At 47.3% G+C, this 57,671-nt stretch carries 50 protein-coding genes and 4 pseudogenes (1 of these 54 running past the window's edge); 30 read left to right on the top strand and 24 right to left on the bottom strand.

The window, feature by feature from the left end:
• Both H6750_17480 and H6750_17475 read left to right on the top strand, forming a co-directional pair.
• Positions 1-1,438, top strand: partial view of a hypothetical protein gene (locus tag H6750_17480; protein ID MCB9776099.1) — the 3' portion only. Its footprint begins 782 nt before the window's first position; only the last 1,438 of its 2,220 coding nucleotides appear in the window; the start codon falls outside the window, past its left edge; it ends in the stop codon at positions 1,436-1,438.
• A gap of 180 nt (positions 1,439-1,618) precedes the next feature.
• Complete coding sequence (locus H6750_17475; GenBank protein MCB9776098.1) at positions 1,619-3,814, top strand: PAS domain-containing protein; 2,196 nt, start codon at positions 1,619-1,621, stop codon at positions 3,812-3,814.
• A 164-nt stretch (positions 3,815-3,978) separates the two neighbouring features.
• Here H6750_17475 and H6750_17470 read toward each other — a convergent pair whose 3' ends face one another.
• The gene (locus H6750_17470; protein MCB9776097.1) at positions 3,979-4,932 is read right to left on the bottom strand and encodes a class I SAM-dependent methyltransferase; all 954 of its coding nucleotides are present in this window, start codon (positions 4,930-4,932) and stop codon (positions 3,979-3,981) included.
• Positions 4,933-5,488: 556 nt separating this feature from the next.
• Here H6750_17470 and H6750_17465 point away from each other — a divergent pair.
• Together H6750_17465 and mutT are read left to right on the top strand one after the other, a co-directional pair.
• Positions 5,489-6,205, top strand: coding sequence for an A/G-specific adenine glycosylase (locus H6750_17465; protein MCB9776096.1), 717 nt, complete (start codon positions 5,489-5,491; stop codon positions 6,203-6,205).
• Positions 6,195-6,620, top strand: coding sequence for an 8-oxo-dGTP diphosphatase MutT (gene mutT, locus H6750_17460; protein MCB9776095.1), 426 nt, complete (start codon positions 6,195-6,197; stop codon positions 6,618-6,620). The genes H6750_17465 and mutT overlap by 11 nt, the downstream gene beginning before the upstream one ends.
• Before the next feature lie 488 nt (positions 6,621-7,108).
• On the opposite strand, the gene H6750_17455 is transcribed toward mutT, so the two are convergent.
• From H6750_17455 to H6750_17445, 3 genes are all read right to left on the bottom strand, one after another.
• Positions 7,109-7,225, bottom strand: a complete 117-nt coding sequence (locus H6750_17455) for a hypothetical protein (protein ID MCB9776094.1) — start codon at positions 7,223-7,225, stop codon at positions 7,109-7,111.
• Positions 7,226-7,980: 755 nt separating this feature from the next.
• Complete coding sequence (locus H6750_17450) at positions 7,981-8,763, bottom strand: hypothetical protein (protein ID MCB9776093.1); 783 nt, start codon at positions 8,761-8,763, stop codon at positions 7,981-7,983.
• Between the two features lie 148 nt (positions 8,764-8,911).
• Entirely contained in the window at positions 8,912-9,658 is a 747-nt protein-coding gene (locus tag H6750_17445; GenBank protein ID MCB9776092.1) for an iron-containing redox enzyme family protein, read from the bottom strand.
• A 138-nt stretch (positions 9,659-9,796) separates the two neighbouring features.
• Between H6750_17445 and H6750_17440 the strand changes: the two genes are divergently transcribed.
• Positions 9,797-10,081 carry a hypothetical protein gene (locus H6750_17440; GenBank protein MCB9776091.1) on the top strand — a complete coding sequence of 95 codons (285 nt, stop codon included), beginning with the start codon at positions 9,797-9,799 and terminating at the stop codon, positions 10,079-10,081.
• A gap of 102 nt (positions 10,082-10,183) precedes the next feature.
• Here the strand turns inward: H6750_17440 and H6750_17435 are convergent, their stop codons facing one another.
• Positions 10,184-10,624, bottom strand: a complete 441-nt coding sequence (locus tag H6750_17435; protein MCB9776090.1) for a hypothetical protein — start codon at positions 10,622-10,624, stop codon at positions 10,184-10,186.
• 62 nt (positions 10,625-10,686) lie between these two features.
• Here H6750_17435 and H6750_17430 point away from each other — a divergent pair, with 62 nt between their 5' ends.
• Complete coding sequence (locus tag H6750_17430; protein MCB9776089.1) at positions 10,687-11,040, top strand: hypothetical protein; 354 nt, start codon at positions 10,687-10,689, stop codon at positions 11,038-11,040.
• A 43-nt stretch (positions 11,041-11,083) separates the two neighbouring features.
• On the opposite strand, the gene H6750_17425 is transcribed toward H6750_17430, so the two are convergent.
• Positions 11,084-11,710 carry a hypothetical protein gene (locus H6750_17425; GenBank protein MCB9776088.1) on the bottom strand — a complete coding sequence of 209 codons (627 nt, stop codon included), beginning with the start codon at positions 11,708-11,710 and terminating at the stop codon, positions 11,084-11,086.
• 315 nt (positions 11,711-12,025) lie between these two features.
• Between H6750_17425 and metH the strand changes: the two genes are divergently transcribed.
• On the top strand, positions 12,026-15,697 hold the full coding sequence (metH, locus tag H6750_17420; GenBank protein ID MCB9776087.1) for a methionine synthase: 3,672 nt from the start codon (positions 12,026-12,028) through the stop codon (positions 15,695-15,697).
• 112 nt (positions 15,698-15,809) lie between these two features.
• Here the strand turns inward: metH and H6750_17415 are convergent, their stop codons facing one another.
• Positions 15,810-16,028, bottom strand: coding sequence for a hypothetical protein (locus tag H6750_17415; protein ID MCB9776086.1), 219 nt, complete (start codon positions 16,026-16,028; stop codon positions 15,810-15,812).
• A 285-nt stretch (positions 16,029-16,313) separates the two neighbouring features.
• Positions 16,314-16,811 carry a hypothetical protein gene (locus H6750_17410; GenBank protein MCB9776085.1) on the bottom strand — a complete coding sequence of 166 codons (498 nt, stop codon included), beginning with the start codon at positions 16,809-16,811 and terminating at the stop codon, positions 16,314-16,316.
• A 340-nt stretch (positions 16,812-17,151) separates the two neighbouring features.
• Between H6750_17410 and H6750_17405 the strand changes: the two genes are divergently transcribed.
• Together H6750_17405 and H6750_17400 are read left to right on the top strand one after the other, a co-directional pair.
• Positions 17,152-19,047: a radical SAM protein gene (locus tag H6750_17405; GenBank protein ID MCB9776084.1), complete on the top strand. Its 1,896-nt coding sequence runs from the start codon at positions 17,152-17,154 to the stop codon at positions 19,045-19,047.
• Positions 19,048-19,066: 19 nt separating this feature from the next.
• Entirely contained in the window at positions 19,067-21,034 is a 1,968-nt protein-coding gene (locus tag H6750_17400) for a B12-binding domain-containing radical SAM protein (protein ID MCB9776083.1), read from the top strand.
• Here H6750_17400 and H6750_17395 read toward each other — a convergent pair.
• Positions 21,019-21,309, bottom strand: coding sequence for a hypothetical protein (locus H6750_17395; protein MCB9776082.1), 291 nt, complete (start codon positions 21,307-21,309; stop codon positions 21,019-21,021). The genes H6750_17400 and H6750_17395 overlap by 16 nt on opposite strands.
• A 128-nt stretch (positions 21,310-21,437) precedes the next feature.
• On the opposite strand from H6750_17395, the gene H6750_17390 reads away from it, so the two are divergent.
• A complete protein-coding gene (locus H6750_17390) occupies positions 21,438-22,676 on the top strand; it encodes a hypothetical protein (protein MCB9776081.1) in 1,239 nt (412 codons plus the stop codon).
• A gap of 401 nt (positions 22,677-23,077) precedes the next feature.
• Positions 23,078-24,010 (top strand): PhzF family phenazine biosynthesis protein, encoded by a 933-nt coding sequence (locus tag H6750_17385; GenBank protein MCB9776080.1) that lies wholly within the window; start codon positions 23,078-23,080, stop codon positions 24,008-24,010.
• Positions 24,011-24,092: 82 nt separating this feature from the next.
• Here H6750_17385 and H6750_17380 read toward each other — a convergent pair whose 3' ends face one another.
• From H6750_17380 to H6750_17365, 4 genes are all read right to left on the bottom strand, one after another.
• Positions 24,093-24,650 carry a MogA/MoaB family molybdenum cofactor biosynthesis protein gene (locus tag H6750_17380; GenBank protein MCB9776079.1) on the bottom strand — a complete coding sequence of 186 codons (558 nt, stop codon included), beginning with the start codon at positions 24,648-24,650 and terminating at the stop codon, positions 24,093-24,095.
• Positions 24,651-24,679: 29 nt separating this feature from the next.
• The gene (locus H6750_17375; GenBank protein ID MCB9776078.1) at positions 24,680-25,006 is read right to left on the bottom strand and encodes a (2Fe-2S) ferredoxin domain-containing protein; all 327 of its coding nucleotides are present in this window, start codon (positions 25,004-25,006) and stop codon (positions 24,680-24,682) included.
• Between the two features lie 63 nt (positions 25,007-25,069).
• The gene (locus H6750_17370; GenBank protein ID MCB9776077.1) at positions 25,070-25,513 is read right to left on the bottom strand and encodes a gamma-glutamylcyclotransferase; all 444 of its coding nucleotides are present in this window, start codon (positions 25,511-25,513) and stop codon (positions 25,070-25,072) included.
• Between the two features lie 229 nt (positions 25,514-25,742).
• Entirely contained in the window at positions 25,743-26,291 is a 549-nt protein-coding gene (locus tag H6750_17365; protein ID MCB9776076.1) for a retropepsin-like domain-containing protein, read from the bottom strand.
• A gap of 200 nt (positions 26,292-26,491) precedes the next feature.
• Here H6750_17365 and H6750_17360 point away from each other — a divergent pair, with 200 nt between their 5' ends.
• The 5 genes and pseudogenes from H6750_17360 to H6750_17340 all read left to right on the top strand — a co-directional run bounded on the left by H6750_17360 (position 26,492) and on the right by H6750_17340 (position 34,258).
• Entirely contained in the window at positions 26,492-26,956 is a 465-nt protein-coding gene (locus H6750_17360) for a hypothetical protein (GenBank protein ID MCB9776075.1), read from the top strand.
• A 128-nt stretch (positions 26,957-27,084) separates the two neighbouring features.
• Positions 27,085-29,529 carry a TonB-dependent receptor gene (locus H6750_17355; GenBank protein ID MCB9776074.1) on the top strand — a complete coding sequence of 815 codons (2,445 nt, stop codon included), beginning with the start codon at positions 27,085-27,087 and terminating at the stop codon, positions 29,527-29,529.
• A 4-nt stretch (positions 29,530-29,533) separates the two neighbouring features.
• Positions 29,534-29,980, top strand: coding sequence for an energy transducer TonB (locus H6750_17350; GenBank protein MCB9776073.1), 447 nt, complete (start codon positions 29,534-29,536; stop codon positions 29,978-29,980).
• A gap of 368 nt (positions 29,981-30,348) precedes the next feature.
• Positions 30,349-33,330: a PAS domain S-box protein gene (locus H6750_17345; GenBank protein ID MCB9776072.1), complete on the top strand. Its 2,982-nt coding sequence runs from the start codon at positions 30,349-30,351 to the stop codon at positions 33,328-33,330.
• An 814-nt stretch (positions 33,331-34,144) separates the two neighbouring features.
• Positions 34,145-34,258: pseudogene (locus H6750_17340) on the top strand (Flp family type IVb pilin).
• Between the two features lie 148 nt (positions 34,259-34,406).
• Here the strand turns inward: H6750_17340 and H6750_17335 are convergent.
• Positions 34,407-35,639, bottom strand: a complete 1,233-nt coding sequence (locus H6750_17335) for an IS256 family transposase (GenBank protein ID MCB9776071.1) — start codon at positions 35,637-35,639, stop codon at positions 34,407-34,409.
• Positions 35,640-35,975: 336 nt separating this feature from the next.
• On the opposite strand from H6750_17335, the gene H6750_17330 reads away from it, so the two are divergent.
• From H6750_17330 to H6750_17320, 3 genes are all read left to right on the top strand, one after another.
• The gene (locus H6750_17330; protein ID MCB9776070.1) at positions 35,976-36,530 is read left to right on the top strand and encodes an OmpA family protein; all 555 of its coding nucleotides are present in this window, start codon (positions 35,976-35,978) and stop codon (positions 36,528-36,530) included.
• Positions 36,531-36,896: 366 nt separating this feature from the next.
• Positions 36,897-37,271, top strand: coding sequence for a transcriptional repressor (locus tag H6750_17325; GenBank protein ID MCB9776069.1), 375 nt, complete (start codon positions 36,897-36,899; stop codon positions 37,269-37,271).
• 1 nt (position 37,272) lies between these two features.
• Positions 37,273-37,758 (top strand): MerC domain-containing protein, encoded by a 486-nt coding sequence (locus H6750_17320; GenBank protein MCB9776068.1) that lies wholly within the window; start codon positions 37,273-37,275, stop codon positions 37,756-37,758.
• A gap of 216 nt (positions 37,759-37,974) precedes the next feature.
• Here H6750_17320 and H6750_17315 read toward each other — a convergent pair whose 3' ends face one another.
• From H6750_17315 to H6750_17305, 3 genes are all read right to left on the bottom strand, one after another.
• Entirely contained in the window at positions 37,975-39,051 is a 1,077-nt protein-coding gene (locus H6750_17315; protein MCB9776067.1) for a 3-deoxy-7-phosphoheptulonate synthase, read from the bottom strand.
• A gap of 291 nt (positions 39,052-39,342) precedes the next feature.
• Complete coding sequence (locus tag H6750_17310; GenBank protein MCB9776066.1) at positions 39,343-39,675, bottom strand: hypothetical protein; 333 nt, start codon at positions 39,673-39,675, stop codon at positions 39,343-39,345.
• A 542-nt stretch (positions 39,676-40,217) separates the two neighbouring features.
• Complete coding sequence (locus H6750_17305) at positions 40,218-40,562, bottom strand: flagellar biosynthesis anti-sigma factor FlgM (GenBank protein MCB9776065.1); 345 nt, start codon at positions 40,560-40,562, stop codon at positions 40,218-40,220.
• 158 nt (positions 40,563-40,720) lie between these two features.
• On the opposite strand from H6750_17305, the gene H6750_17300 reads away from it, so the two are divergent.
• Positions 40,721-41,620 carry a hypothetical protein gene (locus H6750_17300; GenBank protein MCB9776064.1) on the top strand — a complete coding sequence of 300 codons (900 nt, stop codon included), beginning with the start codon at positions 40,721-40,723 and terminating at the stop codon, positions 41,618-41,620.
• A gap of 47 nt (positions 41,621-41,667) precedes the next feature.
• On the opposite strand, the gene H6750_17295 is transcribed toward H6750_17300, so the two are convergent.
• Together H6750_17295 and H6750_17290 are read right to left on the bottom strand one after the other, a co-directional pair.
• Positions 41,668-41,952 carry a hypothetical protein gene (locus tag H6750_17295; protein ID MCB9776063.1) on the bottom strand — a complete coding sequence of 95 codons (285 nt, stop codon included), beginning with the start codon at positions 41,950-41,952 and terminating at the stop codon, positions 41,668-41,670.
• Positions 41,953-42,148: 196 nt separating this feature from the next.
• Complete coding sequence (locus tag H6750_17290) at positions 42,149-42,574, bottom strand: tetratricopeptide repeat protein (protein MCB9776062.1); 426 nt, start codon at positions 42,572-42,574, stop codon at positions 42,149-42,151.
• A 201-nt stretch (positions 42,575-42,775) separates the two neighbouring features.
• Here H6750_17290 and H6750_17285 point away from each other — a divergent pair, with 201 nt between their 5' ends.
• The gene (locus tag H6750_17285) at positions 42,776-43,864 is read left to right on the top strand and encodes a hypothetical protein (protein MCB9776061.1); all 1,089 of its coding nucleotides are present in this window, start codon (positions 42,776-42,778) and stop codon (positions 43,862-43,864) included.
• Between the two features lie 23 nt (positions 43,865-43,887).
• Here H6750_17285 and H6750_17280 read toward each other — a convergent pair whose 3' ends face one another.
• Entirely contained in the window at positions 43,888-44,415 is a 528-nt protein-coding gene (locus tag H6750_17280) for a hypothetical protein (protein MCB9776060.1), read from the bottom strand.
• Positions 44,416-44,528: 113 nt separating this feature from the next.
• On the opposite strand from H6750_17280, the gene H6750_17275 reads away from it, so the two are divergent.
• Positions 44,529-45,206, top strand: a complete 678-nt coding sequence (locus tag H6750_17275) for a J domain-containing protein (GenBank protein ID MCB9776059.1) — start codon at positions 44,529-44,531, stop codon at positions 45,204-45,206.
• Positions 45,207-45,344: 138 nt separating this feature from the next.
• On the opposite strand, the gene H6750_17270 is transcribed toward H6750_17275, so the two are convergent.
• Complete coding sequence (locus H6750_17270) at positions 45,345-45,599, bottom strand: hypothetical protein (GenBank protein MCB9776058.1); 255 nt, start codon at positions 45,597-45,599, stop codon at positions 45,345-45,347.
• Between the two features lie 209 nt (positions 45,600-45,808).
• Between H6750_17270 and H6750_17265 the strand changes: the two genes are divergently transcribed.
• On the top strand, positions 45,809-45,955 hold the full coding sequence (locus H6750_17265; GenBank protein MCB9776057.1) for a hypothetical protein: 147 nt from the start codon (positions 45,809-45,811) through the stop codon (positions 45,953-45,955).
• 81 nt (positions 45,956-46,036) lie between these two features.
• Here H6750_17265 and H6750_17260 read toward each other — a convergent pair whose 3' ends face one another.
• Positions 46,037-46,825, bottom strand: coding sequence for an enoyl-CoA hydratase/isomerase family protein (locus H6750_17260; GenBank protein MCB9776056.1), 789 nt, complete (start codon positions 46,823-46,825; stop codon positions 46,037-46,039).
• Between the two features lie 267 nt (positions 46,826-47,092).
• Between H6750_17260 and H6750_17255 the strand changes: the two genes are divergently transcribed.
• The 4 genes from H6750_17255 (at position 47,093) to H6750_17240 (ending at position 53,453) form a co-directional block, all read left to right on the top strand.
• Positions 47,093-49,096 carry an acyl-CoA dehydrogenase family protein gene (locus H6750_17255; protein MCB9776055.1) on the top strand — a complete coding sequence of 668 codons (2,004 nt, stop codon included), beginning with the start codon at positions 47,093-47,095 and terminating at the stop codon, positions 49,094-49,096.
• A gap of 272 nt (positions 49,097-49,368) precedes the next feature.
• A complete protein-coding gene (locus tag H6750_17250; protein MCB9776054.1) occupies positions 49,369-51,459 on the top strand; it encodes a sigma 54-interacting transcriptional regulator in 2,091 nt (696 codons plus the stop codon).
• 209 nt (positions 51,460-51,668) lie between these two features.
• The gene (locus H6750_17245) at positions 51,669-51,986 is read left to right on the top strand and encodes a hypothetical protein (GenBank protein ID MCB9776053.1); all 318 of its coding nucleotides are present in this window, start codon (positions 51,669-51,671) and stop codon (positions 51,984-51,986) included.
• Positions 51,987-52,469: 483 nt separating this feature from the next.
• Positions 52,470-53,453, top strand: coding sequence for a hypothetical protein (locus H6750_17240; GenBank protein ID MCB9776052.1), 984 nt, complete (start codon positions 52,470-52,472; stop codon positions 53,451-53,453).
• Between the two features lie 807 nt (positions 53,454-54,260).
• On the opposite strand, the gene H6750_17235 is transcribed toward H6750_17240, so the two are convergent.
• Positions 54,261-54,707, bottom strand: a complete 447-nt coding sequence (locus H6750_17235; GenBank protein MCB9776051.1) for a CBS domain-containing protein — start codon at positions 54,705-54,707, stop codon at positions 54,261-54,263.
• Positions 54,708-54,906: 199 nt separating this feature from the next.
• Positions 54,907-55,392 (bottom strand): annotated as a pseudogene (locus tag H6750_17230) (YbaK/EbsC family protein).
• A 1,137-nt stretch (positions 55,393-56,529) separates the two neighbouring features.
• Here H6750_17230 and H6750_17225 point away from each other — a divergent pair.
• The 3 genes and pseudogenes from H6750_17225 (at position 56,530) to H6750_17215 (ending at position 57,467) form a co-directional block, all read left to right on the top strand.
• Positions 56,530-56,685: pseudogene (locus H6750_17225) on the top strand (type II toxin-antitoxin system RelE/ParE family toxin).
• 12 nt (positions 56,686-56,697) lie between these two features.
• Positions 56,698-57,015, top strand: a complete 318-nt coding sequence (locus H6750_17220) for a HigA family addiction module antidote protein (GenBank protein MCB9776050.1) — start codon at positions 56,698-56,700, stop codon at positions 57,013-57,015.
• Between the two features lie 224 nt (positions 57,016-57,239).
• Positions 57,240-57,467, top strand: a pseudogene (locus tag H6750_17215) (addiction module protein).
• The last annotated feature ends 204 nt before the right edge of the window (positions 57,468-57,671 follow it).

Here is a 57,671-nt window from a genome sequence, read left to right as displayed (position 1 = left end):
GTTTTCCGTCGTGCAACTTGTGCTCCATCTCATGACGGTTGTGGGAGTTTATCAGATGAAAGTGGGAACGAAGGGTGCGATTGCGAGAACCATACTCAAAGGCCGGGAATTGAGGACTCAGGCTCTCTCCAAATTTTCATCAAAAGTTGCGAACATGCATAATATCCAGGATTTAGGTCAGGCCATTCTAGAAACGGTCGGGAGAAGTGCTGGGGCATCGAAGGCTGCAATTTTTGTTTTGCAAGTTGAAGAAAATCGGTATAGGGCAGTTTCGAGCTTCGGGTTTTCTTCTGGCCATCCTGTGATCCAGAATGGATGGGCTATCTCCGATAATCTGCCGCAATTATTATTATTTACGCAGGCAAAAGTCTCCATTGGGGATTTGAAAGAATTAGACTCAAACGCAGGCGAGAGGCGTATAGCCGAAATATTAGAAGATGCCGGATTAGAGTTGTTCTATCCGATCTTTGGGAATAACCAATTATTAGGCGTTTTGGCACTTGGCCCGACGTCTAGTGAAGCTATTCGGATGATGGGTGGAAAAACATTTTGGAATACGATTATTCAGGAATCGGCCCTAGCTTTAGAAAATGCTATTTTGCGGGAAGAAATTCACCGTTCTCAAAATTTGCTTTGCCAAGTGGATCGCCTACGATCCCTTGAAGCCATGGCCAATGGATTGGCTCAGGAGCTTCATAGTCCATTAGTTTCAATTAAAGCTTTTGTTCAAGTGGCTGAGTTGAGACGGCATGATGGGGAATTTATGGATAGGCTCCATCGTATTGTCGGAGAAGATCTTGCGAAGATCGAAGCCTTAACTAAAGAGATCAGAGAATATGTCAAGCCCCTGTCGGGATCATTGAATGCACAAGCCCATGTCCACGATATCATTGATTCCTGTTTGTTGTTTGTCGCAAGCAATCCTTCTTATCATAAGACAATGATTGAGAAGGTATTTAGTTCAGATGTTCCAATGGTCTCCGTAGATCGGCAAGGGCTCATGCAAGCTATTTTCAATGGCCTGTTATTTCTCTTAAAGGACCCCTCGCATTTGTCTGGAACTTTGCGAATTGAAACAGAAGCTGATCGACAGGTTTTTGGGCAAAAATGGCTTCAAGTTTCGGTGTGGTGGAAAGCTGAAAAAGCGTCAATGGATTCTGAGCTGGTTTCAGTAGAAGAGTGGGACTTTGATAATTGCCTGATTGATGAACCTGACCCTTCCGCCACGCAAGGGTTAATCCTTGCTCATCAAATTATTCAACGTCATTCTGGACGTCTCCAGCTTTTAACCAATAAGTGTGGCATTCTTGGATTTCAAATCCAACTGCCCCTCAGTCTACCCTATGGCAATGAGTATTCCTTGACTTCTTTTCATAACCCCGCCATTCCTCTTAAGCAGGTGAAGGTAACCCCAGACGCTGGCCATCCTTTTTCGTAGGAAAAATTGGTAGAATCCCGGAGGTTGGGTGCTGACTCCCTCTAAGTCAGGTCGGTAGTTGTATTGCGTCATTCTTCCTCTATGAATAGTTTCTCTCAAAATGAGCGTTCCGTTTTTGACCATGTACCACTGGTTGTCTATCAATGCACTCAACAGGGAATTGATCGGAATTTCAAGTTCGTGAGTCCGTACGTTTATTCATTGCTAGCCTTAACTCCTGAGCAACTTACCAAAGATTCCAAAGCCTTTTTTTGTCGGATTCATCCTGAAGACCGGAATATGTTTTTGAGGGCTTGGGAGAAACACACCCATTTGCCTGCAACCATTCGGTTAGAATATCGGATGCTCGGTAAAGGAACTCGAGTGGTTTGGGTTCAAGAAAATAGTGTGATGTCTCAGGGGAGCATCGAAAATGAAATGATCTGCCATGGGGCGTTAATCGAGATTCCTGAGCACCAGCATATCAAAACGGAATTGCAGCGCTGGGACCGAGAGCTTCAATCCTTGACCGGCAATCTTCCCGATATTATTGGACGATTTGATCGCAAGAACCGTGTTATGTATTTAAATCGGTGGTGGGATAACGTTGACCAAATTCCTCCAGAAAAGTATTTGGGGAAGCAACTCAATGAGTTAGGGGTGTCTCAAAAAGTCGCCAGTGTGTTTGAAGAGAAAATTCAATCGGTTTGGACAACGGGTATATCAGAATCCCTCGAGATTTCCCATCCCACAGGAAAAGGACTGAAAAATTTTGAAATACGATTTTGCCCGGAGCCAACTGTCGGAGGACAAATTTTAACCGTCTTGTTGATCTGTCGTGATGTGACAGACGTTCGAATGGCTCAGTTGGCTTTCAGAGACAGTGATGAAAAATTTCGTCAACTGGCCGAAACAGTGGATAGTGTCTTTTGGATCTGGGATGTGGACCTACAGCAAATAGTCTACGTGAGTCCTGCTTACAAACGACTTTGGGGCGGGGATCCCCAAAAACTCCTGAATAATCCCTTTGACTGGTTGAGCATCGTTTTTCAGGAAGATCAGGCCAAGGTGGAAAATTTGTTCTTCAAGAGAATTGATGCGAAAGGCCTTGATATTGAATATCGAATTGTCACCCATCACCATGAGCTACGCTGGATCCATAACCGAACCTTTCCGGTGAAGGATTCATCGGGCAGGATTCACCGTATCATTGGGATTGCTCAGGATGTGACGGAAAGAAAGAAATGGGAGGAAGAGCGGTTGAGGGGGGCAAAGCTCGAATCACTTGGGCTCTTGGCTGGAGGTCTTGCCCATGACTTCAATAATCTGCTCACAGCTATTTTAGGCCAACTGTCTTTGGCGAAATATACATTAGACTCAGCCGATCCGCTATTTAATAGAATTTCTGAAGCCGAACACGCGTCTTTGAGGGCACAAGATATTGCGAGGCAACTCCTGACTTTTTCTAAAGGCGGGGCTCCGGTAAAAAAGACCGTTTCCTTGAAAGAGATCTTGTATGAAAATGTCCGGCTGGTGCTGGCAGGCTCAAATGTCCGTCCCATTTTTAACATTTCCGATGATTTGTGGCCGGTCACTATCGATGCAGGCCAAATTTGCCAGGTGATTCATAATCTTGTGATCAATGCCAGGCAGGCGATGGAAGAGGGAGGAGAATGTATCATTCAAGCTCGCAATGTTACAGGGGATGGGGTTGAACGATCGGGTTTAGGAGCAATGTCTGGGCATGTTCAGGATTGGGTTGAAATCCGTTTCATTGACAATGGGATTGGGATTTCAAAGGACAATCTGGAAAAAATATTTGATCCATATTTTACGACCAAGTCCACAGGGTCGGGGTTAGGGCTTGCAACGTCCTACTCCATTGTGAGGAATCATGGAGGAGTGTTGGCTGTGAAGTCCGCACTCGGTGAAGGTAGTACTTTTTCTTTATTTCTACCCGCTATTCCCATTCAAGAAATGTCTCAAGAATTGCCGGAGCGGAGCGTGAAAGTCGGGCAAGGCAAAATTTTAATCATGGATGATGAAATCCAAATTCGAAACGTTCTTGGTGAGATGGTGGAAACCTGTGGATACAGCTACCAAACAGCCAAAGACGGGGATGAAGCCTTGAAAAATTTTTGTGATGCCAGAGACATTGGTTCTCCATTTTCAGCCGTCATCCTTGATCTAACCATACCTGGTGGGCTAGGGGGGAAAGAAGTTATCAGTCGGCTGCTAACGATAGATCCCCAAGTCAAAGCTATTGTGGTGAGTGGTTATTCAAATGACCCTGTCCTTGCCAATTATCAGGAATATGGTTTCAAGGGTAGGGTCGCAAAGCCTTTTAACCTTGTGGATCTCAGTGTCGTACTTCATTCCGTTTTAGAGAAGACGTGATCATAAGTCTTGGCCAAGGTGTGGTGTCTTGGCATTTGCATAATTGTCTGTGAAAAAGGGGGAATCCTTATTGATGATGGATTCCCCCCTTTTTATGAGCGCTGTCCATTGAAATGCCAGGCTCCCCGGATGAGTGAAGGGGAGGGATGGTCTTTCATTACTGGTTAATTTTTTGTGATTACCAAAAATAGGTTGACCCCTTCAGGTTCTTGTTCAATGCGGATTTGATTCTCTGTAAATCCGCATTCCCGCGCAAGCATCCGAAGGTGGTTTTTGCTTCGATGGAATAAGTCCCATTTAAAAAGTTCCATATAGCCGCGACTGGGATTCCCAGTGGTGAAATTTCCAATCACCATTTTTCCATTTGGTTTGAGAAGAGAAACGAACCTTTTTAAGGTTCGCTTAAAGATATTGTCATTGAAATAATCAAATAATCCGGCCGACCAGATTAGGTGGTAGGTTTTGTTTGGTAAAAACCGAAACACATTTTTGTGCGTAAACTGAATATGAGAAAGAAAGTCACGGCAAAGATCCTTGGCATAATTGATGGCATGTGCGTCCTGATCAACGCAATCAATCTCGAGTTTGGATGTCCCAAGAACCTTGAGAGCTTCATACATATCGCGCCCAGGGCCGGAGGCCAAGTTGAGGATATGGCTGGTTGACGGGGTTTCCATTTTTGTTTTCCATAATTGGTCAAGGAAAAATGATAATCGGTTTCTGACTGCCTTAGGTGCCTTTTGGGTATGAAAAAACTCGTCCCACTTGGATAAATGCGGGTTCAAAGATGTAGAGTAATTGTATATTTTTTCAATAATTTGATAATCACCTGCATATCCTAGCGGTTTATGGTACGCCCAGCCCTGAATGGTTGCGGGGGAAAGGGCTTCTCCAAAAGCCGCTCGAATTAACGCCAATTGATCGGCGGAAAAGATCTTGTGTATATTTTCTCGGGAAAACTGTTGAAGGAGTGTATTTAGCAAGGGATAGTCTGTTAGGTTTGGTCCTCCTTTTTTTGAGAATCCGGAAATGAGTTCAGCTGTGCTTTGGGCAAGTTTTTGAGTCTCTGTGGCTCCACTTGGATACAATTGGGAAAGTGAGATGGTGTGCGGGAACATAAGGAACCTCCTGTTTGTTGTTTAAGAGAAATATAATGTTGAACCTTGAACGTATCCCTAACCGGGAAAGACGGTAGAGACTGGAATGCTCGGAATGAAAATGGGGAAAAACGCGAATGGAAGAATATCTTAATGTTCCCCTGAAAGGGGGTAGGGGAAGGGCAGTTACTGGTCCGGAATTCGTCCGCATAGTTGGACAAAGACCCGGGATTCCTGAAGATTGACCGCTAGGAGAGATTTTGGGAAACCATAGGACCTCGTCTATTCCCTCAGTTTTTTAAATAGAGGGAACATGTGGATGGGGGGCACATGAAAAGGAACGAGACGGTCCTGCTTAATGTGCGGGACATTACCCGATCTAAGAGACCCCTGTCCAGGAAAATTGATCTGAGGGTTTCATGGAAATTCATGTAGTGGATGATATTTCATTGTTTGTTGGGCTAAAGTGATGTTTTGGTTTAATTTTTAGTTCTCGCGTATAAATGAATGAGTGTTGCAAGTGTGGTGACACCCTGGTCTGTTGTGCCGAGGATCAGGCCTGGAAAAATTTTGTTTGATGGCGAAGATAAAAAAACATCAGAATGAAAAAAAGTCTCAGCCTCAGGCTAAGACTAGTCAGGTCGTTCCAAAATCTAAAAAAATTCAGTTCCAGAAACGCCTCCTGACATGGTACGCGGAATTCGGGCGTGATCTTCCATGGAGGAGAACCAGTGATCCGTATAAGATTCTGGTTTCTGAGGTCATGTTGCAACAGACGCAGGTGGATCGGGTCATACCTAAATTTCATGAGTTTCTGGGGAAATATCCCACACTGCAGGATCTTGCGGTAGCTCACCCTGATGATATTCGCAGAACGTGGTATCCCCTAGGGTACAATATTCGACCATACCGTCTCCATGGCATTGCCTGTGAGACGATTGAGCGTTATGGCGGAGCTATTCCCAGTAAGGCGGAAGAGCTCCTTTCTCTGAAGGGCATTGGTCGTTATACAGCAGGAGCCATCAGATCATTTGCGTTCAATGAAGATGCCCCGATTTTAGACACTAATGTGATGCGGGTATTGCATCGGATATTTATTGGGAAAGGGGAGGCCAAGAAGCAGAAGACCGAGTTATGGGTTCTCTCTGAAGCACTCATTCCCAGAGGCAAAGGGTATGATTTTAATCAGGCGTTAATGGATTTTGGGGCCATGATGTGTACGGCCAGAAAACCCACATGCTTATTGTGTCCAATGAGGAATATTTGCCTCACCATTTCTTCTGATGAAAAGTAGGGATCTGCAGGAGGCCTCGACTATTGTTGTGGCTGCCGCCATTATCTGCCGGAAAGATATGATTCTTTTGGCAAGGCGAATGCCAGAATCCCATCTAGGGGGGCTTTGGGAATTTCCCGGAGGAAAGAAGGAATTTGGAGAAACTCTGGAAGCTTGCTTGCGTAGGGAGTTGAGAGAGGAGTTAGGGGTGGATATTAGTGAGCCTCTTCCATTCCATGCTCTCCATTATCAGTATCCAGAAAAAATGGTGGAGTTGAATTTCTATATTTGTTCCATCATTCAGGGCATTCCTCGAGCATTAGGGTGTGCTGAGATCGCCTGGGTTTACAGGCATGAATTGAATTCCTATAATTTTCCTCCTGCCGATATTCCTGTTGTAAACAAAATTCTGCAATCTGGGTATTTTGACGAATGAGTTTTTTGCTTTCCGAAAGAATTCATGGGTCATGAAGATTATCCAATTTCTAATCTATCCAGGTTGCTATGCCTAAGCGGGCAAAATTGTTGGAGATTGAAATTTGCCTGCTATCCAACACCGTTCCACAGGCCACATTGGTATTTTTAACTAATTCTGGAAACAAGGAACGCACCCTAAAGGAAAGTAAAGGTTGACGCTTTCCACTTGATTAAGCCCTCGGTCGATTTGCGATCATTGGTCATTTGGTTTTCTCAGATGCCATTGTTCGAATGGGCAAATTTTAAGTCTTTCCATTTAAGTAGAAAGTTCGTCAGTGGAGTGGTTCGCTGTTTTGAGACCTCCCAGAAAACTTGACCGGGCCATGTTGGAAATGCGGCTGCCTTATGCAGCCAGGCGTACGATGCTTGTTTGGCAAGCATCTGTGGCCTGAAATTCCCGGTGAGCAATGCGACCTGTGCTATAATTCTTGTCCATTCACCAGGATTCTATTTTTTTCGGGCATCGTGTGCGGACCTGAATGCATTGGCATAGAAACAATTGTCTAGGACAGATCCGTTGAAACTCTCGATCACCTTTTTCTCCCCAGGTATTCCTGGCCGAATGACATCGAATGTGACCTCATGCGTCTATGTCCAGGGACCAAATGCTTTCGGTGTGCATTCTGTCCCATTTTCCACCCCAATCATTTTCTGATATCCACTCCGTTTTCCCACACGCTCTAAGGCCATGACAGCTTTCGTATCCGAATGGGCAGTTGCAATTATTGCTGGCGAGGGATGACGAACTCACTTTCGAATTGACGAGGTACCTTTCCGCCTCCAAAAAAAATCTCATCCTTAGATATCCAAAGCTGGGGTTGGCATGAGTACGGGCGGGCGATAGCTCCTTGCCAAATTGGGTCGATTCGACGAGGAACGATCAGGCGGGTCGCAGGGACAGCCGAGCCCGCAATTAACAGAAAACGTCTGCGGAAGTCTCTGTCCCAATTTTCGGCAGCCCGGGGAATTCAGAATTTTTTCATAAACCCACCGACACCATAGCCTTATTCAGAAGAAGGCTGAGAAACTTGTGCGTTGATACTTCCCCCTCGCCTGGGGATGCCTTTCATCCCCAGGCAAAGCAAGGGACTTTTTGGCAGGCTTAGTTAAACGGCCGTTTGCAATCAACCTGGACAATTTTGGACTGAACTCATGTACGAGATGACGGCCATTTTTAGCAGGTGGAATATGCCGAATGGGAAAACAGACCCACTTTTGTCATCCATGTTTGCGGGCAGCAAATGACGTTTCGATATTTATATGGCCCAGATGAAGTCCTCCGGGAAAGTCAATCTATGGATGTAGGTTCATAATTTATTCTATTGAGCGGAGGTGTCTTGAAGACGGCGAATTTCTTCGGCTTGTTGGTCTACGATTTTTTGAAGGTCTTGCAAACGGGAGTTCAGTGAATCTATGGTCATGGGTGATACAGTACTTTGTTGAGACGTCGTATTTGTGTCAGGTTGGGTTTGTTGATTCTTGTTGCTGATTGGGTTGAAAGATTCGAGCATTTGATAGTTGATGGCAATCCCATTGGACGTCGAGTGAATTGTCATAAAGTCTTTGACCGCCTCTGCCCTTAAGATAGCTTCCTGATGGGAAAAAACCAGGGAGATTGGCTGGAATTTTTGAGATGTATTTTTTTGCATTTTTGAAGATACCCCAGGGTAGGGCTTGAAATTTTCCAATGTCAACAGAAGAGAAGATGGAGGGAAAACGGCCAGCATTCCCTGGGTCGGAACATGCCGTTCATTAGTCGGTGGACACTTAAAATTGATAACTTCCTCTGGTGTGACCTGAGAAAATGCCATGGATAGGTGGGGTGCCAAAAAATCTATTTGAGATGGAGAGAACGCGGGAAAGAGGTGTTGCTTTGAAAGCAGTAGTTGTTGGAGTATGCCTTCATCTTGGCTGATGGTTATGCCATTTAAAATCTTGGTAATGAGAGTTTCAGGAAGCAGTGCTGGATGCTCTGGAGCCTGCTTTAGATCGTGAGATGTTTTTAAGGAAATAACGCACTCAGGCCCTTCATAGAGCACCGTTTCTACTTCAGGAGTCCAAGAGCACTGCAAATTGGAGATTGCCAAAGTAATGATAATCAAGCACTGTTTAGTGAATCCTAGGGGTTTGAAATGTGCTAAAAACGCTATGAATGAATGTGGCAGTGTTTGGATCACTTCGCCAGGTATTTAGGAAATAAGAGCCAGAATTTTTGTGACGCCAATGGGGAACAAAAACAGATGGTAATGATTAGGCTTGTCGGATACCACAGGCACGGGCAATTCCCTCCTGATATCGTGACCACAAGTTCAATGTCTCTTCTAATAGCGAGAGTACCTTAATCTGATCACCGCTTTCATCGGTATGATGCGTCACCATGTCATATACGGTTTTCCGAGATCCTGCGGAAAACATATGTTGGGCACGAATATAATCCATAAATGCCGGTGATAAGCCTTGGTGCTGACTTAAGTAATGTTTCCGGACGATATCTTCAATCTCATCCTGATTTTGTGCTGGCTGGGGATATAGCACTTCTTCCGGATCGTTGGCTGTTCCTTTTATAAAAATTGAGAGAACTGCCGCTCCAACCGACCACTCTTCTTCCTGGCAAATTTGATTTAACCATTCCCGATATCCACGGCTTGATGCCAACAGTTCCACATCCCGAAATCCGGCCCTATCAAATCCCAATCCATTCATCATGTGAAGAAATAGTTCTTGGTGAGGATGTCCAAGGGAGAACCCTCCGGTTTCCTCCTCATAGATGATTGTAGCAAGCAGTCGGCGTGCCTCCCATGGTGGATTTTTCCCAAGAACCTGAGCGAGGAGTACGGAGAAATCGCGAACATAGACGACGTATTCCTGATGAAAATAAATATTCAATTTTTCTTTGGTAATGGTGCTTCCTTCCAGAAAAGGAGTGGCCCAATGATGTTTTCGGCGCAGCACATCAAATATTCGGTCACGAAATTGTTCTGGTGAAAGTTTTCTCATACAGAGGGGTTATCCCTTATTACGGTCTATTTGCTTGAAATGAAAAGGTGGGCTTTTAAGTAATACGGAATTATGATAGACATCGCAAGTGCCTATATATAATCTGTATATTATCACATATCAAAGGAGTCAGTAACAATGCAACCAATTAACCTGGCCGATCCTGACGCCATTTTAGAATTTTTAGCGAACGTGACTCTACGTGGAAAAGGGGTCACTGCCGAAAATTTAATGGAATATGTGATGGATGAGGGGTTTACGGAGCCCACATACTTAAGTGCAAAAGGGGAAGATCCTCTGGCATTCTACCAGGGACACCCCAATGCCTGGGGAGTTTATCAAATCCGTGAATGGAAAAGGGTTTTAATTATTTCAGGAGGAGCCGGAAAGGAAAGACGAGCCCAAATTACCGAAACTCCCTAAGCATATCTAAACGTTGCGTAAGATTTGGCTTTAATGAGGAATGGACTAACTTTTTCTCAAGATTAGCGTTTCACGCCTACTTTTATTGGAATAAAACGTTTCTCAATACCAGCCTCCTATTAATTTGCCTTCTTCAAAGTAGAGATATCTGTGTTTAATCGTGCTTGAATCCAGCCAGTCCTCATAGATCCATTCCTCACGTCTTATCCCTTTATCCGTATAGCTGACATTCATTTGGTAAGGGGAACCCCAGGCGTCCATCACTTGCTCGCGACTCATCCCAGCCATAACGGATTTATCTTGTAGGTGCTGTTCAAAGGTTGGGTCAAGTAATCGTGGTATAACGCCCCATCCCACCATCCACAGTCCAAAAGCTACCAAGAAACCATAAATTGTCAGCCGAACCGGGCGTCGACAGATCCATGGGGTTATTTGAGATTCGTTGCTTGTCGGTTGGGAGAGCTCTTCCGTCTCTGGACGGGAAATGTTTCTCTCTGCAGATAGGGATGGTGAAGACATTTTTAGTTTTTCGTGTGTTATCATAATTAAGGTAATTTACTCATTAATCTAACAGTGGGTTTCAAGACGGGTCAAGATGAAGCTTTATGTTTCTTGAAGTTGAACAAAACCCGAATTTTGAGGGTTCATATTTCATAAGGTTTAAGGAATTAGGACCTCCGCGGCGGGTGACCCATGTAAAGTCCTATGATCGAATTTCCCAGGGAGAATGGTGTGTGGTGACGGGGTGGTGTGATGATCCTGATCAACCACTCTGTCCTGCTTATGCGCAAAGGGTGGAAGATTCAGGTGCGGGTTCAGCCTTTATTGTTTTTGGAGGAAACTGGGGTATTCGACTAAAACTTGCAAACGATGCCAATGATTGGAATATTGAGGACACCAACCAATGGGGAGAGGGCTATTTATCATTAGGGGACGAACGGGATCTTAGATTTGAGTAAGGTCCACGAAAGAGCAACCTCTAAACGAAAATTTGGCAGAAGATCATTCCTCATAATGGGGTTGAGGAATGGATTTGATCGGTGCCGATGGAGCAGGAAGGCGTTTCTGAAATTCGGGTGAAAAGGGGTTGAGGATGGGCTCATGAGTTAATCGTTGCTGATTTCTAACGAGTTGCAGGCTTTGGGTCGTGATTTCCAGCCGGTCAATTGGGATATCGATAGAGAGAGTATTGGGTATTCCATTAATAGCAAACATTTGGTAGGCCAACGACCAGGTGAGCTTTTCTTTTCCTTGTTCTTTGACAATGAAATTGGCTTCTTGTGAAGGGGACCCCTTAAACAGGAGGACCCAGAGATTAGATCGGAACGTTGGCGCTGATGATTCTGTTGGAGGAACAAATTCAGGAACAAGGGAAGGAATATTTTGTAAGGGAACCGCAGGGGAAAACTCTACTTCGCATCGCTGGACATACAATGTCGGAATATTTTTGCCTTCATTTAAATCGGGAATATAGGAGAAGGAATAGCGAACTTGGATACCATTCCGGTCGTAGGTGTAAACATCTTCGCCATTTCCTGGAGAAACCAAATTTTTGAAATATTTCTCCCAATCGGGGAACGTATAGTAGCTAAAGACACGGAGGGCGGCTTTTCGGGATCGAACCGCCATAGGAGTTCCTAGTTTTTTGCGTAGCTCTTCTTGTGTTAAACCTAAATAGCCGTCTTCAAAATAAGGTTTGGCTGAAGTAGGGGTAGGCCACAAGATTCCCCCTATGCTACAAAGGATTGTAAGTAATACGCCAAAGGACACCCTAAAAAGTGACCTTTTACAAAGTGGGAGGGAAAATGTCATAAAAATATAGTCAATTTTATAATCCTATTTCTTGAAATTCCTAGAAGTCAAGAATAGGGAATGAGATATGGCTGATAAGCCTTAAGTTGTTGTCCGTGAGCTGGGATGTTTTTGAATGATGAGGGGGTAAGAATGAGCACATTAGAAGCGGCTTTAGAATCTCGCATCCTTGTGCTGGATGGAGCCATGGGTACCATGATTCAGGCCCATAATCTGAGCGAAGGGGATTTTCGCGGGACGCGTTTCGTGGATCATGCCTGTGAAGTCAAAGGCAATAATGACCTGTTAAGCCTGACGCAACCAAAAATTATTGAAGATATCCATGTGCAATACCTTCAGGTTGGCGCCGATATCATTGAGACGAATACCTTTAATTCCAATGCCATTTCTCTGGCCGATTATCAGATGGAGGATTTGGCCTATGATTTAAATCTGGCAGGGGCCCAATTGGCCAAGCGTGCGGTGGCACGAATACAGGCAGAGAACCCTGATCGTACGTGTTGGGTCGCCGGGGCCTTAGGTCCCACCAATCGAACTGCATCGATGTCGCCTGATGTGAATAATCCGGCATTTAGAGGGGTCACTTTCGATGACTTGGCAGCAGCGTATTATGATCAGGTTCGGGGATTAATAGAAGGTGGCGTCGATCTTCTTCTGGTCGAAACCATTTTTGATACGTTGAATGCGAAGGCCGCTTTTTATGCTATTGCCCAGTACAGCGAAGATGTGCAACGCCAATTCCCTATCATGGCGTCGGTTACGATTACAGATCTCAGTGGCCGGACGTTATCAGGGCAACAGATCGAAGCGTTTTGGAATTCCATTTCTCACGCCAATCTTTTGAGTGTGGGGATTAATTGCGCGTTAGGCGCCAAGCAGATGCGCCCCTATATTGAAGAACTTTCCAAGGTGGCTCCTGTCTACATCAGTTGTTATCCCAATGCGGGATTACCTAATGCTTTTGGCGGGTTCGATGAGACGCCAGAGCGAATGGGTGGAGATCTTCGCGATTTTGCCAGCCAAGGCTGGGTCAATATTGTGGGTGGGTGCTGCGGAAGTACGCCTGAGCATATACGAGCAATTGCGGAAGGGGTCAAAGATTATGCTCCGCACAAAAAAACACATGTTCCGCGTCTTACCCGATTAAGCGGACTTGAATCATTAACGATTCGACCAGAAGGAAATTTTGTCAATATTGGTGAACGGACCAATGTGACGGGTTCACCGAAATTTGCCAAATTGATTCTCAACGGGAAACTGGAAGAAGCCTTGGCCGTGGCGCGCCAGCAAGTCGAAGGCGGTGCGCAAATCATTGATGTGAATATGGATGAAGGGCTCTTGGATTCCCAAAAAGCCATGGTGGAATTTTTAAATCTGATCGGATCCGAGCCGGATATTGCTCGTGTTCCCATTATGATTGATAGCTCAAAGTGGTCGGTCATCGAGGCGGGACTTAAGTGTATTCAAGGCAAGGGTGTCGTCAATTCCATTAGTCTCAAGGAAGGCGAGGACCAATTCCTGGAGCAGGGGAGGAAGATTCGGCGTTATGGAGCTGCCGTTGTGGTTATGGCATTCGACGAAGCAGGTCAAGCAGATACGCTAGACCGAAAAGTGGAGATCTGCACGAGGGCCTATCGTCTTCTGACGGAGAAGCTGAACTTTCCGCCAGAGGACATTATTTTTGACCCCAACATTTTGACGGTCGCAACGGGCATGGAGGAACATAATGCCTATGCCGTGAATTACATTGAGGCCACAAGGCAAATCAAAGCCACGTTACCTTTTTGCAAAGTTAGTGGTGGAGTCAGCAATATTTCCTTTTCCTTCCGGGGAAATAATACGGTGCGGGAGGCCATCCATTCCGCGTTTCTCTACCATGCCATCAAGGCGGGGATGGACATGGGAATTGTGAATGCCGGTCAATTGGGAGTTTATGAAGAAATTCCCAAAGATCTCCTCAATTTAGTAGAAGATGTCCTGTTGAATCGTCGGCCGGAAGCTACTGAAGAACTGGTTGCCTTTGCGGAGACGGTCAAACAACAGGGCAAAGCAACTCTGATTGATGATGCGTGGCGTCAGGGCACGGTAGAAGAACGTCTGTCGCACGCGTTGGTGAAAGGGCTTGTTGAGTTCATTGATGCTGATGTGGAGGAAGCCCGTCAGAAATACCATAAGCCTCTGGATGTCATTGAAGGGCCTCTAATGGATGGGATGAATGTGATCGGGGAGCTGTTTGGGGCGGGGAAAATGTTTTTGCCTCAGGTGGTCAAAAGCGCGCGAGTCATGAAAAAAGCTGTAGCGTATTTGTTGCCGTTTATGGATGCCGAAAAAGTTGAAGGGGAGAGTCGAAACCAGGGTAAGATCCTGCTCGCGACAGTGAAGGGCGACGTGCATGACATTGGAAAAAATATCGTCGGTGTCGTGCTGGCCTGCAATAACTATGAAGTTCTGGACCTAGGTGTGATGGTTTCCTGTGACAAAATCTTGCAGACTGCTCGCCAAGAAAAAGTGGACCTGATTGGCCTGAGCGGACTGATTACTCCTTCTTTGGATGAGATGGTTCATAATGCACGAGAAATGACTCGAGAAGGCTTTTCCATTCCTCTGCTAATTGGGGGAGCCACCACGAGTAAGGCCCATACCGCGGTGAAGATTGCGCCTGGGTATACCAGCCCAGTCGTACATGTTTTAGATGCCTCCTTAGCCGTTAATGTCGTACGCAAGTTAATGAGCCCGGATGAAAAGAATGCGTTTATTCAGGATGTGCAGGCGAAACAACAGAAAACGCGGGAAGCCTATCTATCTAAGACAACGGCTAAAAAATTTGTATCATTGGAGGAGGCAAGAAAGCGGCCTTTCGATATTCATTGGGAGACGGCATCCATTGCCAAACCCAGGATCCTTGGTTGCAAAGTTCTTGAGGATGTGTCACTGGAGACGCTTGTTCCCATAATTGACTGGTCACCTTTTTTCCACGCATGGCAATTGCGCGGGAAATTTCCGAAAATTTTTGAAGATTCCGTGGTGGGGCCAAAAGCCAAAGAACTTTTTGATGATGCTCAAAAGCTCTTGCAAGAAATTCTTGATCGAAAATTACTTGCGGCCAAAGGTGTCTATGGATTCTTTCCAGCCAATAGTCAGGGCGATGACATTATCATCTACAAAGATGAGACGCGTTCGGAAGGTGTGTCAGTCTTTCACACTTTGCGCCAGCAAATAGAAAAGCCTCAAGGGGACTTTTATTATGCATTGGCTGATTTCGTGGCTCCGCAGTCCAGCGGAAAGGCGGACTATATTGGTGGCTTTGCGGTCACGGCCGGCCTGGGGATAGAAGCCCTCTGTCAGCGGTTTGAACAGGATCATGATGACTATAACGCTATTATGGCTAAGGCCCTGGCCGATCGACTAGCCGAGGCTTTTGCCGAATGGCTCCACCGTGAAGTACGGCAGGAATGGGGATTTGGCCAAGATGAGCAATTGACCAACGAGGAACTCATACTAGAAAAATACCGCGGGATTCGTCCCGCACCGGGGTATCCGGCCTGTCCGGACCATACTGAGAAACAGCACTTATTTGAATTGTTGCAGGTTGAAAAAACCGTAGGTATTCGGCTTACCGAATCCTTTGCCATGTATCCGGCTGCGTCAGTCAGTGGTTTCTATTTTGCGCATCCCCAAGCCAAATACTTTTCCGTGGGAAAAGTGCAGCAGGATCAAATCCGAGATTATGCCAAGCGGAAAGGGATGGATGTCTCGGTAGTGGAACGCTGGCTTTCCCCGAACTTGTCCTATGACCCTACTTAGAGGGTATGGTGAATTTTGAGTTTCAATTTTTGAGAGTGGCGGGATTGGTCTATGAAATCTTTGGGAGAAAGGCAGGAGGACTGTTATGAAGTTGGTCCGACATCCACGAGTGCTAATCCGGATCAGAATATCGCTGGCCACTTTCACCCGACCAACGGCTGATCCCAATTTCTTGGGATTCCCATAAGGCCTGAATTTCTTGAGCTGCCAAATCAGCTTCTATTGTTCGCTCTTCACCTTCTGGTAATTCCTGAACTTCTTTTAAGAGTGCCTGGCTTGGTTCTGGACCCCGACCTCTCGGGGAGTTTTTGAGTAACACATTGATTGGCATAGGTACCTCATGTTGTATCGTACTGTTTTCATGGATAACGCCTCGTCAGGTGGACTGTCAAGTCTAACAAAGGAAAGGGCTTTTCCGACTAGAATGGCCGGTTATGAATCCCATCTATGTGAGACTTTCTTTCTTTGTTCCTTAGGCCAGCGTACTTTCAATGAAACCCATGAAAATAATTGTCCAAGGCTAACAACGTTGTAGCCAAGGCTTTCTCATCGTCGCAATAGGGGTGGAACTCTGCCAGCTTCGCTCAATTTCTAGGTCCTGACACGCCTGCTTAGATTAGACCAGGATCGGTTGGAGGTTGTCGGGACATTCAAGTATAGAAGATTCGATGGGGTGACTAATGCTCTGAAGGGCTTTCACGATCCATTGATATCGTTCTTCAGCCCAAATATCAAACGCAGAAGAATTTTCAAAAACCAAGTCCCAGGCAGGAACCGAGTCCAATAGCAACAATTGGTGAGGAGCGTTTTGTCCTGGAAAATACACCACCAAGACGGCCGATTTCCCAATGAGACTGATATCCGTAAACATGTGAATCATGGCCTGGGTAGGAAGTTCAACTGTGCGGGAGGCGGCTTCAACGATTGGTCCATAAATACGATGGAGGAGTTGTTGTGTCGTTTCATAAGGCGATTTGCTCTGATGGAGGTGTGGGTTTGGAGCCTCACCTAGCAGGTTCGTTACGAGATATTGGAGGGCTTCCCATGAGGGCATGGTGCCAGAATTGACTAGTGAATCCATTAGATACGACATCCAGTTGCGACATTTAGGCATGGTTATTTCCTCACAGTTATTTCTTAGTAGACCTAAGAAATTTTTAAAATGTTGATGAAGAGTCGGCTACCAGACAAGGAAGGAATTCCAAGGGCAGATGAGTGATTTTAATATGAAGGTATTATTGGGTCAAATATAAATTTTTTAATACTGGTTGAATGTGCGATTGGCCTTGACCATGGTTTTTTCAAGGACTTAGAATGGGGAATCTATCTAATGAAAAAAACTAATAAAAATCAATGGGTTACTTTATGATAAGAAATAGGAATGAATTACGTTATTCATGATATTGGTTTGAGTGAATTAAACGCGAATAAATAATTTTACCTAAGGTGTTAAAATGAGGATAAATTATGATAAAGGCGGGTTGATTCGCCCCTCTAAGATTCAATTTCCAAAAACCACTGATTCCAAAGATTCAATCAGTAAGGCCAAGATTCTGTTGGTCTTTCCACCAGACTGGTACCCCTCAGAACCCTATCTAAGCCTTCCGACCTTAACGGCTTTTCTTCGATCAGCCGGCCATGACGTCATCCAAAAAGATGTCAATCTCGAAATGTACGACTGGTATTTTAGCCGGGACTTCCTTCGGCGCATTCTTAAAAAAGTTCCCCAGCAACTTGATCGTCTCAAAAAAATTAGGAGGAGTCGTGAATTAACGGATGAGGAAGTGGACCTTCAGTTAGCTCTCTGCAATTGTACCCGAGGCTACATCAGTGATTTAGCTGAAAGAGCCGAGAAAGCCAAGGAAATTGTTCGAAGCCGGGAGTTTTATGAAAGTGACAAGCTGGAATGGGTGATGAACACATTCAGGGAAGTGACGGCCACGATATCCTTGGTGTATGCCCCGGCAAGGATCTGTATGCCTCCGATGGAAACCGATTTATCCTACAAACTGTTTATGTCGTCAGAAGTGCTTGAGGCCGTGGAAGATACTCAAGTTAATATTTATCGGGATGTCTTTGAGGAAATTCTGAAGCCGGCGATTCTGGCCGAAAAGCCTGATGTCATTGGGATTTCAATTGTTCTTCGGCAGCAATTGTTTTCCTCTATGACATTTTGTGCACTTATTAAGGAGCAATTTCCCGATATTCATGTGACCATCGGAGGTAATACTGTCACCCGCCTGAGAGAAGTGCTTCCTGATATCCCAAAGCTCTTCGCATTATTTGATAGCGCGATTGTCTATGAAGGGGAGACGGCTTTATTGCGATTAGTGGAAGCCATAGTCTCGGATGGGGATTTATCCCATGTTCCTAATTTACTGTTCAGAGATGCAGCTGGGATTCATGTAAATTCCGAATCCTACGCCGAAAATATGGGCGAACTACCTCCTCCAGATTTCGACGGATTGCCACTGGAGAAATACTTTGTACCCGAGCCGATTCTTCCCTATTTAGCCACTCGCGGATGTTACTGGGGGCGGTGTGAGTTCTGTGATCATGGTGAGGGCTATACAGCAGGGTATCGGACCAAAAGGGATTGGCAGATTATTGAAGAACTCACCTATTTGAAAAATAAGTATCAGGCCCGACATTTTCATTTTACAGATGAGTCATATCCACCTGCTCTATTTCGGAAGCTCACCAAAAAATTAATTGAATCGAATTTGGATATTGCCTGGACTACACATATCCGTTTTGAAAAGAGTCTTCTTGAGGACCAGGTTTGGGCGGATGCCAGGACGTCGGGATGTAAATTTCTCCATATGGGCTACGAATCCGGAAGTGAGCGCGTGCTTCAACTCATGGATAAGGCGACCACCACGGAGGTGATCCAGCGAAGCTTGGAGTTATCCTCTAAACACGGGGTTTGGAACCATGTCATGGGTTTTTTTGGATTCCCTGGGGAAACCTACCAAGAGGCCAAATTCTCTATTCAATTTTTAGAAGATAATCGAGAACACGTCCATTCGATTGGATTTGGGACATTTGATTTGAGCAAACATACTCCCGTCGCGAAGAATCCTGAAAAATTCGGCATCACCTATTATAAAAATCCGGAATGGGATCTGGCTTTGGATTACTATTTTACCGTGAAGGAAGGATTGAGTATTGAGGATGCCGAACGGGTATTCGAGGAATTTGAGCAAAATCATTATGCTGGGTGGGATTTGAAAATTTTCGTGCGGGAGTATGTGTTTTTATACGTGGCCCATTTCGGGACCAATAAGTTGCCTTCGCTGCAATTTCGGCTCGACTCGCACGATCCCTCAACAAAATTAGCCTCTGTCTAATGTCAGGAGCGTTGACCTTATGACTGATTCCTTAATTGAAATCGAGCGTGGTGGTTCGACCGATAAATCCAGACGGACGTTTAAAACAATGCTGCTCTTTCCTCCGGAATGGGTTCCTACCGCTCCATACCTTGCTTTACCCAGCCTGACTGCCGTCCTCCGCTCCTATGGCCATGAGGTGGTACAGAAGGATGTCAACATTGAAATGTACGACTGGTTTTTCAGTGATACTTTTTTAATCTGGGTAAAGCTTCGAATGGATCAGCAACGGCGAGGTTTGAACGAACGAAAAGCCTGCAATGAATTGACTGATTTCGAACGAGACCGACTGGCTTGTTTGGCATTGCAAGATGCTATAGATGTGATGGAATTGGCTGAACGAGCAATAGAAGCCAAAGCCATTGTGCGAGGCGAGTCATTTTATGATGCAGGAAAACTGGAATGGGCCTTGCAAACATTCCGGGACGTTATGCAATTTATTTCTGCCGCCTATTTCCCTGCTTCCCTCGTATTCTATCCCATGGAAAGTAATCTGGGGTATCGCTCGGGAGTTTCGAGTGAAGTGTTGGCATGCCTGGATGACGATCTTGTTAACGTGTATCGGGATGTGTGCCGTCAGTTAGTGCTTCCTGCTATCCAGAAAGAGCAACCGGAAGTGATAGGAGTTTCCGTCGGGACCCAAATGCAACTCCTGGCGGGTATGACCTTTTGTAAAATGATTAAGGAGGAATTTCCCGACATTCATGTGACTGTGGGTGGCAACGTGATTACCCGGTTAAAAGATGATCTCCCAAAACGGAAGGAATTTTTCACGCATGTCTTTGATTCGGCCATTTTGTATGAAGGAGAACATGCGTTGGTTTGGTTGCTGGAAGCGCTGGCGGGTGAACGAGATTGGGTCAAGGTCCCTAACTTGATGTGGAATCAAGAAGGGGAGGTCCGTGTAAATGATGAAATATATACCGAAAAGACGACGGCCTTGCCTCTTCCGGATTTTGAGGGATTACCGTTGGATGCCTATTTTGTCCCGGTCCGAATTTTACCCTACTTGGCCACTCGAGGGTGTTATTGGGGACGATGCACCTTTTGTGATCATGGGCAGGGATATTTCGATCAGTACCGTGGAAAGCCCGCGCACGATGTGGTCCGAGAGATCAAAGCCTTAAAGGAGAAATACCAGGCAGAGCACTTCTTGTTTTCCGATGAATCCTATCCTCCCGCGTTATTAAAAAAAGTTTCGCAATTGTTGATTGAGGAACAGGTGGGGATAAAATGGACGACCTTAATCCGGTTTGAAGAATCATTGCAGGATCCAGAAATATGGAAGCAAGCGGTTCGAGCCGGCTGTTGCACGCTGTATTATGGTATGGAATCGGCAAACGAGCGTGTACTGGAGCTTATGGATAAGCATGCGAAAAAGGCAGTGATTGAAAATAACCTACGAGAAGCCGCCAAAGCCGGCATCTGGAATCATGTGATGGCTTTCTATGGTTTTCCCGGCGAAACACGAAATGAAGCCGAGGAGACACGGGAATTTCTTCTGGAAAATAAACGGTATATTCATTCGGTGGAATTGTTTTATTTTGTGGCCTACCGACATACACCCATGGTTCGGAATCCTGATAAGTTTGGTATCACCATTCATAAACAGGAAGAGTATGATATGCCTCTCGATTACTATTACACGCTGAAAGAACCAGGTGGGATTACTTGTCTGGAGGCGATGCAATTAGCAGAGGAGTTTTATCAGAAGGATTTTGAGCCCTGGGCTGTTAGAGTTAATGCTCGTGAACATGTATTCCTCTATATTTCTAAATTCGGTACGAATTACCTGCCTCAGATCTATGCAATGAAAGCCGGGCAGGATGAACCACGAACTGATGGGGTTCAAGGTCTTATCACCTGGCCTGTGTCTAATGCGCCTTCCGAGAAAAATTCAAAAGGGGAGACAGGAATGTCCCGTGTGGTCAGTCATGCTGCTCCGTGATCATCCTGTTGTTCAGAGGGACAGCTATTCAGCAGATGATTAGATAGAATTTGATAGGCTGCATGAATTTCTTTAGTTTTGGCCTCTCCCTTTTTGTACATTTCCATATACTTCGCAGGATTATTGGTGAGGCCTGCGTAACGTGACGGATACCAGATTCGCCTGGCCTCTTCATATTGTTTCTGAAGGGCATCAGGCGAAAATGGCTCCGTTAGGTCTAGAATCAGCAGTGCCTGTTCGATGGTCATCGGATTCGGGTTGCTTGAGGAAATCATGAAAATTTTAAGGTTTTATGGTGCTCAGCAGCCTGATTGATATGCTCAAGTGTTTCAAAAGAGCAGTCAAACTGTCAATTGGATTTCAGATTTAACCACAGGCGGACTTTTCTTAGAAATTTTTGACGATGCTGCGTGAACTCCCCATATTAGAAGCTCCAAAGTTATTTGCCGGTCAGGATTACCGCGATGTGTTGAAGCGGGAAATGGATGCAGGGAAAATTCCGTTGAGCTTAGGGAAACAATGTCCGGTCAAATGTGCATTTTGCTATGAATTAGACCATTCCTACCGAGAGACACTGGCCCCACCCAAAACCTCCCAGGAAGACTGGCGGTTTATGTTGAATTATATTAACTCTAAGCCAACAGATCCTCTTCAGTTCTGGTGCCTGGGTGGTAATGAATACATGGAATGGACTGATTTGTTTCTTCATCCGAAAGCCATGGAGTGGATCGAAGATTTTTTGAAATTTACTGATAAAAGCATTCAATTTTTCACGGTTGGTTTTGTCCATGTTCCCAAGATTCATCGGTTGGTGGAGCAATATCCGGGAAGAATAAATTTTGAGTTATCCGTCATTACACTTGGGGCGTATCGACAAAAACTGATGCCGCATGCTCCATCGGTTAAGCATCTGATGAAGATTTTGGATGGTCCTGCAGTTTCTTCTGCAAATTTTTATGCTTTTGATGAAAACACCATGTCTGCAGATGCGAAAACGATTTCCCGAATTAATCCTCGATGTGTATTGTGGATGGGATGTTTGACGCCGGTGGGCGGAATTCAAGAGGCAGCAAGTCGTATGATGAGGCAAGGTCGAAAATATCTTGCTGTTGAGGCGGAAAAGATATACGATGCGGGCCTTCCAAATTTTACGACCATTCATACTGAAGCCTATGTGACGGCTTTTTTGAACCGAAAGCGAATTCTCAGTCTATTTGACTCTTTGGAATTAGAAAAACGGGATTCGGTCGTTATGGCGGGCAGTGTATTCCGGATATTGTCTATGTTCAGGAGAAATCGAGCAAAGTTTCTCCATGTTCCCAATGCCACTCTTGGAGGGGATTCTGATTGTACGGTTTTGTTGACGTTAAATGACATTGCCAAACGGCTGACAACAGAGAAATATATTTATGTCCCCCAATGTATTGTGGAGTCCGGAAGAGGTCCGAATCGCGATATTGCCGGGGTTCATGTTGACGATTTTGTAAGTAAGACCGGAGTGAAGGTCAGGGTTTTGCCAAAAATTAGCACGAAGTTTGCCAATAATCGATTGTATCGAAATGGATCACTACAAAACTATGTGCAGGACTATGTGCGAAATCCCTTGGCTCGTTCTTATGAAGCAATCCCGTTATTAGCGTAAATTGTCGGAATATTTTCTAAAAAAGTAGATGGGAGGTAGGTGGTCCAGACCTACCGAACCAATCAAGATTTTGGAGGTATTGCTGGTGAAAAGGGAAAGAGAAGTATTCTTTTTTTTATTGCTAGTGGGGGCTGTGGGGTGTTCCGGGAATTTGGAAAGCCAGGAGACATTCAGTCAACAAAAGAAAGCAAACGATTCGTTAATGTGTGAAAAGATAACTGATGGGAGAATGGGAGGGAGAGGAGTTCCCGGCTGGCAAAGAGCTTATGAGGAATGCATGGTTACGGGAGGTCAGTAAAATTTCCTTATATCCTCTTATGCTGTCATGCCCTGTATAGTTTGTTGTTTTGAGATTCGCCTAACATGTCATGAATCCCACCTGAAATGTTTTCAAGTTGATTATGGATTCTTCTAAAAACTGGCTTCAATTTTATCAGGTTGATGTGTTTACCAGTGAGCCTTTTGGCGGTAATCCATTGGCAGTGTTTCCGTCCGCAGGAGAGCTTAGCGAGCGGGAGTTTCAACAAATTGCGCGTGAAATGAATTTGTCTGAAACGGTGTTTATCCTTCCACCTACCGATCCCAAGGCTGCCGCCAAGGTGAGGATCTTTACCCCGCTCCAAGAAATTCCGTTTGCGGGTCATCCGATTTTGGGGACATTTTATGTTCTTGGGACACTAAAGCATCTTGCCTTGCAGGAGCCCGTGACGAAAGTTTTTTATGAATGTACCCTGGGCTTATATGCGCTTGACCTTATTGTTCTGAAGGGACAAATTGAACAGGTCATTATGTCGCAACCCTCTCCGCAATTTATAGATGTCATCACACAGGCGGAGGCCATTTATGATATTGCCAAGGCTTTGGGAATTCACAGATCGCTCATTGCCGATACCCTTTTCCCTGTTGAATTGGTATCGACAGGATTACCGGTACTCATTGTACCCATTCGAAGTCTGACAGCCGCAAAATCCATGGAGGTTGATCATTCTGAAGTTTTAGAGATTTGTGCTCGCTTTGGGGCCAATGGAATTATGATTTTTACAACGATGACAGTGGAGGAAAGCGCCACTGTTCACACGAGAATGTTTGCCGATCCCATCGGCATTTCGGAGGACCCTGCAACAGGCAGCGCAAGTGGCGCCCTAGGTGCCTATTTAGTTAAAAATGGAGTCGTAGAAGTTGGTCCGACCACTGAAGTGGTTATGGAGCAAGGATATGAAATTGATCGGCCGTCCCGTATTTTGGTGCAGATTTTTTCTGATGATGATGTGATCAAAGAAATTAAAGTGGGAGGCCAGGTGGTGATGGTGGCGGAAGGAAAGATGGTCTACTAGCCTATAAATTCTGGCCTCGCCTGATCTGTGTTCTTCATGGACGGTTCTGAATGGAAATGAAGGATAACTTTTCTGAAGGTGCCTATTTGGTGAGTTCTCCAGCTATGTGCCCCATTTCAGGGAGAATAAGTTTCTCCATAGCGAGGCGAACAGCCCCCTGAGAACCGGGAATAGAAAAAACCACCAGTTGCCCGTAGGTGCCCGCGGTGGCCCGACTCAACATGGCGGACGATCCAATATCCTGATAGCTCAAATACCGAAAAAGCTCTCCAAATCCATTAAGCCGTTTTTCCAATAAATCATCGACGGCTTCAAATGTGGAGTCTCGCCTGGAAATACCTGTTCCGCCATTGATTATGATGACCTGAAGGGCCTCCTGACCCCTGGCTTGGAGGAGGAGCCCTTTGATATCGGCCGGTTCATCTTTAATGATTCGGTACTCGGAAATAGAGTGTCCCTGCTCTTTTAAAAGATGGCAGATTAGCTTTCCACTGGTATCGGTATCTGGCGTTCGGGTATCACTACATGTGAGCACCATGCAGACTAAAGAGGATGCCTTCCGTGCTTTGTGTGTGAGATGAGACGGTTGAGAATCGTCGGTATGTGATCCATGCCCTGCATGATGTTGATGTTCATCCATGCTTAACCTATACAGGCAAAAGCCGGCAATTAAGACCAAACGGAATCCGGTTTGAGCTGGGCAGGAGGCGATCCTTTTTTGATGTGCTCATCCAGGATAACCGCCACATCGGAATCTTTGACTTGAGAGTACCAGGTTCCCGTTGGATAGACGACAACGTTAGGGCCACTTTCGCAGGGCCCGAGGCAAGTTGTCCCGCTGACCAATACCTCCCCGGGTTGAACGCCGCGTTCAATCAAGCCCATATTAAGTGCCATTAATAAATTTTGAGCGCCCGCAGCTCCACAAGAAGGCTTGGGATGTCCAGGAGGACGGGAATTCGTGCATACCAGAATATGATACTTCGGTTTTGGCATAGATACTCCTTCTTAACGAATAGATAAAAGAGAAAAATTTAATAGAAAGAATGAACGAAAAACTCATTGAGAGCGAAACAGATTCCACATGTCCACGCATTCATCCGGTAACTTCCAATGCTTAACTCCCGCAAGAATCCAATCTAGATAATGATCTTTGGCTTTAAACTTTCCAATGCTTTGGGCGACGTGCGTGCTTACGAACTCTTTTTCTCCTTCCTGTGTGAACACATGGACCTCAACATGACGAAATGCTCCTTCTGGAAGATCGCCCTCAAACTTGTCCATTTCTTGGACATCCTCCTGAGTGAGTTCAAAAACCCCTCCCCACACTCGTTCGCCAGCAGAAGGGGCAATGGTGGCTAATCCACAACGCCACTGGTTTGACCACCGACCGAATTTGATGGTGTGGTCTGGCACGTATGCCATAAATAAAAATTGTGCTTCAGGAGCACGTCGCTTGAGCTGTGTGGGATTTAAATTGTCCGCATAAATGAAAAATCGCATGGGTTAAGTCCTGTCTGGTTAGGGGAAAGGTAGTATTACCATACTGCCTTCGAGGACTGTCAAGGACTGATTCTCTGTATCCTGAGGATGGGAGCTTTTTCTTGTAATGTTAGTAGGGATCGGAGGAAAGTTTATGCCCTATCCCCAAACTCCCAGTCAAGTGATGGGGGATTGAACCTAGTTCAAGATTAATAACCAAAGAAGGTAGAGCGATAAGGGACTCTGAAGCCTAAGTCCTTGGCGAGAGGTGTAGTTGTTTGTTGGAATGGTCCAGGCGAACAAGAAAACGATCAAAAAAACTGAGTCCGAGTAAGCCATCGATCCCGTCTGGGAGGTTCGGTATCGTATAGATGACCACCTGGACATCATCTCTGCCTATATTTCCCACACGAATTCTTCGCGCGACGCCTAGTTTGGCTTGAACCTTTCCCCCGACAGTAAGAAGGTTAACCGGCGAATGGGCCGTATCTGACCGAATTCCCGCATCAAATGCTAAATCTTCTGAAATGGTTGTAAATGTGGCCCCCGTATCAACTATGAGTCTGGCTTCATGGAAGTCATTCAACTCCACGCGGGCCACCCAAACACCTCCCAAATGTTCAAGGGCAATCACCGAATCCTCGCTTCCAGCAGCCACTTGGACTGATTTGGGAGTATGCGAGCGAGTGGGGAGAAGAGTTTGGTCTAAAGATAATCGACTGAGAATAGCCTGCCCACCCACCACTGTACCGATGGCTATTACCATAATGCTGATAAAAAGTCTGTTGGCAGTCCCCAATGCGTAAATTCCTCGATCAAGAAGCAGATTTTAATGATTAGATCCTTAGGATGGGCCTCAGTAGGCTTTTCGGTTGGGACCCAACAAGCCTTGAAGGCCGATTTGAGCATTGACAATGAAATTGGGTTTTTCCGGGTGGGGTGATCCGGGAATTTAATTAATTTTATTAGCGTTGACAGGATTTTGATTAAAGCGAATCGATGCAAGACAATGGTGTAGTTGTTGTATTGTCCGAAAACCTTTATTGCAATTTAGTTGCAATTATTGTTGACACGCTTAAAGGCCTTTGGTATTTTCGGGCGCAAGCCCATTGTTGGCAAAAAATCCTCATGATCCGAAAACCGCCATCTCTCATCTCTCGATTTAATATCAGCTTGGCTCTAGCCCTTGCTTTGGTATTGTTGAGCTCAATACCGTTTGTGCAGGCCCTGGAAATCCATCATGTCTTTGCTGAGGTGGATTATGATGGGCATCAACATTCTGATGATGATTTGTGCCAATGGGTACAGCACCATACTTCCCATTCCCTAGTTTGGGATGTCTCAGGTTTATCTCATTGGTCTGTTGTTGCCGGTTTCCTTTTCTTTGATGGAAAAGAGACGTATGCGTCTCTGACCCTTTCCCTCGGTAACCCTCGCGGTCCTCCAGCTTCCCCTTTCTCTTAACTTTCTTTTTTACAGCTGTCTCTCACCCTCAAGACATCTTTGCACAGCCTTCCAACGCGGAAGGGCATTGTGAATGACGCAAGGGGAGACATGTGGCTAATTGATTGTTAGTTGCTGGAGGTTTCTGGATGTTGTTTGGAAATGATAAATGGGTGATATGGTGTGGCCTTTTTCTCTGGATCTTCGGATTGGGGACGTTTGTAGGTGTTAGCTTCGTTCAGGCTAAGGACAAAGGCAAAAACGAATCAATCTGGATTGTAACCGGTTTAGTGCAATATGAGGATCTTCGCCGAGTCCCTCAGGCAACAGTAGAATTGCGGGATCAAGAAGGCACCCTCATTGAGACTCAATTGACGAACGAAGGGGGTGAGTTTATTTTAGCTCCTCCTGAGTCTGGGATTTATTCTATTCGAGCAACTCAGTCAGACTTATCGAGCGAATCAACGATTCTTAAGATTGAAAACGATCCATTTCTGGAGGTCAAGTTAACCTTGGCACATCGACAAGAGCTTACTCTTGAGGTTGTGGCTTCTTTGCCTCCCATTCAGCATCGGCTCTCCGGAGAATCCTATTCTATTAGTCGCAAAGATATCGAGGAGTTACCACGAGGGAATAATATTGCTCTAAATGATCTGCTGTTAACCCTTCCGAGTGCGGTGGACGGGGGGCTGAAGCAAGTACACATTCGTCAGGATCACGCCAATTACCAATTCCGGGTGGATGGTGTTCCGATTCCCGATACCGTCTCTTCGGTGTTTACGGATGTCATCTCTCCACGGACGTGGGAGCGCGCAGACATTATTCTGGGTGGACCAGAAGCACAATTCGGGAATAAAACCGCAGCCGTTATTGACGTGATCACTAAAAGCGGGACAAAGCCAGGTTTTGGCTCGGTGCAATATTTTGGAGGGTCGAATGAAACCATTAATCCGGCTTTTGAGTATGGAGGTACGGTTGGCTCAAGCTTTCGCTACTATTTGCAAAATAGCTTTACGTCCACGAACCGAGGGATTAACCCTCCCACCTTAGGGAAAACTATTTTCCATGATCAAAGCAATCAAAACCAAACCATGTTGCGCGGGGACTGGCAGATGGATAACCAGAATAGCATGTCGTGGTTATTCCTTAACTCCATTGCCAAATTTCAAATTCCAACTCAACCGGGGCTGGCCGCAAATCCTACTATTGTCGGGCTTATCCAGGGGACTGATCCGGGGTTTGAACCGGTGACTTCTCAAAATATAGATGAATACCAAAAGGAGAACAATCAGTATTCACATCTGGTTTGGCGGCATGATTGGAGCCAGGATCAGTTTCTCAGCCTGTCAGGGTTTTTTCAGCATTCCCGAGCCACGTTCACGACCGACCCCTTCAATGCCTTATCCTATACACAAGATACTGAAGAGCCTTTTTCGGTAAGCGATCAGGATCGGTGGTCCTATGTTGGTGGGATACGGTTTGATTACAGTCATCGATTAAATCCCGATCATTTAATTAAAACGGGATTCCAGATTCAAAGGACCCAGGCGGTGAATAAAACCCGGTTGTCGGCTTTTTTGAGGGATGGAGCAGGCGATCCAGTAGGGGGAGTCATTTCCCGCAATGCCGATAACCGCACCATTGGATGGCGCGAGGAATTCTGGATTCAAGACCAATGGACCCCCTGGGCTCAATGGACCTTTAATCTTGGTGTTCGCTTCGATCAAATCCAGGCGTTGACCAATGATGGACAAGTGAGTCCACGGGTAGGCGCCACTTATGCCATGACTCCCAATCATGTCTTTCATGCCTTTTATGGAAGATTATTTACTCCTCCGAATCTTGAAGCTGTTCCATTTCTTCAACTGAATACCATTGGCACTACGGCCCAACCAGAAAATTTGACTAATCGAACAGTGGAACCGGAGCGAGCCCATTATTTCGAGGTCGGCTCCGCCCATGCCTTGGGGGATTCATTGTCAATAGAATTAACCGGATATTATAAATTAAATAAAAATCTATCAGATGCCGGACAATTCGGAACGGCCCCGCTTCTTAATTATTTTGCGTTTAAGCGGGGTTGGCAGCGGGGAATCGATCTGTCCGTTAATGCGAAGTTGTCAGACAACCTTTACGGGCGTGGTAATGTCGCTTGGGGGCAGTGTCGCGGAAAAAATCTGCAGTCAGGTTATTTTTTGTTGGAGCAAAACGAAATTAATGATATAAATTCCAAGAGCGGAGTGTATTGTGATCATATGCAATTGGTCACCAGTTCGGCTGTGCTTACGTACCGCCCCTTTGCCCATACGACGATCACAGGGCAAATGTTGTTCGGGTCTGGACTCCGCTCATCAAATCCTGGGGGGAAAACGAACGCGACCCATAGTCCATCCTACACCACCTATAATCTATCCATCGAACAACTTCTTCCTCTGTGGGATAACTATAAAGCCCTGTTGGGGTTTGATGTCATCAATCTCTTGGACCAAAACGTGTTTCTAAACGATGGGGAGGGCAGTATTGGCCTTGGTGTGGCCCATGCCAATATGCCCCGTTCATTTTTCTTTCGTGGACAATTCTTTTTTGGTGGGTAATTCTATGAGCGTTTCCCGGAATTTTGGTCTCTTCATGCAGGTGCTCTGGCTATTAAGTGGGCCCTCGCTCTCCTATCCGGCCGAATCAGATTTCGCGACGCATCAATCTGACCATGAAGAAGATGTACAGGTGGAAACCCTCGACACGGTCCATGTCCATGGGCTCCGGCTTAATAAAGATCAACAACTTGGACCGGTCCCACAACGAACCCCCTGGCCGACAATTCCATCTACCTTAGATGGGCAGATCTTAGACGATTGGCTCAAAGCTCGAATATTGGTCAGTAAAAATTCAGATGTCACCGTGGTTATTCTTCAACCTGCCGCACATAGGGAACTCACTCAAGCTTCTTTACTGGCTCTCAAGCAGTGGACGTTTTTGCCACAAATGAATGGCGAGGAACCTATCGATGGTGAGATCTCCCTCCGTATTCATTTTCGTACTCAGTGAATCATTTCTGACCCGCATAGGTGCTGGACGGGTGGCAGAACAGTTTCCTCAAGATGTTTAGGTCTTACTTTCCAATGGGGTTGTAGAATCCCGAGCGGGGCTTTTGTCTTCCATCTGCAACCATCCTCTCATGTTGGATTTCTGGATAGACATTTTTGGCGCAAAAGCATAGGATATTCCTCTGACTTTATGGATGGTTGGAGGCTCCCATTCGATTGAGGGAGGGGATCATTGATTCTCTTTGACGTTCTTCCTCGTGCTTTCACGCATAGTTCCTGTAGTTCGACTGCTCGTCCTGCCTTTCTTTTCTGTTCCATTTCCGGTGCTTAATGCTTCCTGAGCAGCAACGAATCTTAAAAATGGTTCTAATGGGAACAGTTTTACTCCTGACCCTTAGCGTTTTTGTGTTTATTGGGCTTTACTTTGAATCCATTGAGGATGAAAAAGATCGACTGACTCATCTGACTAACATATACGTTCATTACTTGGAAGCCATGAAGCACTTACCTCCAGACTGGCCGGAAGGGGCAATGCCTCAAGAGGTCTTCGAGAATCGTATTCAACAGGAATTTGATGCTCTGAGGGATCATCATCACTTTGGGCAAACAGGAGAGATGCTTCTAGTTCGCCTGGATAAAAATGGAGGGCAGAGGTCTTCTCAATTTCAACTGGATATATCCGTCGATAGCCGCACGCAAATTTTGACTGATAGTCGTGGTAAGAGTGTTTTGCTGGCCTATCAACCCCTAGCAGGTCTTCCTCTAGGAGTAATAGCAAAAATCAATATTCAGGAAATCCAATCTCTCTATTTTCTTGGTGGAGGAGCCATTGGTTTACTGGACCTAGGAATTATGATGGCGGTCGGATTTATCCTGGCTCAAGGTAAAAGTGGCAGAAGGCAGCACTCCCCTAAAGACAGGCAAAAACTGCCAGCTGTCGTAGCGAGTGAGGGCGAGGGAATTGTGACCTTCAATGAGGATGGGAAGATCGAAACATTTAATGAAGCAGCGGAAGCGATGTTTTCCTGGCAAGCCTCAGAGGTAATAGGCAGGCCGTTTAGAAATCTGGTTAATTTTTCGGAACAAGACGGATGGGATCTATTTGTCTTGTCCTATCGGCAATCGGGAGTAAAACATGTTGGTGCTTTGCTGAAGGAATTCAAGGCTCAAAAAAAAGATGGAACAGTTTTCCCTCTGTCGTTGGCCTTGACCGAATCGCCGCGAGCGGACCAGCGTCTGTTCACCGCATTATTACGGGATGAGACAGAACAAAAACTTGCTGAACGCCGTTTAGCTGCACAATATGCGATTGCCAGGGTGTTGGCCGAATGCACGACCATTCAGCAAGCCACTCCAGAAATTCTCCAGGCGGTCTGTAATAGTTTAGGATGGCAAGTGGGGGTACTCTGGCAGGTGAAGCCTGGGACAAAAATCCTGTTCTGTGTGGAAGTGTGGCGAACTTCCCATGAACGGTTTTCTGAATTTGTTACTGTGACACAACGTATGTCCTTTGCGAAGGGAGTTGGCCTGCCTGGACGGATCTGGGAGACGGGTAATCCGATTTGGATTCCTGATGCGGTCGAGGACCCCAATTTTCCTCGTGCACCAATGGCCGCTCAGGTAGGATTGCATGCGGCATTTGCCTTTCCTATCAGGCTCGGTGACACAATTCTTGGAGTAATGGAGTTTTTTAGCGGGGAAATCCAGGAGCCGGATGAAGCCTTGTTGCACCAAATGGTGTCTGTTGGAAGCCAGATTGGGCAGTTTATGCAACGAAAAGAGGCAGAGATGGCCCTACGGGAAAGTGAAGAACGAACACGGCTCATTCTGGACACCGCCCTTGATGCCGTGGTCACTCTAGATGAATATGGCTATGTTATTGGGTGGAACTCACAGGCGGAACGCATGTTTGGATGGTCCAGGGAGGAAATCATTGGGCAACAAGTGCTAACTACGGTCATCCCACCGAAATACCGGGACGCCTATCCACAGGGAATTCCACACTTTTTCACTTCAGAGGTCAATGCAATTTTAAATAAACGGTTTGAATTGTCCGGATTACACCGTGATGGCCATGAGTTTCCTTTGGAATTGGCCATTACGGCTATTCAATCACAAGGGAAAATAATTGTTAGTGGGTTTCTCCGCGATTTAACCGAGCGACGGCAGACAGAAGAAGCTCTTCTAAAAAGTGAAGAGCAGCGTCGTCAGGCCCAAAAAATGGAGGCAGTAGGGACCTTGGCCGGTGGGATTGCACATGATTTTAATAATATCTTATCGGCCATTATTGGCTATACCGAACTGGCCATGACTCAAATTGGGGTGGGCAGTCCGGTGTTGCCCCGTTTACAAGAAGTCTTACGAGCAAGTTATCGGGCCAAGAATCTCGTTCGGCAAATCTTAACTTTCAGCCGGCGAGATGAATCTGGAAGAAAAGTGATGCATTTACAGCCGATTGTGCAGGAAGCCCTGAACCTCCTTCGTGCTTCTCTTCCGTCTACGATTTCCTTGCATGCCGAACTCCAACCAAGCTCTGCGCCGGTTCTGGCTGATGCAACTCAGATCCATCAAGTAATCATGAATTTGGGAGCTAATGCGGAATATGCGATGCGGCCGATGGGCGGAAGGTTGACGGTAACATTAGATGAAGTAGCCGTTGATGAAACGACGGCTTCTCTTGTTCAAGGGCTGCATGCGGGGCCTTATATCCGCCTGAAAGTTGCTGATTCCGGGCAAGGGATGTCACCGAGTGTTACGAAACGAATTTTTGATCCGTTTTTTACCACTAAGGATGTTGGGGAAGGCACAGGGATGGGGTTGGCGGTTATTCATGGTGTCGTAACGAGTCATGGAGGTGTGATTCGGGTTGATAGTCAGAAAGGCCTGGGTACGACCTTTACCATTTATTTCCCTTGTTCCTCTCTCCCTGTCGAAGTTCCGCAGATCCCGTCAAAGTCTTCTTCTTATTTTAGGAAGGGAACAGTGATGTTTGTGGACGATGAGGTGTCTATTGCCAAATGGGCCAAGGATATGTTGGAGAATGCGGGCTACATAGTTGTCGTATTTTCCAATGGTCCTGAAGCGTTGCAGGCATTTAAAGAGAATCCTCATCAATTTGATGTACTTGTGACGGATCAAACCATGCCAGGCATGACGGGAGAATTGCTGGCTCGTCAAGTAATGAGCATTCGGCCAGGTTTTCCCGTTATTTTGTGTTCAGGATTCAGTTACACAATGAATAAAGAGAAAGCCTTATCGATGGGGCTCAGAGCCTATTTGTCCAAGCCGGTCTTAATGGAGGATATGGCGCAAGCGCTACAAGTTGCGTTGACTCCTTCCGTCCCTCATTAAGCTAAGGAATTCAATTCTTAAATAAAATTTCCCCACCTGCCAATCCTATTTGACGGATTTTTATCTTGATCTTTTCGTGGTTTTTTATTTCCGTAATGAAAGAGCATGAAGGGGTCGAAAGAATTTGAATGATCAAAGGTTATAACTTTCAACTCAAAAATTTCCGGTTTCACTCTCGTGAATGTTAGGAACACAAGTCTGAAGAATCCCAGAAAATAGTTCCGTGAGGAGGATACTTTTGATCCGCTACCAGATGGTGGTGCATTCATTAGCCCTCAATGCTTTTGAGAAACCTGTTCATATGGGTTGCAAATACCCTTTTAGGAACGAGTGGGTGAATCCCAAATGGAACTTTCCTATTCCATGAGCTGAGGCATACCGAACGCTCGCTACTAGTGAATAGGGGTTATCTTGGAATTTCAGAGTGCTCTGATGCCTCCCCTACCACATTTTTTCATCCTTTTCCTCTAATTATAATTTTTTTTATTAGGCCCTTTGGGGCATACATTACACATTCGTCGTGCTGTTTGACACTTTCTGTAGCTGTTTATTTGACTATAAGAAAATTTTCTTTAGATGTTGGTGGATTTACCTGTGCCATTTCTAAAAGTGTCGAGGGGTTTGTCAAAAGAGGAACGGACGGCTGGTTTGACGTCTTCCTCATAAGGACTAAGTGGGCGAGGGTAGTTAAGGCAAGCAAGGGGAATTGCTGGAAATAGGGCGCTCAATATGTTCGGTTTACCATTTGCATATAAGGTTTGGTGGAGAAAGTCCTACAATAGTGAGAACGTAGTTTCAGAAGGAGATTGCGAAAATGGGTGATTTTTTTTGTAAAGAGCATGGGACGGCAGCGATGGAATATGCCTTACTTCTAAGTTTAATCGGTATGATCGTCATCGGATCTGTTCAGGCGTTAGGCTCCAATGTGCTTGATAATCTTTCGGTGCTAGACCATGTTTTTGTATTGACTCAATCCAAGGATGACCTATTGCATCACCCATAGGTAAAAAGTTCCTACCATTTTTTAGGACTCTGCCCACTGAAGTGAGGTTCCGTCAAATAGTGTGTAAACAGAGTTAGGCGGCCACCTCAGTTTTCGATTGTTTTCCATCCACAAATTCCACTCCGCGATAGACTTCGGCCATCAACTCCGGATGTTTCACTCGACGAAAGCTCTGTTCCGCGACCATGAGCAGTTTCCAAATTACTGCGGTGGCATTGGCCACTTTCTTGTACCGTTTGGCCGCATCCGTGCGTAAGCGGACGGCGGCAAACGGCGACTCCACTGGATTCGTCGTGCGCAGATGTTGCCAATGCGGCTGTGGAAATTGATAAAAGGTCGTGAGCCGGTCCCAATCCCGCTCCAGACAGGTGGCGGCTTCCATGTGCCCCTGTTGTTCACACCACCGCACAAACTGCTCTTTTCGCCGTTCTGCCTCCCGGCACGTTGGCGCATAGGGAATCTGACAGAGGAGAGTCTTGGCTTCCGGTTGTGCGCGCTTGGGAAGTTTGTCGAGCACATTCAGGCTCTTGTGATTCCAACAGCGCTGTTCCTCGACATCCGGATAGACATTGCGCAGGCCCGCCCAAATCCCCAGATGGCCATCGCCAATTACCAACCGGGGGGTACGTAACCCACGAGCTTTCAGATCCCGTAACACGGCACTCCAGCTGGCGGTGGATTCTCGGTGGCCTGGCACGACAGCAAGGATGACTTTTTGCCCATTGCTCAACGCCGCCAACACCACGAGGAGGGCTGCCTTGTCTTTCTCTAACCCCGCTTTCACATAGAGGCCGTCTACCCAGAGATAGACGACCTCCAGGTCCTCCAGCGACCGGCTTTGCCAGTTCACGAATTCTGCCTGCCAGTGTGTCTTGAGTCGGGCGATGGTGGAACTCGAGAGCGGCGCGTCTGCGCCGAACAATCCACCAAGAGCCAGATCACAGTCACCCTGAACCAGCCCGTGCAGATATAACTCGGGCAAGAGATGATCTACAGCAGTGCTTTTTCGCTTGAAGAAGGGGAGTACACGACTGATCAAGCGTTCCTCGCACTCGCGGACCCGTGGACGCCGCACCATGCTCGTGCCGCAGCCCAAGGTTAACCGCCGTGGTTGGCCATACCCATTCCGGTACCCAGAGGACCCATCGAGGCCGATACGCCGGACAGATTTCTGTCGGCCAAGCAACTCCGTCACTTCCTCTTCCAAGACGTGTTGAAATTGTTGGACATGACCCCGAATCCAGACCTCTAAGGTCTCCCAGGTTGGGCTTGATTCACCAGTCTGCGTTGTGCTCTGCTTCTTCATGGCGGTGCCTCCTTTTGTTAACCGGATTTTCCCGGTGGGTTTCGTCACCCGAGAGGATACACCGCCTCTCTCCTATTTACACACCTTTTGAAGATACCTCCTGAAGTTGTACCTTCCTCTTCTTTTCTTTAATTCGTTTCAAAAAAATCTGATTTTATACCCCGTCATTTCGGGAAAACGGTTTTGAAATACTACGGAGGTGGTAGTGCAGTATGTTCTCCTCAAACGTTTAGAAAATATGATCGAATAGTCCACTAAAAAAATGATTATCCTCTTAAAATCTTAAGTCTTGGGGGTGCTTTGCCGAAAAAATGGGAAAAAGAAGGGAGTTGATATATGTTTGTACGATTTCTTGGGATTCTTATGGTGTGTGCAACATGGGGATGTGAGTCGCTTTCAATGACCCATCAGTCTGCGGATGTCTTGACGTCAGGGCCACCTCCGGCCACTTTGAGCTCTCTTTCGACAGGGGAAATTGAAGGCTCCTCGTCACTTGCCCAACGCATGAGTATTCCTCAAGGCCCTAAGACGGGAATATCTCAGGAAAAGCCCCCAGTAGATCCTTTTCCCACTGTGTACTTTCCATTCGATAGCTGGGAGATTTCCTCAGAAGTTCAAGATCGTTTGGATGCCACGGCTAGTTGGATGAACCGCTTCCCCAATTATGAACTCGTAATTGAGGGCCATACGGATGTACGTGGAACAGAAAGTTATAATATGATTCTCGGGGTAAAACGAGCAAAAGCTGTCCAAGAGTATCTGGCCAATTTAGGAATTTCCCGCAAACGTCTTGATGTGGTTTCCTTTGGGAATACCTTGGTTCTTTGTGAAGTCGACGACGAACATCAATGCCATCAATTTAACCGACGTGCTGACTTGCTCCTGGAGTAAAGCTTTTTCTACTGGTATATGCCCTTCTCCCTTGTCGAAATGCGTGAGTTTGACTTTTTGTAAAGTACCCTCCTGATAGATCTTCCAGGTCTTTCTTCCGGGATTTTCAGGATCCAAATCAGTTCTTGCGAGCTCTATTCATAAATGTTTTATATTTGTGTTGGATCTGACATCAAGAATTAAGAATTCTTCTTGATGAAGAGAAGTCTTGGGTCGGCTTTCCCGGATTTTCTCACCGTAATTGACAATCTTTTGTCGATATGTTATTTGCAATAAACTTGCAATAAGCAGTTTAAATCAGGTTTACATCTCTTGTTGAAGTTAGAACCTAGCATCAAAAAAGATCTGCGAGCTACAGGTCGACGCATGACCCGTACTCGCCAAGCCGTATTAGGTTTACTGCAAAGGACTCGTCAGCCAATAAGTGCTACGGAGATTTTTGAACAATTGCACCAGGAAAACGTGGCGATTGATTTAGTGACCGTGTACCGAACCGTGCATGTGCTGAAAGAGCTAGGTTTGGTTCTCCAATTGGACCTTCACCAGGAAGGTTCTGCAAGATATGAACTGAAAGAGGGGCGGGAACATCACCATCATATTCGTTGCCAGATCTGTGGTCAGATCGAGGATTTGTTGTTATGCCCGTTAAAAAAAGTCACAAAATTGATTGAACAACGGACGCAATTTATCGTGGATGATCATACCTTGGAATTCACGGGATTGTGTCCACAATGTCAATAAGATGATCAAAACTCTTGGACCGAGGCTTTCAAAAGCCGGCTCTATCGCTTCTCTGATTTGTGCGGTGCACTGTGCGGTGACGCCTTTAGCATTGCTTGCTCTTCCCGTCATAGCTGCACATTCCTGGGATGGTCTTGATGGAATAATAGGAGCTTTTTGGGCCGATACTACTGAATGGATGTTTTTGGGGGTGATAGCCTTATTGGCTGGATTTGGATTGTTGGCGACCTATCCTAGACATCGAGATAGCCGTCCTGCTCTTTTAACTGCTTGCGGACTTGTGGTGTTAATGACTGCTCATCTCCTGATTGAATCAGGCGGTGGGGTAGAGATCGTTCTTGATGTGACGGGAGCCTCTATGATCGCACTGGCTGGGTTTTGGAATCGAAGGTTATGTCACCATTTAGGTTGCCATACTCATGAGCACACGCATGAACCCAGCGGTTCTAAAATTCAACCCCTTCCTGATTTATCCTCAAATTCTTAAGCTTTTCTATCTTTTTTTGCTTGTTTACCGCAGGCTCCATTTCAGAGAATCTTTTTGTTAGTTCCCCGGAATCACGGTCTTCACTTTTTATGCCGAGCAGAGGCCTGATAATTTGGGTAGAAGAAAGAACTCGTTGATAATATGGGGTAAGAGTTATGGATTACCAAGAGGAGTCATGAGAAAAATCTCGATATTCGTCAAGAAACATTAAGTTGGTTATGAAGTCAAGATCTTACTTTTAGCAGACTTATCTAGGGCTTCTCCCAAATCATCAAGAAGTTGTTCTGTCTCTTCCCATCCGATGCAGGCATCTGTAATTGATATTCCCCACTCCAAGGGTTTCCCTGCTTCCCATTTTTGATTGCCCGACTTCAGGTTACTCTCAATTAACAAACCCATGATGGCGAGTTGGCCCCTCGTGAATTGCTCGATAACTGATTGAGCTACAGGAATTTGGCGCGTATGGTCTTTTTCTGAATTGCCATGAGAGCAGTCAACCATGATCGGTCGACTAATTCCCTCACTTGTTAAGCAACGCACGGCCTCAGAGATATCTTCCGGATTATAGTTAACTCGTCCTCCGCCACCACGAAGAACAAGGTGTCGGTCCGGGTTGCCATTTGTTTTGATAACAGAGGTAAGACCTTCGGCGTTTACCCCAATGAAACTTTGGGGATGTCGGGCTGCAATCATGGCATTGAGAGCGACTTGGAGTCCCCCATCCGTTCCATTTTTGAGGCCAACAGGCATGGATAGGCCACTGGCCATTTCTCTATGGGTTTGGCTTTCGGTGGTACGTGCTCCAATAGCCGCCCAACTAATTAAGTCAGAAATGTATTGGGGCGTGACAGGATCCAGAAATTCCGTGGCGCATGGCAATCCCAGGTTATTGATCCGGAGTAGAATAGAACGGGCTAGTTCAAATCCTCCCCCAATTTCGCAGGATCCATCCAAGTGGGGGTCGTTGATAAGTCCCTTCCAACCAACCGTTGTGCGGGGTTTTTCAAAATAGGTTCGAAGGACAATCAGGGCATGCTCCTGAATGCGATCAGCAACCAGTTTGAGGCGTTCAGCATAGAGAATGGCCGCTTCCGGGTCGTGTATGGAACATGGGCCAATTATGACTAACAGGCGATGGGAGTCTCGTCCATGAAGAATATCTCGAATGGCTTGCCGAGATTGAAGAACCATCTGGCCGGTTTGTTCGGGCAATGGGAGAGCGCTTTGCATCTGTTTTGGGGTCGGAAGTGGAGAAATATCGATAATGTTTCGGTTATTAATTGGTTCGGGCATACGACACGTCCTGGGTAAAATGAGAGAATATCTGGAATTGCAGAATTAAGTACCGTAACCAATTTATGCGGGATTTAACAACATTGTAATAAGAAACCCTATATCCAGGCAACCTGTCATTGGCAAACTGTAATTTGGCATTGTTAGAAAAGGATTGGTGAGAGTGGCCAAGAATTCCGAACAGAGAAAAAGGTGAGGTGGAGAAACTCCATGACATTCGAACGGAAAGTAGCCGAGAACACTGGATTATGGGAGTGCAATAAGGGAGGTCTATTTGGGCACCACAGCCCGTCAAACAGTGGTGTTGATCAAATTGGCCTGTTGAGAAGTATACCACCGCATGACATCTTGATTGGCGGGATCTTGAGTGGAGGTAAATGAAAATTTGGTGCCAATGACTAAATCTGTCGTGGGGTCAACCCACTCAATAGTTCCGGAAAATTTGGAAAAATGGTTGAATCCTGGCAAACGACAACTGATATGAAGATGTGATGAGGAGACGAGTGGCCACGCGGAAGGGGCGACACGAAACTGACAACCAGTCGGAGAAAGATTGCTAAGTTGAACGGGTAGCACCGCAAGAATTTTCCCCTTGTCACTGAGGGGTCGAACGGCTCCAGTCATATTGACCGTCAAACGAGGGAATGAGCGAGGGTGTTGGCGTGAAACGTTTGGTGGGGCAGCTAATCGAATTGTCGGGGGCTGTGTAAGAATTTCTTGGATGACAGTTTCAAATTCATAAATGTCCTCATCGATGCATGAACGACCTTTACAGGGGATCCCGCATCTTAGACTACTGAGTGCTGGATCTAGTGGGAGTGCACAGAGGAGGGAATGATCGGCTCCCAGTCCTAATAAATAGGTTTGGATTAACAATTTTTCAAGTGTGGAGGGAAAGGTCAACCAAATTGAGTTTGAACCTATGGCAAGATGCGCAGATGGCGAATTCATAATTCCCTTTTCGGTTGTGTGAGGCTATGTTACAAGGCTAAATTCAGGCCGGCAAGATGAGGATTAGAGAACAGAAAAGGACTAATCACAATATACAAGAACATGGTGAAAACTCTAGAATGTTTTCGGATGGCTATGGCCAACGCGTGGACCGAAAATTTTATTCGCCTAGAAAGGGAGTAAGGGAATGACTCTGTCCCTAAGCGACAACGAAATTACAATGTGGTTGGTGGTCGGATTTCTTCTGGGTGAGGATGCAATTCTTGAATGATTGAATCCGCTAACTTTTCAGCAGAAATGCCATAGCCCTGTGATTCAATGGCTTTTTGAAAATGTGCGATTTTGTCCTGTCGAACATCCGGTACCTGAGACATTTGTTGGAGGTAAAAAGAAGCCTCTCGACTGGAAGGGGAGGGGGATGTTCTGTCATCTTTGGCAGGGTTCGGAGCTAAAGTGGAACCCTCGTGGCTAACATTGGAAAATGACAAGGCCGTTTCCTTAGAAGAAAAGGATGGGACATCTCCTGGTGGTGTTGGTGGGATGGAGGAAAGTTGACTCATTGGTTGTCAAAAAGTATCCCAGGTTGAAATGAAATCTTAAATAAATATGAATAGAAGAATCAAATGGCATCGTCGGTCCTTCCGTTTTGGCTATGCAATTCTTCCGATGAACCCCCTCGTCATCTTGTGAGCGGCTCTCAGATAGGATTGAGATGATCATGGAACATGTTGTGGGCGCACGAATTCATCAATTACAAACCATTGATCCAGGAGAAATCCGGTTGGTCCAGTTAGCACTGCCTGAGGAGGTTGAGATAGGCGGAAAACTATATGCCCTCCGAGATACTATGCGTCCAGGAACGGCCTTTCTCGCAAAACCCTGGGGAGACCGGACGGGCAAATATCGAAGACGGATGTATACCCGGTCAAATGCTGCTTTAAACGAGCCGCGCTTGTTGGAGACGTTTATCAATTATACCCATCGCGACCAGTCTGATACCTCCAGTTGGTGGCAATCGGAAATGGCAACTGAGTGGTTTGAGAAGGGGAAAACTATAGAAGTTCGTCTTCAAATGGATGAGGAGAAGGGTGGCGCGTTGGTGTATGAAAATACCAAGGTATGTAAGGCTACGAATCTTCGTTTGGAAGACGATGGGCAATGGGAGGGAATGCGAATGGTCTGTGTGGCGTTCGGCACGGGAATTACCCCATTCTTATCCTATGCCCGTTATTTAAAAGCCAAAAATTTTGGTCAAACGGGAGGGAGCGGTGGAGCCCACCTGACGTTGGTGGCTAGTGTTCGCCATGAAGGGCAGTTAATGCTTCATGAGGAAATGGTCGCCCTTGAGCAACAATTCCCCGAACATTTTCGATATCAACCAGTGCTCACTCGATTCTGGCCGACTGCCTGGGGGTATCCGAAAGGTCGAATTCAGCGAGTGGTACACTCCGTATCCGGACACGAGCGAATCGATATTTCACCATTTCAAGCAATTGTGCCGAATATAGATCAATCGCATCTACGCATATGTGGGAGCGTTACGGCCTGCCGACAGCTTACTCTTGGGCTTGAACAAGGCGGGTTGGTTCCGCTGACGCTACGCACGGAGTCCTGGTAGAAGAAATCCATGCCGAAAGGCAGAGGGAATTTGGTGTGGATGATTCCCTATTCTCCTGCAGGCCGTGTAATGGAGTCTGGAATCGTGACATTGGGACGGCGCAATAATCGGATCACGGGGCGACCAAGGAAGGTGTAATGTCCACAGATCAGACAGTGCAAGCTGAGGGTGACAAGAAGTTCCTGTTCCAACTGTTCTAGATGTACGGTTCGTGACCCACATCGAGAGCAACGCGGATACTTGTCGGTGGAGGCCTTTTGGTTCACGCTTTTTTTAGGAGAGTTCTTGCGTGTCTTGGGGATTGGCTGGTCTGGCCGTGCTGACTTTTTCATGGATGAATCCTTGGTCAAGGTAATAGAAGAACTCACCTGGATATAACCAATTCTTGTGCCAAAATTACAGGGGAGAAAGTGCCAGGAAAATCCAAAAACAAACTAGAAATAGGCGGAAGGAAGCCGACACTAGGAAAAATTTTCCGGAGAAACAGGGTCAAAAATGCTGAGCTGGAAGGCCGTGGTCCGGCTAAATTTATTGACTGGAAGTGGGAGTCGAGGGCCGAGCGAGAATGGCCTCAGAACGAAGGCGGAGATTGGCTGCTTCCGATGGTCGGTTAGCTGCTTGCAGCATTCGAGCATATCGTTGAAGGATGGCCGCCACGTCGGGATGGTTTGGGCCATTCGCGGTTTCCTTTAATTTGAGGGCCCGTTCATATTGCGCAGCGGATTTGTCATACTCTTTCCGATCTTCGTAATAGGTGGCCAAACTATACAGACTACTTAGGAGCAGGGGGTTTCCCGGTCCTAACCCTTCAGCGTGTTTAACCGTGGCCAATAACTGGTTTTCTAACGCAGGGGTGGGTGATTCTGCTGTTTTTTCCGGAAGCGAGGATCGCGAAGAATTCGAGGGCTTTTTTGAATGGGAGGTACATGCGCTGAGGAGGCCGATCAACAGCATGAGGGTCCATATCATCCTAAAAATAGATCGTCTATTCGGATTCATAGAATTACACCCTGCCCAACACATCTTCAAAAAAGCCCTCAATAGAAACTCAGACCTGATTCTATGAACTCGGAGCCTGTTCTCGCAAGCGAAATCCCCAGTTTATGATGCACTAAAAACCAATTCCTTGTGCTATTTAATGGAGAAGAAAACACGATGACGGTCCTGTGGTGTTCGATCTCGGCCCATGGCTTTGGGCATGCCGCGCAATTAATGCCAATCTTGAATGAATTAGGTAGGGCGGTTGATGACCTGCATGTGATTCTACGCACTCAAGTACCTGCCGATTTTTTTCAACGGCATCTCCGGGTGAGTTGGGAGTTGCAAGATGTCCAGCAAGACGTTGGGTGTGTCCAGCGAGGGCCCTTGGATATTGATGTGGCGGAAACATGGGAGGCCTATACCAAATTTCACACACAGTGGGAGTCCAAGGTTGAGGAGGAAGCTCAGGCCATTCGATTGTCCGAGGCGCGACTGGTCATTTCCAATATTTCGCCTCTTGCCATCGCTGGCGCAGCGGAAGCGAAGTGCCCGGTGGTGGGAATTGCCTCGCTATCCTGGGATCGGGTGTTAGAGCCATTTGTGCAAGCCGATTCTGCTCTTCATCGTTCGATTCTCGAAACCATTCGTAAGAGTTATGGGTTAGCAGACTCTCTCATCCGCCTTTATCCGGGTATCGAGATGCCGGCTTTTGTTTCGACGGTTGATGTAGGACCTTCGGCGCCCTTGAGGAAACCAAATGGCTATGATTTGCGAAAAGCCTTGGGTGTGGGAGAGCATGAATTGATAGTCCTTATTGCCTTTGGGGGTGTACCCCTCAATCGTCTTCCTCTTGAGCAGATGGCCGCAATGGCCGGGTTCCACTTTTTAATAAGCGAACTCCCATCTTTGTCTTCTTACCCCTCTGTCCACCGTGTCGAAGATCTTGCGATGCCATTTGGGGAAATCAGTCAACAAGCGGATATCATCATGACCAAGCCGGGGTATGGAACCGTGATCGCTGCGGTACACGATAAGACGGCATTGGTCTACGTCCGTCGAAATAATTTCGTTGATGAACAAAGTTTAGTGGATTATATCCATCGACACGGGCGTGGAAAGGAGTTATCCCGTGATGACTTTGAATCGGGCAATTGGGAACCGACTCTTCGAGCTGTGCTTACCGTGGCGTTTCCATCTGAACCGCTTCCGTCGCCGGGCATCGATGACGTTGTTCGTCAGTTAAAAGCATATTTGTCGTACTGAAGGGAAGCGGTCCGTAGATCTTTTTAAGCACTGTCCGGTATCAGAGGGGGATAGGGAGAGACCGTATGGGCCTCAATCGTATTGAAAACACGCGATGCATTCAATTCTCGTTCTTTCCAAAAGACTCCGATCACTTCGACGGAAAGATCCAATGAAATTGACGGTGAGCCTTGCGTACGATCGTGTTGACCAAAGACGACAATGGATTGTTCCCCCTCGGCCAGGCGAAAGACAAAGCGTATGGCTAACTCTGAGTCAGTAAGGTGCATTTCCGGTTGAGTGACCACTCCCCGAACGGCCACGAGTTGTTGATGATAGGAAGCTGGTTGATTGAGCAGCATGGCAATGGAGACGGGTTTGGGTGATGTGGTAAAAGTGGGGGAAGGGGGGCGAAAGAGGAGTGGCCGGAGGGGCCTGGGCGTGGATGGCACGGAGGCAATTTTCTCCCGGGAAACTTCCAAGGGAAATGCCGGTTGATGCGTAATGTCCGTCCCACCGAACAGGAGAACAGTCCACCCTCCAATCAACAGAACTTTTGAAAAAATGGTCATATAGGAAAAGCTGTTTTGTTTAAAAAATATTCAGGAATAAGTAAACGTGGATATGCGCGAAAACCTGCACGAATAAACAGGTAAAGAATTTTTTTCTGTAAGGAACATAGTAAATGCCAGTCGTCGATTATTATGCGGTTCTCGGTGTTGTTCTTCAAGCATCGCAAGATGAGATAAAAAAAGCATATCGTGCATTGGCCCTTCAATATCATCCTGACCGTAATCGAGGGAATCGTCAGGCTGAACAAAAAATTCGTGAAGTCAATGCAGCCTATGAAATTTTGGGAGATCCGGATGCCAGAAAAACGTATGATCGAATGCGTTTGGGCTATGTCGAGCCGATGGTGCACCGACGGGATAGAGATCCGGAACCTGAGCCGGAAGAATCCATTTCTCCGTCAGTGGTCTTGCAACGAATGGAAGAAACTCTTCGCGAGGAATCTCGCAAGCAACTATTTATGGTTTTGATACGCAATACACAAAAAATCAAAGAAGAATTAGGCATTATTCGGGAACGGGTCATTCGTGCCCAGGGATATGATACCTTTCTGGAAAAAATTGTCATCCAGCGAGGCCGGGAAGTGTTAGAGGAACTGGTGTCTGTGGAGCTCAAACAGCGCCGAGAGCGACTCGTGGATATAGCCGTGGAAATGGTGTGCTCGGCCGTTCCAGGTTCGTTTCGAGGGGAAGAGCCAATGGATCAGATTCGACGAAGTTTAGGGCAGGCATATCAGGAGGGATGGATCCAAGGATACGAACAAGCTTGTGAACTGCTCTACGAGCGCCGGTAATCAGGACGGCTACATGGAGACCAGCGCCAATGGAAGTGGATAAGGGAACTGAGGAACAATGAGGAGGCAAGTCTTGCTTAAAATCGGATGCAGCAAATGGGATCCCCCATTTGCCGGATCATGGGCGTTTCACAATCCTCAGCGATCAAAGGGAGAAGAGGGTTGCTGGAAGGAATTGCCTTTTGAGGCGTGATGCCTTGATGTGGATAATGCCTGAGCCTCCTTCGACAAGGTCACCTGGTCCTGGATGGGAGAGGGGACGCCTCGTTCCCGATGGCTTTTGGCTTTGCCACTCTCCTCATCGGAACTCACGGCGGTCACCTGTTTTCGTGAATGATCTCCCGATGATGCGGGTTGCAGAAATTGAATAGCTCCTACTTCCGGTAACGTCATGGTCAGTACTCCTTTGCTCTCCTGAATGAGTTCGAGACTCCCCTTACAATCTCTGTATCGGTATGTGCTCATAATGCTTGCGGCGAGGGAATGGGTGGATTTAACCAAATGATATAGAATGTGCACGATTTGCCAAAAATGGCAAGGAATCGGTTGAGACGCCCACAATCCTTGATAACGAGTGAATGGGCTATAGAAGAGTAACAGGCATGTTAAAGCAATGGCGTGATTGGACTATCTTTGAAGTCGAGCGGTACAAAGGAAGAGTCAGTTTAATTGATCGTGTGCTTCCCTTTCATGAATTTCACGAGCCTATCATTACCTCTCGGGTATTATGGATGCAGGAAAAGCGGTGATTAGACTGAGCAGGAATCTTTAGAAGCAACTGATCCATCCCCCCTTCGTTTCCTTACAGATTTGCTAAAACACTTGGGGTATCAGAGGCCCTTGAAATGCGGAGTGCGCTTTTCTAAAAAGGCTGCCAGCCCTTCTTGTTTATCTTCGGATTCGCAAAGTTTTCCAAACAAGGTAGCTTCTACCAGCAATCCCTCACGAAGTTTCAAATCCGATCCGCTTTGAATAGCCTGAAGGGCTGCTCGAACAGCACGTTGACTTTTTGAGGCAATCCGACCGGCGAGTCCGATAGCCTGAGACATCAAATCTTTATCAGAGAAAACCTCAGAAATCAGTCCACATGTTTTGCCATCCACTGCCGAGAGAGGATCCCCGGTCAGAATCATTTCAGTGGCTTTCGATTGGCCGATGAGACGAAGCAGGCGTTGAGTCCCGCCGAACCCAGGGATCAGGCCAAGATTAACCTCCGGTAGGCCGAGTTGAATTCCTTCAGCAGCTAATCGGATATGACAACTCAAGGCTAATTCCAAGCCTCCGCCGAGGCAGATGCCATTGATGGCAGCGATAATGGGTTTCGGCGAATCCGCAATTTTATTGAAAATTTTTTGTCCCGTGACAGCCAGTTTTTTGCCTTTTGGCTTGGATTCGATTTCTGCCAACATCCGGATATCGGCTCCTGCAATGAAAAACCGTCCTGTTCCGGTGATGATGATGACCTTGATTCGATCATTATTGGCCAGATCGTCCAGAGTTGATTCGAGTTCACCAAGCCCTCGGGGTGTAAGCACATTTGCGGGAGGATGGTTGATCGTCACCGTCGCGACATGATCTGCCACCTGTTCGGTGAGCCATATGCGAGGAAGTTCGCTCATGGTCTTGTCTCCTCTGGAGAGTCGTGCATTCTTGGCCTGCCTGCACTGGCCGAGTCCCTGAAGCATTGGGGAACACTTTGATAATATAACTTTATCCTATCATAATGGTAAAATATTATTAGTTTAATATTATTCCTTAAAGACTGTAAAAAAAGGATCGTTTGAAAAATCATCTGGGCTGGAAAAATCTATGCAGGATTCTGCGAGATTTGCAGAGTCAGATGCCCTTTTGGTTTCCGCCAGAATCCACAGAAAGGAGGTCCGGACATGTCGCAACTTTTCAAAGGCATGGAGCAAATAGAAGAAGCGCGCCAGGAAATGGCCGGAGAGAGTTTTATGGCGGGTCTGTTTCTGGGAAATCCAGACCTTAATCTGCTGTTTCCGCCGGATGAGTCGGACGAGGAAAAGCAAATCGGCAAAGAATATTGCCAGAAAATTGAAGAATTTCTAAAGCAGCAGGTAGATCCGGACGACATCGAACGAATCGCTAAAATTCCGGAGCATGTGCTCAAGGGCCTGCTGGAGCTTGGAGCATTCGGGATGAAAATCCCCAAAGAATATGGCGGGCTGGGATTCTCGTATACAAATTACGGGCGGGTGCTGATGCTGATCGCGAGCTGGAGCAATATCCTGGCCCTTACAGTTGCGGTGCCACAGTCCATCGGAATTGCCATGCCGATTCTTCTCTTCGGAAACGAAAAGCAAAAAAAGGCCTTTCTCCCCCGAGTGGCGAGAAAGGAAATCTCGGCTTTTGCGCTCACAGAACCGGACACCGGATCGGATGCGGCCAATATTCAAACGAATGCCGTCCTCAATGCATTGGGCACTCATTTTGTGGTCAACGGTGAAAAACTCTGGTGCACGAATGGCTCCCTCGCCAGCCTGATAACACTGGTGGCCCGCGTGCCGGCAAAACGGATATTCCTGGACGGGAGGACCAAATGGGTCCCCGTGCCCGAAGGCAAGGGGGCTGAGGGTTCCGTCCACACGGCGTTCATCCTGGACATGTCCAGTCCCGGCGTGAAGATTCAGCAACGATGTCAATTTGAAGGATGCCGGGGCATTGAAAACGCGCATATGACATTCACCGACGTGCAAATTCCAATGGACAACCTCATTGGAGAAATCGGGAAAGGCTTGAAATACGCGTTAACCATTCTGAACGTCGGGCGAGCCATTAGTATTCCGGCTTTGTGTTTGGGAATGGCCAAGCAAGCCTGGCAACCCACGTTGGATCGTGCGAATTCACGTGTCACCTTTCAGCAGCCGTTAAGCCGGCGTCAAACCCAAATGAGGCGCGTGGGACAGATGGCGGCGGATCTTTTTGCCATGGAGGCGTTATCCTGGCTGGTGTGGCGTATGGCCGATCATCACGCGTATGACATTCGTATTGAAGCCGCCATTGCCAAAATCGCGTGTTCGGAAAAGGCGATTACTTTTCTCAAAGGGGCTCAAATAATCTTTGGAGGAATGGGTTACGAAAAGGTTGATTCTAAACGGATTCGCGGAGAGCCGGCCTTCGGGATTGAACAATTGGTTCGGGATATTGAAATGTACCGTATCGGGGAGGGAGCCACGGATATTCTGCGACCCTTTGTAGCCCGTGAGGCCCTGAACCCGCATTTGGAGCAAGCCAGGAATTATCTGGACGCAAAAGGCAAAACTCTGGCACGCATCCGGGAAGGGGTGAAGGTCGCGCAATGGTACCTTCCCCGATACCTTGATCTGTGGAAGCGGAAACCTCTTCCTTCCCGTCCAGCGATAGATCATCCCACCGTCCGCAAGCACCTCACGTATGTCGAACGGGCAAGCCGCCGTCTGGCCAGAGCCATTTTCTACATTCTGGCCATTCACCAGGAAGGGATTCGTGATGATCAGGGCAGGCAAAATAGGATCGAGTCGGTGGGGGAAGACATGTTGATCATTGCGGCCACGGCGTTATGGGCTGAATGGCAGTATAACCGGGAAGGAGATCCCGGAGTCTGGGATCTGGCCGATGAAGTGTTTTATACGGCACGCAAGCGGATTGACCGGATGATCCCGGAAATTATTCATAATGATGATCCCGTTATCGCATCCGTTGGAAAACGGGCGTTTCTGGGGCAATACCCAATGCTGAATCACGGCATCATTCAACGGGGCCTTTTCGATTATATCCCGAAGGTGCAAGCCGAAGCGGTGGAGGAGCAAGGATCATATGAAATGACCAATCGGGACAATGCGGTCCTCACGGCACTGACCGATGCGGGCTATCGGTTGCATGGGCAATGAAGCGCGTCTCTTCGAGGTGTTTCTAGATATTCATTGAACGGTTATTGAGGCGGGCGTGGAAAAACTTACCTAATAAGCGCAACGCACCATGTTCATAAAGATACCCCCAGGAGAGCCGCACGGCGCGCGATTGCCGAGCGGATGCGAAGGTTGGGGGATTGAGCGGGGAGGAGGTCGCTGGCGGACTTTTTCACGATCCTGTTAGAATTTTCTTTCCTATCTCATAGATGTTGGCCTAAGGGTAGGCATGCACCTTTGCTTAGGAAGAGCACATGGTGTCCTTTCCACTGTTCCGCACGTTCTTTAATTCCTCAATACACTGCCGGTTGCATGTTCTTCTTGCCTTGTTTCTTGCCGGACTTTTCGGGATGGTCGCGTTTACGATTTTAGGAATCCAGGATCAGGAAGTTGATGCCCTGATTATAGATCTGGCGGGTCGGCAGCGAATGCTGCAAGAACGGCATATGAAAGAGGTTCTTATGGCCCAGCAGTATAGGAAAGCCAATTCTACCCCTACAACAACAGAACTGCTGGAAACATTGGAAACTCTGCTCTTTGGAAGAAAGATTACAGTCAGTTGGGCCAATGATCATGAGGTAACAGTTCCTCCTGCTCCGACCGAAGCGATCCGACTCGCCATCCAAGGGCAGCAGGAACTTCTTGTCCAATTTATCGCCCGATCTGACGGCTTTTTGAAAGGGGCGCAGGACGGACCTGGGGAAAACGCTTCAGCCTTGGAATTGCTACAACTCTCCGACGATATTGTCGCCAAGGCGGACACACTGGTGACCCTGTACGACGCCTGGGCAAGCGCAAGAATTTCCAGACTGGTTCAATGGCAAATTCTGCTCGGTGTGATTGTGGGGTTACTGGGAGTCTTGCTGATAAAGCAGATCAGGGCAGGCAACAGAAATTTGGAGTCGGAAGTCCTTGAGCGCAAACAATCCGAAAAGATCCTCCGTGAAAGCGAACAACGCCATATTCAAGTCCTCGATTCAGCTATGGATGCAATCATAACCATCGATCAAGAGCGCTGCATCACGTTTATGAACCGCGCAGCCGCGACCACATTTCACATATCGGCTTTGGAGGCAAAAGGGGAGCCCCTGCAGCGATTCCTGACCCCACGATCGTGGAAAATCCTACATCAACATATCGAGGCTCATCATTCCACCTCTCAGGTGGAAAGCTATATTTGGGAACAAGAAGGATTCATGGCCCAACGGGCCACAGGTGAAGAGTTTCCGGTCGAGGCAACTCTCTCTCGAGCGAATATCTCCGGATACAATAGTTATACCCTCGTTATGCGGGATTTGAGCCTGCGTCATCGCATGGAATCCTCCCGCCCTCACCCGGTCTCTCCACTTTTTAAGGGACCGCTCGCTCACATCCCATCGTTTGAAGATATCATCGGAGTCTCCTCGCCCTTGCAGCATGTATTCGAGCAAATCCGCAAGGTGGCTCAAACAGATGCCACCGTGCTCATCACCGGAGAAACAGGGACGGGCAAGGAATTAGCCGCCCGAGCCATCCATCGGTTGAGTCTCCGGAAAGACCATATCTGGATGAAGGTCAATTGCGCCGGGTTGCCAAGCGGCCTGGTAGAAAGTGAACTCTTCGGCCATGAAAAAGGCGCGTTTACCGGCGCCACAGACAAAATGAAGGGGCGTTTCGAATTGTCGCACGGGGGCACGATTTTTTTAGACGAGGTGGGGGAACTCCCACTGGAAACGCAAAGCAAATTGCTTCGGGTCCTTCAAGAACATGAATTTGAACGGGTCGGGGGAACCCAAACCCATCATGTCGACGTGCGCATCATCGCGGCTACCAATCGGAATCTCGAAGAAGCGGTGGGCCTCGGTGCGTTTCGGGCCGACTTGTTCTTCCGGCTTAACACGTTTCCTATTGCGATGCCGCCACTGCGGAATCTCAAAGACGATATTCCCCTGTTGACCCAATATTACGTTGAACGTTTTAGCAAGCAACTGGAAAAGCGAATCGAAGAAATTAACCCGGCCGTCCTGGATCGGTTGGTTCATTATGAATGGCCCGGAAATGTCAGGGAACTCGCCAATATTCTCGAACGAGCGGTCATTCTTTGCGAAAAAGGTGTGCTGCTTGCTCACCACCTCAGCTTTCTTCAGTTTCCGGGTATGCATCCCATGGAAGAGAAGATCCAGACTCTCCAGGAAAACGAACGGCTTCATATCCTCAGAGCTCTGGAAAAGACAGGAGGGCTGGTGAGTGGACCTCATGGAGCAGCCGCTCTCTTGGGACTCAACCGGAGCACGCTGCTTTCTCGAATGAGAAAATTCGGGATCGTCCCTTCCTCCTCTCGTTCATTCCATGAGAAAGAATCGTGATGATATTTCAGCACTTTGGTGAAATATCACCAATCCGTCAACACATCCCTTCCATTTTTCAACATCCTCTCCCTCAAAAAATCCTGAAAAATCGTAATGTTTTGGTTGTCTCTGTCTGCCGATAGGACCGGTTCAACTTTTGCTTCTTCTTATAATTCTTAAAGGATACAGCTCGTCAATGATTTTAATTGAGGGAGTCCACGCTATCCATGCAAAGTTGGACGGAAACATTGATTCCACTTTTTCGGATGCGCAAGGTCTTCGAAAACGAACAACTCACGTTGTTTAAGATTGAGGGTGCGCTTACCACACAAAACGCAGAGTTATGGGAAGAGGAATTCGCCCTGATAATGCAACGTCTTGATCATCCCGTAATTTTTGATTGCGCGTCTCTGAGAACCACCAACCATGCGCTGACCGCTATTCTCCAACATCTCATGTCCGACAAAATGTTTTTTTTGAATCTTTCAACACCGGTCAGAAATATGTTGCGATCCGCAGGGTTGGGCGCGAATGTGCTGGATTAATAAGAAGAGTGCAATCACCATGACTCATCAGAAGATTCAGAAGAATAGGGGGAACAGGACCTTGGAAAAGAAGGAAAATTCTATGACCTGTATGGCGATCATAGTCATTCTCGTCGTAGGAGGAATTCTTGGCAACCCTTCATCTCTTGCCATTTCTTCTCTGTTACCAGATTACCCAGGCTATCAAACGGGAGCGGCTGTTGTTCCCGAATGTGGTTCGCCGGGAGCCACTGATCCTAGGCAGCCAGGTTTTGAGGTGTCTCCGGTTCCCAGAGAGGCATCAGCGTATCAAGATGTCGATGCTGTCAATGCTATGGCGGAAGTTCCGTCACGTTTGGAAAGCCGGGGCGAGAGGGTGCTCCGCAAGGTCATGGTACATCCGGATAGTATTTTCTCCCAGTCTTTGGGGCGATTCATCTCAATAAATAGTCGGAGAGGGGGATGTGAAATTTCCCATCCGATGGAGAGGAAAAGGTGGCACTTATGAAACCCAGAGTGGATCCCTTAGATGTGATAGTCGCAGTAGGCATGTTCGCGACGATTGTGGGAGGGTTATTTTTTGTCGTGGCCAGCTATGGGTCCTGGGAAGTCCCTCCCCCATCCAATGCGAATAATCCCATAACGGCAAAGAGTGTGATGCAATCCCTCCAAACCAGCATGGGTGAAAGGATTGTGGAAGTGGCAAAGCTGGACTACGCCTTTAATAACTCTATTGATGATGTCACGGCATCTCTGACTCACGCTTCCAGGAATCTCAACGCGTTTAACCACAAAGCCCCCATACCCGAAATCGTGCAATCCCGCCTGGTCCAGGCACAAGCGGAACGTGAAGGTCGACTTCAATATCTCATGGGGAAATCCATTGTCACCTTAACAGGGCAGGGTGTCCGGTCTGGTCTGTTGACGGCCAATACCCTCAACGCGCCTGTCAATGATCGGATAATCAAGACTGCGGCGAAATACGGCGTGTTGGGCCAAGAACGGTTCAATGGAGAAAGCCAGGCTTTAATGGGGCGATGGATCACTCAGGAAAGTCAATCCCGGCAACGCCTGCATGCCCTTCTTCAGGAACGGATGGGCCAGGCGATTGTCCAGAAAGCTTCAATGGAGCACGTATACGGGACGAAACACTCTGCCCTCCAAACCCAGTTGCAGGCCTTGACATTCGCTGCCATACGATCGGAAACCCCGGGGATGCGATTGGCGCAACTGTCACAATCGGAGCAGGGCATCAGGCCATCCCTTGGAGCAACACCATCGGCTGCTGGGGTTCAAATTTCCTTTTCTGGGCTTTGGAGCGAAAGGGCTTTCATTGCCTACGGCATCGCTTTCCTGGTCCTGCTTCCGGGCGTTTTGATCTGGAGCCTCACCTTTCCCAGGGCATCGGTGGAAAGGACGGTGAACATGGATCGCATTCTGGAGCTGACCATGGAATTGATGCCCAGGACGCCTGTGAAAATACGTTAGGGGTGATGGACGCTAACAAAACCGAATCAACACCTGACACGGGTGTATGAAGGAATGGAGTAGCCTTGACGCCTTGTGAAAACCGGCAATGGGACCATGGAAAAATGGTTTAATGGGAGTGTTGAAAAATGCCGCCAGCGGCGTTCTCGCCCCTAGGCCGTGCTCACGTACTCCTCCGTACGCTCCGCTCGTCCAAGCGGCTGCGGCCTTGCTGGACCGGCCTTTTTGAACACTCCCCTATTTTTCTCTGTTGAGCCTCCGTGACTCAGAAGCGAATGAAACGACTAAAATTCTACAATATCAACAGTCCCTTAATGTGCTTCAGACCGGGCAGATGGAATCGAGGCTAATTGATGGTGTTGGAGGAAGAAAACGCCATGATGTGGGAAATGAACGAAACCCTATGATGATGATGGTAATCGCCGAGGGCCATAACCGGAGGCTTTTCCCCGGGGGAAACTCCAGGCAGTCCGGGGACTCCTTCCCCAACAATCTAGAGGGGAGAACAGGAAGGAGGAGGTCGGATACTCCCATTCCAACTCCGGGAGGAATCATGGGAGCAGCCGTATGTGCGAAGAAGAATTCCTTGTGGGTGAGGGTCCCGCTTGCGGGGAAAGTGATGCTGGGTTGAGCCATTACTACCTCCGGTTCGACTCAACATCGCCACTCCGTAGGTGGGGCCTCATCCCTGGCCCTTGTGGCCAGGGTACGGGACGGATTGTCTCCCTGTCCCCTGGAAATTTCTGTTAACTGATTCTTCTTTTTCAGGAATGGACAGGAGTCATGATCGAAGACGGGGAGAGAGACCTATGAGGTGATATACTTCTCAAGTTGCCGAATCAGTTCTTCCTTCTCCTCAAGCAACAGCACGACCAGATCCCGGACTGAGACGATCCCGACAAACTCTTCACCATCGTAGACCAAAAGATGTCGGCAATGGTGTTCCTTCATCAGATTCAAGCAGTGGTTCGCATCGACCGATGGACTGACCTTTAAAGGCTTGAGAGTGATCGTATCTTTAATTTTGACCTTCTCGGGATCTTTTCCTTTCCCTACGACATTTTTAATCATGTCGCGTTCGGTCAACAGTCCCCGGATTCCTGTCGAATTGGTCACAACGAGTGCCCCAATAAACTCCTCGGTCATGAGTTTGGCTGCCTCGAATACCGATCGGTTCTCATTGATCGTAACCACACACCTGACGATGGTTGAGGTAATATTCATGGCTTTCCTCCTCTCACTCAGGTGGATCATGACCGGCTTATGATCTCATAATCTCGTATCCCCTAGGCCACATACATAGGTTTGCCATTCAGCCTCAATTTGAATAGCGTGGCCAACTGAATACCCATTGAAACAACATGCATAGAATCTCTGCGTGGAGCCTGGCAATCGGCACCTAATTTCCTGCGCCAAATCTCAAAGGAATGTTCCACTGGCCGGATCGTGTGTTTCAATTCCCCGGGATTCCCGCTGCCAGATAGAAATTGGTCACTTTGGGATGGACCAGGTCGGCAAAATCCTGATACCGGAGCTTTATCACCCTGAGATGGGTTCCAGCTTGAAAGACGATCTCCTCATCCTCCGCGAGCGATTCGTCAACAAACACCTCCAGGCCATAAAGATTCCCAAATGGTGGCATGGCTCCCACACCACAGTCAGGAAACAATTCTTGAAACTCCCCTTCTGTGGCCAGCCGCACGTGTTCCCCTCCAAGCACATCAGAGAGACGTTCGAAATCCACTTTGTGATTGGAAGGTAAGACCGCCATCACAAAACGATCATCCGCTTTGATAATCACGACCTTCGCTAACATCTTTCCGGAAATATGGAGTGTATGCGCAATCTCCGAAGCGGTATACGCTTCTTAATGGCGTATTAACTGATAGGCAACCTTGCGTTCATCGAGATAGTCCTGTAATCGCGTTAATATTGGCATGGCGACCTCCTTGGTGTGAACCTGCCGGTGTCCTGCAATGGTCTAAACTGAAACCATGCAACCTCCTTTCTTCTGGTTGAACATTCTATGTCAAGAAATTGTGCATCAATCCCAAAAAATGGGCAAGTCGAATTTCTATGTCTCAAAAAAGCCAACACAGAGAGAAGTCTTCTGACAATCCTCCTTTGATCCGCGGAAATTGCCGACCTTTGGAAAGGATCTGACGGACTCAATTCTATCCCCCGAATATCATGTTTAACTTTCGCTGCACAGACGACACCTTGATGTCGGGCATTGCTCGTCCTTATGAAAATCACTGAGTTTCAATGCGCGGACCTTCCTGTAAGTGAACCCACGCTGACCGGTAGAATCGCCGGTCTGCCCCTCAACCGCGGACTTCGTTAGGCGTACGATTTTGATAATTTAATTCGCAATTGGGAAAGGACCGAGGGTTTCTTGACATGGTTCCTGCCCTGTTCAAGAATCCCCTAAATTGAGATTGGCTTCTTTGTGTGTTCTCTGGCTAAGACATTCACAGGGAGGCGGAAACCTGAAACAGCGAACGAAGTTAAAGTCTGTGCATGAAGGCCAATATGTGGCTGAGGTAGAGGTCGCGCTGGTGGAAGACAATACCCGTTGGTCCCTTTCTCAGTGTTGAAGATACCTACAAATTAGACGATGTAAAAGATGCTTTTTGCCAGGGAGACTTGGAGACGGCCGCGAAATACGGGCGAATCTACAACCTCCGCCCGAGAGCGCATCATCGATGATAGCATACCAAGCCAATCAAATGAGCGGCAAAAAGGTATCGCCGCTTGTTTGGGGCTTTAGGGACGCCCTTTGGTGAAAAGGAAAAGGGGCCAGAGTACTTTTCGGGGGACTTTCACAGGGCAGGAAGTCGAGGAATGCAGATTGGTCGTCTTCCTTATGGAGACAATAGCACCGACGGTCCCCTGATTGAGCATGCGTTAGGCCTGACCAGCCACTTGTCCGCGAGGAATACGAGGCACGGTAGGAATTCGTTACGCCAACCGAGAGCAGGAATACAAAAAAAAGTAGCCTGTCCGCTTTTCCTGCCTCCTTGACGATACTAACGCATAGCGTCAGTATTTGCTCATGCCGATCCGGGTCGGAAGACTGGATGATCTACGGGTACCGCCGGGCAACCGGCTGGAAGCCTTAAAAGGCGACCGCGCCGGGCAGTATAGCATCCGCGTCAACGATCAGTTCCGTGTGTGCTTCGTGTGGACGACGGAAGGCCCGAAGGACGTTGAGATCGTGGACTATCACTGACGGAGAGACAGCATGCGTAAAGTTCCCTATCCGCACCCAGGTGAAATTCTGCTGGAAGAATTCCTGAAACCCATGGGCATCACGCAATACCGGCTGGCCAAGGAGATTGGCGTTCCGCAGCGGCGCATCGGTGAGATCGTGGCTGGTGCGCGTGCCATCACGGCCGATACGGGCCTGCGTCTATCGCGGTTTTTCGGCATGTCCGAGAATTTCTGGATTGGCTTGCAGATGGACTACGAGGCAGCCAAGGCCAAGGATTCCCTCGCTTCGACGCTGGCAAAGATCAAGCCATGGACGCAGGGCAAGGTTCCTTCAGGCACCCCGGTCTAACAAAGCACTGGAGCCGACCGCGCAAAGCCGTTGCATTGTGGGAAAGCTCGGTGTGCTGCAGCTCAGATTGTCGTTCCGCCGACCGCAGGCGGAGGACGGAGTGCTGAGGGGGTTGAAGAGGGCTGTGGCTGTTTGACGTGGGATGGAGGGAATTTGATTAGCGGGTTCAAGACAACGAAGAGGAGCAGGGGGGACACTACTACTGTAGGCTATGGAGGTGTGATATGTCTGTGTCCCTAAAACACATTGAAGAGCAGGCTCGCGCATTGACCGCCGAAGAACGCGCCAAACTTGCGGAATCCATGCTTGAGTCCTTGCACACGCCTTTGTCCGAAATCGAAGCAGCTTGGGCGGAGGAAATCGAATAACGGGTAGCGGCATTCGATCGCGGCGAAATTCCCTCCTATGCGGCCGAGGATGTGTTCGCCGAAGCCCGCCGCATCTCAAAGTGAAACGCGCACGATTGATCGCGCCGGCACGGCGCGAATTCCTTTCTGAGGTCTCTTTGTATAATAATGGCAAAAAAGTCTGACCTTGGAGGTCGTTTTGCAGCAGCTATTGAAGAAGCTACAACCCGCACTGTCACATTCCCACTTACGGGCTCGCCGGCTTCGAAAAATACGCGCCGCGTATTCGTCAAGGATTTCCCGTTCGCG

Source organism: Nitrospiraceae bacterium (genome assembly GCA_020632595.1).
Taxonomy (GTDB): domain Bacteria; phylum Nitrospirota; class Nitrospiria; order Nitrospirales; family UBA8639; genus Nitrospira_E.
The sequence above is the reverse complement of the archived record's forward strand: the minus strand, read 5'-3'. Positions and strand labels throughout refer to the sequence as shown.

Coding starts and splice junctions, on each gene's coding strand:
- H6750_17400 (MCB9776083.1), top strand. CDS start 19,067: ATGACTGATTCCTTAATTGAAATCGAGCGTGGTGGTTCGACCGATAAA.
- H6750_17315 (MCB9776067.1), bottom strand. CDS start 39,051: ATGCCCGAACCAATTAATAACCGAAACATTATCGATATTTCTCCACTT.
- H6750_17435 (MCB9776090.1), bottom strand. CDS start 10,624: ATGATAACACACGAAAAACTAAAAATGTCTTCACCATCCCTATCTGCA.
- H6750_17430 (MCB9776089.1), top strand. CDS start 10,687: ATGTTTCTTGAAGTTGAACAAAACCCGAATTTTGAGGGTTCATATTTC.
- H6750_17440 (MCB9776091.1), top strand. CDS start 9,797: ATGCAACCAATTAACCTGGCCGATCCTGACGCCATTTTAGAATTTTTA.
- H6750_17255 (MCB9776055.1), top strand. CDS start 47,093: ATGTCGCAACTTTTCAAAGGCATGGAGCAAATAGAAGAAGCGCGCCAG.
- H6750_17285 (MCB9776061.1), top strand. CDS start 42,776: ATGACGGTCCTGTGGTGTTCGATCTCGGCCCATGGCTTTGGGCATGCC.
- H6750_17295 (MCB9776063.1), bottom strand. CDS start 41,952: ATGAAAAAGTCAGCACGGCCAGACCAGCCAATCCCCAAGACACGCAAG.
- H6750_17310 (MCB9776066.1), bottom strand. CDS start 39,675: ATGACTGGAGCCGTTCGACCCCTCAGTGACAAGGGGAAAATTCTTGCG.
- H6750_17245 (MCB9776053.1), top strand. CDS start 51,669: ATGCAAAGTTGGACGGAAACATTGATTCCACTTTTTCGGATGCGCAAG.
- H6750_17320 (MCB9776068.1), top strand. CDS start 37,273: ATGATCAAAACTCTTGGACCGAGGCTTTCAAAAGCCGGCTCTATCGCT.
- H6750_17270 (MCB9776058.1), bottom strand. CDS start 45,599: ATGACGTTACCGGAAGTAGGAGCTATTCAATTTCTGCAACCCGCATCA.
- H6750_17390 (MCB9776081.1), top strand. CDS start 21,438: ATGCTGCGTGAACTCCCCATATTAGAAGCTCCAAAGTTATTTGCCGGT.
- H6750_17335 (MCB9776071.1), bottom strand. CDS start 35,639: ATGAAGAAGCAGAGCACAACGCAGACTGGTGAATCAAGCCCAACCTGG.
- mutT (MCB9776095.1), top strand. CDS start 6,195: ATGAAAAGTAGGGATCTGCAGGAGGCCTCGACTATTGTTGTGGCTGCC.
- H6750_17305 (MCB9776065.1), bottom strand. CDS start 40,562: ATGAGTCAACTTTCCTCCATCCCACCAACACCACCAGGAGATGTCCCA.
- H6750_17345 (MCB9776072.1), top strand. CDS start 30,349: ATGGGAACAGTTTTACTCCTGACCCTTAGCGTTTTTGTGTTTATTGGG.
- H6750_17360 (MCB9776075.1), top strand. CDS start 26,492: ATGCAAGACAATGGTGTAGTTGTTGTATTGTCCGAAAACCTTTATTGC.
- H6750_17290 (MCB9776062.1), bottom strand. CDS start 42,574: ATGCTGTTGATCGGCCTCCTCAGCGCATGTACCTCCCATTCAAAAAAG.
- H6750_17240 (MCB9776052.1), top strand. CDS start 52,470: ATGAAACCCAGAGTGGATCCCTTAGATGTGATAGTCGCAGTAGGCATG.
- H6750_17260 (MCB9776056.1), bottom strand. CDS start 46,825: ATGAGCGAACTTCCTCGCATATGGCTCACCGAACAGGTGGCAGATCAT.
- H6750_17330 (MCB9776070.1), top strand. CDS start 35,976: ATGTTTGTACGATTTCTTGGGATTCTTATGGTGTGTGCAACATGGGGA.
- metH (MCB9776087.1), top strand. CDS start 12,026: ATGAGCACATTAGAAGCGGCTTTAGAATCTCGCATCCTTGTGCTGGAT.
- H6750_17350 (MCB9776073.1), top strand. CDS start 29,534: ATGAGCGTTTCCCGGAATTTTGGTCTCTTCATGCAGGTGCTCTGGCTA.
- H6750_17300 (MCB9776064.1), top strand. CDS start 40,721: ATGGAACATGTTGTGGGCGCACGAATTCATCAATTACAAACCATTGAT.
- H6750_17425 (MCB9776088.1), bottom strand. CDS start 11,710: ATGGCGGTTCGATCCCGAAAAGCCGCCCTCCGTGTCTTTAGCTACTAT.
- H6750_17235 (MCB9776051.1), bottom strand. CDS start 54,707: ATGATCCACCTGAGTGAGAGGAGGAAAGCCATGAATATTACCTCAACC.
- H6750_17355 (MCB9776074.1), top strand. CDS start 27,085: ATGTTGTTTGGAAATGATAAATGGGTGATATGGTGTGGCCTTTTTCTC.
- H6750_17250 (MCB9776054.1), top strand. CDS start 49,369: ATGGTGTCCTTTCCACTGTTCCGCACGTTCTTTAATTCCTCAATACAC.
- H6750_17375 (MCB9776078.1), bottom strand. CDS start 25,006: ATGCCAAAACCGAAGTATCATATTCTGGTATGCACGAATTCCCGTCCT.
- H6750_17405 (MCB9776084.1), top strand. CDS start 17,152: ATGAGGATAAATTATGATAAAGGCGGGTTGATTCGCCCCTCTAAGATT.
- H6750_17370 (MCB9776077.1), bottom strand. CDS start 25,513: ATGCGATTTTTCATTTATGCGGACAATTTAAATCCCACACAGCTCAAG.
- H6750_17395 (MCB9776082.1), bottom strand. CDS start 21,309: ATGATTTCCTCAAGCAACCCGAATCCGATGACCATCGAACAGGCACTG.
- H6750_17470 (MCB9776097.1), bottom strand. CDS start 4,932: ATGTTCCCGCACACCATCTCACTTTCCCAATTGTATCCAAGTGGAGCC.
- H6750_17380 (MCB9776079.1), bottom strand. CDS start 24,650: ATGGATGAACATCAACATCATGCAGGGCATGGATCACATACCGACGAT.
- H6750_17415 (MCB9776086.1), bottom strand. CDS start 16,028: ATGCCAATCAATGTGTTACTCAAAAACTCCCCGAGAGGTCGGGGTCCA.
- H6750_17445 (MCB9776092.1), bottom strand. CDS start 9,658: ATGAGAAAACTTTCACCAGAACAATTTCGTGACCGAATATTTGATGTG.
- H6750_17325 (MCB9776069.1), top strand. CDS start 36,897: ATGACCCGTACTCGCCAAGCCGTATTAGGTTTACTGCAAAGGACTCGT.
- H6750_17410 (MCB9776085.1), bottom strand. CDS start 16,811: ATGCCTAAATGTCGCAACTGGATGTCGTATCTAATGGATTCACTAGTC.
- H6750_17220 (MCB9776050.1), top strand. CDS start 56,698: ATGCGTAAAGTTCCCTATCCGCACCCAGGTGAAATTCTGCTGGAAGAA.
- H6750_17385 (MCB9776080.1), top strand. CDS start 23,078: ATGGATTCTTCTAAAAACTGGCTTCAATTTTATCAGGTTGATGTGTTT.
- H6750_17265 (MCB9776057.1), top strand. CDS start 45,809: ATGTTAAAGCAATGGCGTGATTGGACTATCTTTGAAGTCGAGCGGTAC.
- H6750_17275 (MCB9776059.1), top strand. CDS start 44,529: ATGCCAGTCGTCGATTATTATGCGGTTCTCGGTGTTGTTCTTCAAGCA.
- H6750_17465 (MCB9776096.1), top strand. CDS start 5,489: ATGGCGAAGATAAAAAAACATCAGAATGAAAAAAAGTCTCAGCCTCAG.
- H6750_17280 (MCB9776060.1), bottom strand. CDS start 44,415: ATGACCATTTTTTCAAAAGTTCTGTTGATTGGAGGGTGGACTGTTCTC.